The organism is Trichococcus palustris, from assembly GCF_900114465.1.
In the GTDB taxonomy this organism is placed as follows: domain Bacteria; phylum Bacillota; class Bacilli; order Lactobacillales; family Aerococcaceae; genus Trichococcus; species Trichococcus palustris.
The window spans coordinates 1-44609 of record NZ_FOTD01000020.1 but is presented as its reverse complement, the minus strand read 5'-3'; the positions used below and the strand labels follow the sequence as shown (position 1 = coordinate 44609).

The window sequence follows — 44609 nt, the reverse complement described above, 5'->3', positions numbered from 1 at the left end:
TATCAAGAATGAAGCCTTAAGGCTTCTAACCGCAGGAATCTGTGGGGATAGCCTACTCAATTAACCGGGGGATACTTCGGTGTTCGTAGGAATCCCCCACCTCTAAGCGAATGCGTAGGTGGGGGTAGTTCAACTACCGACTAGAATTATAACGCCTACTATATTGCGACGGAGAAATGGAAGTAGTTTTTTTAAATACCCTACTAAAATAATTTAAATCATTGAATCCTACCATAAGAGAAACCTCTGTAATCGATACATTCCCCCTTTGTAAGTAGAGTTTCGCCTCTTCTACTCTCTTTTTATTAATATAATCAATGATGCTCATGTTAGTTTCTGCTTTGAATTTACGTGAAAGATGTGAGGCATTCACGTAAATCTCGTCAGCAATTATAGATAATGATAAATCCTCTTCTAGATGCATATGGATGTAATACACGGCCTTTTTAACAAGAAGACTATAATGACGGGTAGAAAAGTCTCTTACAGCTGTACAGTATTCATAAACCATCGTTTCCCCCAACTGTTTTAAGACGGAAAGACTGGAGGCTCTTTCAATCAAAATAGCAAATTTTTCGGAAATATTATGAATGTAAAGGGGATGAACACCGCCTCTTTCAGCTGCGGTTCTGGAAATCGTGTTCATAACCAATGCGATATTCTTTGCAGATCTAATGGTGCTTTCAGGTATTCGATTAAAAAAGCTTAATAAAATATCTTTGTTGTAGTCGTGTAAAATACGTCCAATTTCATCTGTATTTCCTTTGGCGATGGCGTCCACAATCTCTTTTTCTAATCGGAACCGCTCCTCTATCTGTTCTTTACTCTCGGACATTTCTAGCTTTAATTCTTCTCTATTGAGAGGGGAGGCAACCCGTTCTGTCGCTAGCGATTGCGTTTCAATATAAGTATGTGCAAATAAATTTACTAACAATCCGCCTATGCTTTGGGAGTTTTTTCTGCTAACGACGGATAAAGATTGATAAAATTCTTCGAGTAATTTTCGTTCGCTTATGGGTGCTTTGTTTTTCGTAACAATATCGCTGATAAATCGAATGCCAGGTATACTCGAAATAAAAGGACCCATTAAAACAGCCCCGCAACATTCGCCTTTTATCCAAATTCCCGTTGCAATGTATTCAAGGTTAAAAGAATTGACATGATAGTAATAACGATTTGTTTCACCCTTTCTAAGTTGCTTGATTATGGTAGGGTACTCTTTGTCTAAACTTTGAAGTGTGACAGGGATAAGGTAATCCAGGAGATGGAAAAGAACATTGCCATCTTGATCCATTAACCGAACGTCAATTTTAGTCACGTCATGTAAGATGCGGCATTTCTTCTTAAAGTCGTCTATATTATTTTCCCAATTTTCAATCATATCTTTTCCTCCATGCTTCCTTATACTTTTAATTATACAGATAAAGTATAAAAAAAGCGGATATGTGCTAATTTAGGCAAGAAAATGCGAGTGCATTTCGTGATGGCTTGCTAAGATAGAGGGGTAAAGCTAGGATGTACGATAGGAATTCAGAATGCGTAGCAGTCAGTTTGCTTAGCTAATTTAGGAGGAAAATAAATGAGAAAAATCATTCATTTCAATCAAGACTGGAAGTTTATCAAACAAGATGAAGATCAAGCAATGGGTATCGACTTTGATGATAGAAACTGGAAAGTTGTTCAAGTCCCCCATACATGGAACGCTATTGATGGAGCAAACGGATTTGCTTACCATAAAGGCGCATGTTGGTATAGAAAAGAGTTTACGATAGATGATTCGGTGCAGGGGAACAAAGTGTATATTGAGTTCGAGGGGGCGAATAGTATAACTGATGTCTACCTGAATGGTCAACATTTGGGTCAGCATAGAGGTGGCTATTCTACTTTTAGATTCGATCTTACGGAAGCGATTGATTTTGATGCAAAGAACACGTTGGCTGTGAAGGTAGATAATACGGATGTGGATGATGTCTATCCGCAAATGGCCGACTTCACCTTTTACGGTGGCATTTATCGTGATGTGAACTTAGTCATTGCCAATCCTGTTCATTTTGACTTAATGGATCATGGTTCAAAAGGTGTTTACGTTATTCAAGAGGAAGTAAACGAAGAGAATGCTGCCTTAACGATCAAATCACTGCTTGTGAACGATAGTGAGGAAGATAAAAAAGTGCGGCTTTGGGTTGATTTGCTAGATGCAGAAGGAGAAAATATCGCCTATGCTGCCAAAGAAGTGACATTAGTGGCGGGAGAACGGAAAGAAATAGAAGTTCCGCTTGTCATAGAAAATCCCACATTATGGAATGGCAGAAAAAATGCCTATATGTATGAAGCAAGGGTGTCTATGGAGAGTTTTAACGACGTGATTGATGAACTCACGATTCCGTTCGGTGTCAGATACTTTGAAGTAGATGCTGAAAAAGGTTTCTTCTTGAATGGGGAACACCTTGCTTTGCATGGTGTGGCAAGACACCAGGATCGAAAGGATATGGGCTGGGCAATCACAGAAAAAGAGCAAGCTGAGGATATGGCCTTGATAAAAGAAATCGGGGCAACTTCTATCAGATTAGCTCACTATCAACACAATCAATATTTCTATGATTTATGTGATCAAGAAGGCATGGTTATTTGGGCTGAAATACCCTTTATCTCTCTAATGTCAAAAACAGAGTTAGAAGGAATTAATGCCAAACAACAGATGGTTGAACTGATTAGACAAAACTTTAATCATCCGTCTATCATGTTCTGGGGAATCCAGAATGAAATTCAAATTAGTGGGGAAAGACCCGAGCTAAGAAAACTCGTGAATGAATTAAATGAGTTAACGAAAAAGGAAGACCCTACCCGATTGTCTACAATGGCAAACGTCATGTTCGTTGAAGATGAAGATGACTATAATTATGTGACAGATACGATTGGATACAATAAATATTTTGGCTGGTATAACGGTGAAGCAGGAGAATTTGCAGGCTGGTTAGATGGCTTTCATAAGAAAAATCCGACTGTAAAACTGGCGATTTCAGAATATGGTGCAGAAGGAATTTTACAATACCACAGCAGTGATCCAAAAATAAAAGACTATTCTGAAGAATACCATGCGCTTTATCATGAAACCGTTTGGAAGATTTTTGAAAAACGCCCCTTCCTTTGGGCAACGTATGCATGGAACATGTTTGACTTCGGTGCGAACATCAGAGATGAGGGCGGTGTAAGAGGAAGAAATAACAAAGGGCTCATCACCTATGATAGAAAGATTAAGAAGGATGCTTTTTATCTGTATAAGGCACATTGGAATGATGAAAAATTTGTGCATATTACAGGAAAACGCTTTGTAGATCGAACAGATGATAATATCAATATCAAGGTCTATTCTAACTGTAATGAAGTGAACCTGTCTGTAAACGGAGGGGAAACGACTACCCTTACAAGTGAGGATAAAGTCTTTGTCTTTGAAAACATTTCCCTGAAAGAGGGAATAAATAAAATCAAGATACTCGCCAATGATGGTAACAATAGCCTACAAGATGTAGCCCTGTTCAATAAAGTGGCTAACCCAAACGAAAGCTATTTTGCCCCTGAAGAAGAGGGGGGAATCGTCGCCAACTGGTTCGATATGCCAGAATTAGGCGATGTGGAAATTGAAGAACTTGTAATAACGGATGATGTCTACTCTACCCGTTGCACAGTGGGAGAACTTTTTAAAAACGAAGAAACAAAAGCAATAGTAACGACATACTTAGGTGACGTGGAAGAACATCCGATGTTCGATATGATGCAAGGTTTTACAATCGATACCCTGTCTCAAATTGCGTCAGATCAATTTAGTGAAAAAATGCTGTATACCCTCAACAAGGAATTATCCCAAATTAGAAAAAATGAACAGTAAGGATGTAATTCTAACTGACCCACTTTCTATCAAATGTAATCACGACCATAATAAAAAAGCTAGTTGCTTACATTTTTGAAAAAGCTGTGGAACTTGGTAATAAAATAGAAGATATGCTTTATGACTATATTCATTATTGGGATAACGACAAATAGTCATGGGAAAAAATTTAAAGTTTGTGGATTAAAGATTTAGATGGAAAACTGATAATTCTGACTCCTAAACAAATAGTTTCGGATAAATATGGTTTTTCCGTCGACAATTATATCCGAAGTTCAATATTTGTTTGGAGAAAATCTTATCATGTATCCTGGATTCCCGCCAACACGTAACTAGGAACAAGTGAAAAACCCGTCAAATCAACGTTTGGATAGTATTTCAAGGCTTAATCCGCCTAGTTATGTATTTTACACATAACTAGGCGAAAACACAGTGATATCAAGGGTTTACCCGACCTAGTTACAACTTTTCCGGGAATGCAGGATGGAAGAAGGATACGAATCCGTACGGTTTGCGCCAGAGAAAACAACTAATTATAAGTAGGTGGAGAAATGATAGTAATCAATGCAGAATTTTATATTATACCCGAGCAAAAACAACAATTTTTAAATGACATTTCAGAACTAATTCAATCATCCAGAAAAGAAGAAGGCTGCGTATCTTATCAACTTTACCAAGCAGTTACAGATGAAAATAATTTTGTAATGGTTGAAAAATGGGAAAACCCACAAGCGTTTGAGTTGCATAATAAAATGTCTTATTTACAAAACTTCGTTAAGAAAATTCCTAATTATAGTCGCAATGCGCCTCAAATTACGGTTAGTCTTGTAAAAGAGTAATTAAAATCTGTTATGACCCCCGTAACTCAAATGATGCGATAAAAAAACTCAGTTGAATATGATACTCACATGCATATCATAAATGAGGTCATTTTTTTGAGGAGAATGGCGGTTTGACGGCATTCCTGAGCTGACTGCAGAAATGGCTCGAAAAAGCGAATAAAATCGAAAAAGCGGAAAGCCCATAGCGACGGGCTTTCCGCTTTGTTTTTAGTCAATAGTGATTCTTCCGCCGCCCACTGAACGTTTTAGGAAGAATGACAGGAGTAAAGCAACGATTGAAATGCCGGTTGCCACGCGGAAAGCATCGTTGATCCCTGAAATTGTTGCTTGCATTGCTACTTGTTGCTGCAAGTGTGCTAAAGCATCGCCAACGGGGACAGTATCCAATTTGCTCATTGCTTCTTTTGCTATTCCTTCAGCGTGTGTAGCGGTACGGGTTGACATGATGGATACAAGTAAGCTTGCACCAATCGCACCCGAAACTTGCGTCATGGTGCTGTTCATAGCGGTTCCGTGTGGTGTCAGACGAGCGGATAACGAATTCAACCCATTTGTCATGATAGGCATCATAACCATTGAGATACCAAACATACGTCCAGCATACAGCATCAGCAAGTGTGTTTTTGTAGTGGTATCTGTTAAATTACTGAATTGGAATGTTGTAAAAACAAGAATGGCTAGTCCTACAAAAGCCAATATTTTTGGCCCAATAGCATCGAAAAGTCTACCTGTAATTGGGCTCATGATTCCCATAAGCATAGCGCCTGGAAGCATCAATAGACCTGAATCAAATGCTGAGATGCCACGAATATTTTGCAGGTAAATCGGTAACAAGATCATAGCTGAATACATCGCCATGTTCAAGGTAATGGAAATAGCTGATGATAAGGCAAACATTGGTGACTGATATACTCTGAAGTCAAGCATGGGTTCATCCATTTTTAATTGACGGGTGATGAATAAAATCAATCCAATGATGCCGACGGTAATCGCACCATATACATTTGGTGAAGCCCAGCCATCATTTCCGGCAGAACTGAAACCATACAAGATGCCCCCGAAGCCGATAGCTGCTAAAATTACAGAAAGGACGTCAATTTTATCTGCTGTTTTTTCTTTTTTATCATGTAATTTGAAGAAACCTAAGGCCCAAACAAGAACCAAAAATGGGACCATCATAAAGAACAACGTCGGCCATGCATAGTTTTGGATGATCCAACCTGATAAAGTTGGCCCAATTGCAGGTGCGAAAATCAAAACCAAGCCCAACAGTCCCATTGCAGAACCTCGTTTTTCAGGTGGGAACATGGTATAAAGCACATTCATTAAAAGGGGCATCATAATAGCGGCACCAGCTGCTTGTACCATACGTGCAATAAGCAGCGCAGGGAAAATGTGCGCAAGGCCACCTAATAGTGTGCCGATTGTAAATAAACTGATGGCAGTTAAAAATAGGTTTCTTACCGAAAATTTCTTAATTAAAAAAGCCGAGGTCGGAATTAAAATCCCGTTCATGAGCATATAGCCAGTTGATAACCACTGGACTGTAGCGGCACTGACGGCAAAATCCTTCATAATTGAAGGGAGCGCTACATTTAATAGCGTATTACTCAGCAAAGTAAAAAAAGCTCCAACCATCAAGATAACTAATATACCATAGGCTGGTTTTTCTTGTGTTTTTTCCATTTTCAAAACTCCTTTTGAACCATGTGTATATTTTTGTACGTAAAGTAACTATGCTAGTATATTCTAGGGTAAACGAAAAGTCAATGCGGATTCACCTTAAAGTATAAAAGTGTACTCAAGGTATATAAATGGTATAATAGAGTATGATAACAGCTATCATTTTAAGAAAGTGAGTTTATTATGAATAAAAAGAAAAAAAATGTGATTGAACAGGCTCAGAAACTCTTTATAGAGCAAGGGTACCATGCAACATCCATACAAGATATTTTGAAACGAAGCGGCGTATCAAAAGGAACCTTTTATAATTATTTTTCCGCCAAAGTGGAGTTGTTTAAAGAATCTTTCATCATGTTGCAAGATGAGATGCGCATTGAGAGAGACAAAGTTTTGATTGATAAAAATATAGCTGTGATGGATGTATTTGCGGAACAAATGTACGTGATAATGTCTTTTAATGAGGAAAAAAAGATAAATGAGTTGATTGAAGATGGACTCGCATCCGACGATCCAGACTTGATTTGTTTTATCAAAGAGCTGAAAAAAGATTTTAATAAGTGGGTATATCATCGATTTCAACAGATTTTTTCAGCGGATAAGCAACCCTACTTGGTGGATGCAACGATTGTCTATTTAGGGGTAATGCAAAGTATGTTATCTATGCGAAAGATTATTGATAATTCTGTTTCCATTAAAGAGATATTGCGTTATTCTCTGTCTTTGGTGGAAGAAATGGTGGAAAAGAGTAGCTCTGAAAAAATTTGTATATTTACTTCTGAAGAATTTGAGAAGATATTTCCGGAAGGGAGGGGAATCAAAAGTGATTTCTCCTTCAATGAGTTGACCTTGGCGACAGGACATTTAAAAAAAATGAGTGAACAGAACTTGCAGACAGACCGCGATAAGCACGAACTGGTACTGGAGTTGATCACCTTTGTACAAGAGGAACTTATGCATGAAGAACCACGCAAATTTTTAGTGAACAGTGCACTCACAACATTGAACAGCATAGTTCAATTAAATCAAACGAATGAATATAAGCGATACACTCAAATTTTGAATGACCTTGGCTATTCGGCAATTTGATTGATATCCGACAGGCGAAATTATCAGCAGTGACAGACAACTGTCCTAGGCGGCGGTACGCTTAGAGGTGGAATACTTCTTTCGAAAATATGTTAAAGAAATGCTTGGAAAACAAAAAAGCTCCTCAACGCTGAGGAGTTTTTGTATCGAAATCTTAAAAAGATAGCTTAAAAGATATCGAATATTATTTTTTGTCTCTATTGATACGGAGCCTTTTGCGGTAGGAATGACTTAAAAAAGAGAATAGAATCAATAAAACGGAAAGCCTCTAACGACGGGCTTTCCGCTATTTTTTTGCCTTCCGGATCATCTACGGTTGTAACAATTGAATGCCTTGATAACATTGAGATGCTTAGAGCAAATCAAGATGAGGCGGTGGAAGCCTTGATATTACGAACCATCCTATACCCTAAACTGTTGCCACGTTGGAAGCTTGAATAGTTACTTTATCCGCGCGAAATTTTCAAGACTGCCATCCTAAGTAATCCGGCTAGTATTTTATTCGGCCTTATACTCCATCCGGAAATCCTGAACCTTCGGACGCGGATCTTGTCACGACAGCGAGATTGACTGAAGCAGGTGAACTCTTGGGCATCAACGTGCTGAACCACATCATATTGAGCGGTGATGGTTTTGTATCGCTTAAAACGGGCGGATACTTGTAAAAAAGGTAGTTGTAGCTAGAAACTTCACAATGAAATAATCATATACCAAAATAGATTAATATTTTAATGCTTTTAATTCTTCTATAGTAACCTCTTGCTCAACATAGCCATCAACCATGAAGCCACTTAAAATTGAGAACTCTTTATAAAGGATGTCATAAGCTGCTATTTCGGAATTAAAATTTTCTTCATTTAATTTTTGGATCAGTGCCTTCGTTTTGGCTTGAGTGTCGCTGTCAAGTTCCCAACTATCAGGTCTAAGTCGGCCAACTTCATCATACTCGGCCTTGTCACCATAAATCATTTCCCGATAAATGCGGTCTATATGCATAATTGGTGTTTCGTGGGTGCCTTTTTCAGCCATTACTTTGTAAAGACCGATACAATAAACAGGGAAAAAAGGGATAACCGAACTTGCTTTAGTGGTAACTGCAGTTGCCACCACAATCTGCGCTTTGCCGTTAATGTCAGCCAGCAACGCATTGATATTATTCGCCTTTTCATCACAATCCGCTTTAGCACGGCCAAGGGTACCACCACCATAATAAGCATGATTAAGCTCTGTTCCTAAATAAGAATAATTAGTCGTTAGAACGCCGTCAGCCAACACATCGGCTTCTTTTAGTGCTTCCATCCATAGTTGCCAGTCTTCTCCACCCATCACTTTGACTGTATCAGCGATTTCTTGTTCAGTTGCGGGTTCCAGCGTTTCCGTATAGAAATCCTGATTTTGCATATTAATATTAGGACCAACAACGGGCTCTCCAAGGGCTTTGATTGAGGAAATGTATGTCTCCCCAGTATCAGGGTCTGTCCTTCTGCCGCTTGCCAGACTATAAACGACTAGATCTATTTTACCCCCAAACTCGCTCTTGATATAGTCGATGACCTCTTGCTTGCTTTCGTGGCTAAAGGCATCTTGCACAAAATTTTTGGCAACCAGACCTTCTTTTTCAGCTGCTTCCCGAAAAGCGATATTATTGTACCAGCCAGCTGTGCCGAGATTTCTTTCGTTCTTCGGACCCTTTTCAAAAGAAACGCCAATTGTATCTGCTCCCGCACCGAAAGCCAGGCTAATCCGGGTGGCTAAGCCGTAGCTTGAAGACGCACCAATGATTAATACCTTTTTCGGGCCTGGATAAGTCCCTTTTTTTTTCACATATTCGATTTGATTCAATACTTCCTGCTTGCATCCAAGCGGGTTTACACCTAGGGCTACATTTCCCCGTATATTTTGTTTAAATTGCAACATGATTGATTTTCCTCCATTGAAATGTCATAAGAATATAATACCAGAAAATGCTTCTCAAGAATAATTATCTGCAAAAATTTCAAGTCTAATTTAACCATAAGCGTTTACCAGTTGATAGACTGAACTGTATGACTGGTGAACGAAACCGAGTGAGCCTTTGACAATGAGCTGAGTCAGAGCATTGGGATGGTTTCGGAAATAAACTAAAAAAGAGAATAGAATCGATAAAGTGGAGAGCTTATAACTACGGGCTTTCAGCTTTGTTGTTGCGTTCCGGATCATCCAAGGCTGTAACACATATATAATGTTTGCTGTTGAGGCATTATATATATGTTACAGCCGCCAAAACTTGCGGGGTTGCGGGAATATTTCAATGTGTGCGAATTTTGGAGCGTACAGAGCAGATAAAATGTATTTTGAATTTTCTGGGATTGAGTGAGCAGTTTGGATATCGGAATTTACTTTATTAAACTATTTGGAAGTTTTCTTTAACAAGTTGTAAATTTAACATTTTATAGCAAGAGCATTTCTATGTAATGAGAAATGCTGTTTGTTTTTGTCAAAATTAAAAGGATATAATAAGAAAAACAATAATATGATTACTAACGATATTAATTTGTTTTAAAATGATAAATTACGTGTTAGGGTCATTTTATCTAAATTAGTGAGGTGCTTTAAATGAAGGTTAAACAAGGTTCAACAAGGTTCAACCACTTTCTTAAAGGTAATCATTTTTCTGATTGGAATTGCGATGCTTGCTTTGTGTTTCTTTTGGTTACCTGTGATAGCCATTAGAGAACCAAAAGCACATCCAGGGGTATACTCGCTTTATCCCCTATTGGTATATGCATATGGATGCTGTATTGCGTTTTCTGTTGCATTGTATCAAGCATTTAAACTATTAACCTATATTGAAAAGAACGATGCTTTCTCCGAGTTCTCACTTAAATCTTTGAAGGTCATAAAGAAATGTGGCTTTACAACCATCTTCTTCATCATATTAGGGATAGTAACCTTAATGGTAATTGCTAAAGTATCAGGAGATGATCCGGCAGGCCCGATATCATTAAGTCTAATGGGTATTTTAGCAACAAGTATCATAACCGCTATTGTGGACGTGCTTCAAAAACTATTAAAAAATCTTCTAGATACACAACCGAAATGATTAACGTTTTGATAAAATTCAATTAGTGAGGTTATTCTGAAACAAGTTACGACACACTTTTTAAAGCTAGCTGTTATTTTTATAGGAATCCTGGTTCTTGCATTGTGCATATTTCTGGTGACTGAACTGGCTGTTGCGGAATTGGAAAACGGTGCCGTTATCAAATAGACAAACACAACCTGACAAAGAGCACCTAACCATTTCGATTAGGTGCTCTTTGTCTATCGATAATAGTAGTGATGCGATTAGCATTACCTCCCCAACCCTCTGGACGCCTGACAGGTTTTTTCGTAAAGCCCTCTGAAAATGTTGTCAGGATCGGTCCTGTACTTGACTGTATCATAGTTCTTCTTGTTCCATGTCCTCCAGAATTCCTCTTCAGAGTACAGATTGGTCGAAATGAGCGTCTTGATGGCACCAATCTCCATCAGTTTTTGTTCTATGATTCTGTAGTAATGTTCCGCGTCTTTTTTACGCATGCCGTATAATGCGATATCAAGGAACAGTTCATCCCTGATTTCGCTGAGGAATTCGTCGGACAGCCATTCATATTTATGTACGACCTTGTAAGGGACGCACCACAACGGGAAATGATTGACTTCTTTTTTATACCATTCCATGAATTCCTCCATCTTTGAGAACGGTATGAACGTATCGACTGTTATAGGGATCATGCGCGAGGGTATGATCTTTCTGAAAGTTTTGGCAAGCTTCAATGAATTGTTGGCATTGGTGAACCTTCCGAATAATAGCCTTCCCATGAATGATTTCGGATGTACGTTTGTTACGCCCTTGTTGTACCGGAAAAAATAATCTGGTGTCTTCAGGTAATCCTCTTTCCGCTTTGCCGTGCTGAGAAAATAGATTCTCGTCCAGTCATAGTTATGGGTATAAGGAGCGGTGTCGACAAAATCTCCTGTACTAAGGACATACTCTTCAGGGGAGTGGATAATGCCGTCCATAAAGTCGCTGTCTTTTTTCGTGTAATGCTCCCATATCGCATTCTTGTATGCTTCAAGGCTTCTATATTTCTCATAAGTCACCTTCACGTAAGGTTTTGCTGGAATGAGCCGGAACGTAAGCTGTGTGATGATTCCCAATGTGCCGAAAGTCCCATGCACCATCTGGAACAATAGTTTGTTCTCATTATTGGGAGTGCAGATCAGTATATCGCCTTTTGCTGTTACGATTTCATATTCGAGGCAGTTGTCATGGAACCCGCCAAATTTGTACGACATGGATTCAATGGAACACCCAGCCACTGCACCGCCGATGGTGATGGTCTTGAGCTCCGGCACTACAACAGGGGCCAGCCCGTGTTTCATTGTTGTAGCCACAAGTTTTTCGAATGTGACGCCGGGTTCTGCGATGCAGATGCGTCTTTCTGTATCAATATGGATTATCTCATCCAAATCACTGATATCAAGCTTCTCATCCGAATGCTTCTTGTCCTTCGGCTTCGGTACTTCATGAGAAACGGCCTTCTTCTTCAAACTTAGGGGCGCCGTGCTTTTGCGCTCCTTCAATTGTTTTGTGATTCTGCTGATTTTTTCTGCATGGGATGCCATCTCATGCCCCTCCTTTCATGATTTTTTAGTTTTCGGAAACCCGCGACTTCAGTCGTGGGAGGAGAAACCGATTGGCCCAGCGAGCCAACAACCCTCCTTGATTTCCGAAATCATTCCTCTTGTATTTTTAGCGAACTTACGTTCGTTTTTCAATATGCTTTCAATGGCGATTGTAGTATAATAGGTTTATTAAAAGGTGGTGAATGCCTTGGAATTAAGTCTGACGATCAAAGTAAAGTTGAAGCTCTCGAACCCCAAAGACGCATTGGCGTTTCAAGAAGTCTGCGAACAGTATAGACAGGCATGCAATTATGTATCTGATTATGTTTTTAACCACGATTTCGAGTTGAATTCCGTTAAATTAAACGAAGTTTTGTATCATGATGTTCGCCAACGATTCCATTTGAAATCCCAATTGACCCAATCAACCTTTCGGACAGTTACGGCCCGATACAAAACCGTCCAAACGCAACTCCGTAGCAGTCCCAACAAGTATGACAGCGGCAAAAAGGATGGGAACGGAAAGCCAGTTTACATGCAAGTTCAAAAGGACCTGAATTGGCTATGGCACCCTATCAAGTTTTCTCAACCACAAGCGGATTTGGTGCGCAATCGTGATTGGAGCATTGTCGATAACGGCAAAACGTTCTCAATCAATACGCTAAAGGGGCGCGTGAAGTGCGGATTTTTCCTAAAGGGGTTTGAAGAGTATCTTGACGGTACATGGGCGTTTGGTTTGGCTAAATTGGTCAAGTCAGGCAAGAATTGGTTCTTGCATATTTCGGTAAAAAAAGAAATTGCCGAAATGGAATTGACAGACGTCAACCACGTTGTTGGAGTCGACAGAGGGTTGCGCCAATTAGTGACAACCTATGACGAAAAAGACAAGACCATTTTCTTCAACGGAAGTGCAGTCGTGAAAAAGCGCAGGCGCTACAAGGAACTGCGCCGTAGCTTGCAGACACGCAACACCAGGAATTCCAAACGCCGTATCCGGAAAATGGAAAGACGAGAGAACCGCTGGATGGCAGATGTGAACCACTGCCTATCTAAGACACTCGTCTCCCTATATGGTTCCGATACGGTATTTGTATTGGAAGATTTGACTGGTGTGCGTTTCGCCACGGAACAAGTTGCGAAATCACAACGCTATGAGCAAGTGTCGTGGGCGTTCTTTCAATTCGAACAAATGCTCACCTACAAAGCCAACAAAGTTGGCTCTATGGTGGTTGAAGTAGGTGCCGCGTATACAAGTCAGCGTTGTCCTAAGTGTGGCACAATCAAAAAATCTAATCGGGATCACCACAATCACGAATATCACTGTCAATGTGGTTATCGCTCAAACGATGACCGTGTTGGAGCAATGAATATTCAACAGCTTGGAACGCAATATGCAAGCGGTGTAAAGAATCCCAAATTTGAGAAACAAAAAGCAAATTCCTAGTGCATAAATGTGCTGGATTGCCGGCAAAGTCAACTGTCGGGCTGCCTAATTCCGGTTGAATATGAATTTTTCAGTGAGTAACGCCAACATTTTGAGTGACCAACCTATCTCAAACTACTCAGGAGTCCGTAGGACGTTTGAACTGCGTAGCGTTAGGCGTAAACCTAAAAGTATTAGCGAAGCTAGTGCATTCGTCACGAAGTGACGAGAGGCAAGCCCGTGACTTCAGTCATGGGTAGTTGACTCTATCCGTTATCTAAAGTATTTCATTATTATGGACTGCATCCACCTGCCCCAAAATTTGAAATCCACAAAAACCATCCATTGCGCGAATAGATGGTTTTTTTTGTTCTATGAATATATCTTTGTTTTCAGCTGTTCGTTATTCATACAAATGAATTAAATTAACAAATGCATCAACGACAGATTGGAAGAACACCATTGTATGGCCATCTTCTACTTCGCCATCCTTCAGTATATTACGCACGTTGCCGATGTAGGCTTCTGGTTGTTGCAAAGTTGGCATGTTCATGAAGACCAATGCTTGGCGTAAATGATGGTTTGCACCAAAGGCGCCCATGCTACCGGGCGACACGCTTACGACAGCAGCAGGTTTAGTGTTCCAGATGCTTTTGCCGTAAGGCCGTGAACCTACATCCAGTGCATTCTTCAGAACGGATGGGACAGAACGGTTATACTCCGGTGTGACAAAGAGCACAGCATCCATTGCTCTCATTGTGTCACGGAAGGCTTTGTAGGATTCGGGGGCATTGTTTTCATCATCATAATCTTGATTGTATAATTCAAGATTGCCAATTTCAACAAATGAAACGGCACAATCTTCCGGGAATAAACTGGCGAATATGTTCGCTATTTTTCTGCTATAAGATTCCTTTCGCAAACTGCCGACTAAGATAGCTACGTTTTTCGTTTCCATAATAAAACCCCTCTCATAATATAAGGCCACCCTTGCTGAAACTGTTCACCAGTAAATTCAGGCAATAGCGTATGAACCAAAGAAGACAACGCTTCCTTGTTTATGATATGAATATATCATACTATATTGAAATTAAACAAATATAACGACCGTCAGGGAGCTGAGAGTGGAATGTCACACTTTTTTTTACCTCTGCTGAACCGAAATTCATCTCACCGCCTTCGCTACGTTTAGAGATGGGAGACTTCTTTCGCAAAAGGTTAAATCAAATATCATGCAGCACATTGGCTCTGGGTTGAATCAGAAAATTTTGTTCGTTTGAAATATCCAAAGAACCATTGTCAATTTGTGCAATTCAGCTAAATTCATCCAGAATTTATTATGATAACGTTAACATATAAGGAGATGATGGGGTATCCCTAAACAAAATCAGTTCATCTGATGGTTACCATCACGCATTCAGTTTAGTCATCACTTTGAAAAAATGAAGGAGAGATGTTATGTCTGAAGAAAAATTAATCAAAGTGACTCCCGATGAGTTGCACGAATTGATAAATAACAAGCTTCAAGCAGCAGGTTTGCCGGAAATTCAAGCAGCCGAAACGGCGAATCACCTGGTTTATGCGGATTTATGCGGGGTGCATTCACATGGTGCGGTTCGGGTAGAATACTATTCAGAACGCATCAATAAAGGTGGAATCACTTTAGAGCCAGCAGTTAAATTTGAAAAAACCGGTGAAAGTTCTGGTGTTTTCCATGGAGACAATGCCCAAGGACAGTATATAGCGAATTTGGCATTAGAACCAGCGATCAAAATGGCGAAAGAATCCGGCGTAGCGGTTGTTGGCGTGTCCAAATGCGGGCATACGGGAACACTATCCTACTATTTACGTAAAATTGCCGAAGCAGGTTTAGTTGGTATGGCAATGACTCAGTCTGATCCAATGGCTGTTCCTTTTGGAGGTGCAGAGGTGTATTACGGTACCAACCCAATTGGATTCGGTGCGCCAAGTGCGACGGAGACGCCATTAATATTTGATATGGCAACCACTGTTCAAGCATGGGGCAAAATCCTGGATGCACGCTCTAAAGGGCGTGAAATACCGGCAGCCTGGGCTGTAGATGAAAATGGGCAACCAACAACCGATCCGCATGCGGTGAGAGGGTTAGTACCTATCGCCGGCCCTAAAGGTTATGGATTAATGATGATGGTCGACATCCTTTCCGGTGTCCTATTGAACCTGCCGTTTGGTAAACACGTCAGCTCAATGTACCATGACTTACATGCTGGTCGTAACTTAGGTCAACTCTATATTATCTTAGACCCAGCTCGCTTTGGCGATGCCGATACCTTTAAGGAGCATATCACCCAAACGATGGATGAATTAAACGCCATCGAACCAGCGGCAGGCTTTACAAGTGTCCGTTATCCAGGCCAAGGGTCAAACGAGCGCTACGAGAGAAATAAATCTGAAGGTGTGGAAATTCCAGAATCGATCATCAACTACTTAAAATCGGATGTAATCCACAACGACAGCTATGAAGGTTTAAGCCCATTCGCTAACTGATTTGTTGCTTGGGAGGGAAAAAAGGGTTCATCATGAAGTCAGGTTGGGGCATAAATGACATTTTGGCGCAAACGATCCAAATGAAACTATCAGAAACCGTATGAAATCAACGTTTACCCGTTTGATTTCATGCGGTTTTTTCATGTTGGTCACATATGTTCTCTTGAATCGGATAGTGAAATGATCATTCTTTGGGATGAACATGATCCCGAAAAAGTGGCATCAGCCGTGCTCATTTCGTACGTATAGGAGCAGCCACATTCGCCTTGCAATCAGTGTAACGAAAATTACGGTAATGCTTGATAAAAATGGATTCTTACCTTGTTATAAAAAGGTACTATAAAGAGGTGGATGAACAATAAAGATCTCTTAAAGCATTGATGCTACTGACTTGTTCGAAATCCTCATTATAATTGAAGCGTGGATTTAGGTTGTCTGAAGTTTTCGAGAAAAATGACAGCAAGATAGGGTATGATAGAATAAGAAACTGACAATATATTGTCAGTTCAAAGAGATTATCCAATTAAGCGAGGGATTTTACCAATCAACTGTGGGGTGATTATCACTATGAAAAAGGACATCCGATCTTTAGGCAAGAAGAAGGTATCATTAACCGAAATAGAAAAATTTTACGGCATGGAAGATTACAAAATATTATACGATAAAATTATCGAACTTCTTGATGTAGGCATAATTGAAGTCGTGAAGAGCAGCAAGCCGAATGGGAAAAGCCCTGCATTGCGGACGGCCTATCGGGTCATGCCGATTGGGGAAGACAATACCGAATTGACGAACGAATTAAGGTATGCAATGGATATGAAATTGGATACAAGCTACTATTTAAGGAACATCGCAGCATACAAGGGTGATCGAGCTGAGGTGCTGAAACTGAATACCTATCTTTTGCACCATGGCGACAAATTGAAGAATAGGATATCCATCAACGAGCGCAGTTTTGAAATATGGGGAAGGGAAAAATTTCTCAGCATAGAAGGCGGCGTCAGGATTTTGAGGAATCTCGGGCTAGCGGAGGGACACCTGAACTATTATGCCACTGCAATTCCCCTTGCGTACTACTCCCACAGCAAGCAGATACCGCAAAATGTCCTGATACTGGAGAATAAGGATACCTTTTACAGTATGCGGAAACATCTTTTGGAGGGGAGTCACGACATATTCAAAACGGAAATCTCAACATTGGTGTATGGAGGCGGCAAAAACATAAACAAGAGCTTCGGTGACTTCAACATTTGCGTTGAACCGTATATAGCGAATGCCGACAATACCATCCTGTACTTCGGGGACCTGGATTATGAAGGCATCATCATTTATGAATCGCTGAAGAGGGAAATCGCTGGCGAACACACCCTCCAGCCGTTTATTGAGGGCTATACTGCGATGATCGATAAATATTTGAGGATGGACATGTCTTTGCCCAAAACAAAAGCTGGGCAGAACCGAAATATTTCGGAACTGTTTTTACGGGAATTCAATGATGAATACCGGGAAGCGATTGTAAGCATCCTGGAGAGGGACGAATATATCCCGCAGGAAATATTGAATATAGGAGACTTCTGAGCCGATGGAGTATGAATTTTTGAATAATTTTGACGAAAGAATGAAACGGGTGGGGGCCTATGCCCTACTGTACAAAAACAGCATGCAGAAGACCACCTGGAAAAAGTTTGGGTTCGAGAACTTCGATGAGCAGACGAACATCATCTTTGCGGTCCTCCTTTACGTCATGGAACAGTCCCTGAAGGATGAGCCCTGCACATTGGACGATATAGGCAGCTTTGTGGATGACCTTAATATGAGTTATCTGAAAAAAATGCTGACCTATGAGGAATGCAAGGAATTGGCTGACTTCATCATCAACACCGTTCTCTGCGATGATGGGAAAGCCATGTATTTCAATGGGTATGATTTTTCCGAAAAGGAGTATCAGGCAATCAATATCAGCTTTCTGAACAACGAAATCATTTATCTTGAAGATACCGTGCGACGGACAAGCTTCAAGCTTTCCAATGACGGCTACTCACTGTTGCTTTCCACTTTGGAGATGGAGGCGAACATGAGGCTGACCATCCATGAATTCATCTTCAAGATGCATATGGAGAAGCAGAGCTATGACAAAGCGGTCGAAGATGTAAAGAATATCTTCAATTTACTCAGAATCCAACTTCAGAAAATGCAGGAGGCTGTCCTGCGGATCAAACAAAATGCCCTCTCTTATTCGGTGCAGGAATACAAGACGCTGATGGATGAAAACCTGCGTTCATTGGAGACGACCAAAAACAAGTTCGACAGCTATAAAAATCACGTCCGCGAGCGAATCGCCGAATTCGAGGAACAGGACATCAACATCAAAAAGCTGGATAAAGAAGAACATGACAATCTGAGCTATCTGAAGACCATTGAACTGTATCTGTCGCGCGCCATCGAAGAGCAGCAGAAACTGCTGATTGCCCACTTCGATCTGAAAGACGTTTACGCGAAGGAATTGGAAGATCTTTCGCAGATGTCTTTGATAAAAAGGTTCAATATCCGTAAAGACATGTATGATTTGGTATTCGAAGACGCCGGGAAACTGAAGAACATCCACTATTTTTTGGCGCCTCTTTTCAAAAAGAAAGTCAAAAAAACCTACAATATCAACAAATCGCTCCAGTATCAAAAGACAATCCGAAAAAAAGATTTGGAGGATGATGAAGAGATGCTTTCCTTTGATGAAGAGGAATGGGAAGCGGAGCAACTGCGCATACGGAAAGAAAAACTGGACAAATACAAGCATTCCTTGCAGGTCATGTTGCGTTTGGCGAACGAAAGAGGGGGAATCACCTTGCATGAAATCAGCGCCGTCGTGTCGAAGGAAAGGGATCTCCTGGAAAAGCTGATTCCGACAGTCGAAATATTCCGGGAAATCGTCATCGAATTGCTTAAGAACAAGTCGGTGGATGTGCAGGAGCTCCAGAAGGAAAAGGCGCAATATACGGATGATTTTGCGCCGCAATTCCAATTGAACGAAACCATCTTGAGCATTGTGGAGGAGTCGCCGGAACTACGGGACATCACCTACGTAACGGCAAGCAAGCTATCCGGTAAGGAAAAGGTAAAGTTCCGCGAACTTGCCAGCAAGGATGGCATGGTCAAGGTCGTGACCTGCTCGGATATTTTATTTGAGGTGAAGAGGGGGAAGCAACATGGCCTATGAGGCGGAAGACATCAAATACAGCCAAACCATTTTTTATCATCTTCTGAAAAATGGGGAATTGAACGAAAAAGACGATAAGGAGCTGTACAGGGCCTATTCGGAGAACGAACGCGTGATGAATCTGGTGAAGCAGCAAGGGGAAACCAGCGACTGCGTTGTCGAAAAATACGGCGGAACGATTTACCTCATTCCGAAAGAAGACAACGATTTTCTAGGGTATTCGAAGGGGGAGCTGAAATCCGAGCTTTGCAGGAGCAATGCGAACGACAAAGACTACTACCTGTCCCAATTCGTGATAGTGACGCTTTTGGTCGAAATGTACGGCTCGCAGGGGAGCTCGGCCAAATCACGGAATTATCTGAGGGGAGGAGACTTGCTGAACATCCTATCCAATAGGCTGCAGGAAGGCGCCGAGAAGGATGAGAGCGAACAGGACAATGAGGGAATTGCCTTCTCGAATATGCAGGAACGCTTCGAAGCGCTGAAGAGCGGTGACAGGACAAGCCGTTCGAAAACCACCAAGGAGGGATTTTTGTACACGATCCTGAAATTCCTGGAGGGTCAGGGGCTGATTGTTTATGTTGAGGTCGATGACATGATTACGACCTCGAAGAAACTGGATCATTTCATGGACTGGAACATACTGAACAAAAACAACTACAACAGAGTCCTGATCGCTTTAGGGGAGGAAGAACATGAGTAGAATCAATGCTGTCAGAATCATCAACCTGAACTACAACAATAACACGATGAGAATCGATGATGAGCTTTTCCAATTGAATGGGGATAGCACGCTTCTTTCGTTAAGGAACGGGGGAGGCAAGACGGTCCTTGTGCAAATGATGTTGGCCCCTTTCGTGACCAAAAGATACCGGAACCTGAAGGACCGTTCTTTTTCGAGTTACTTCACGTCCACTATCCCTACCTACATTTTGGTGGAGTGGGAGCTGGACGGCGCAGCAAACAAGGTCCTTACCGGGATGATGGTCCGAAAAAGAAGTTACGCATCCGATGAAGATTCCAAAGATGATCTGGAGATCGTCAATTTCATCCACGAATACAGAGGGCAAAATCCGAATGATATCCACAATATATCACTTGTTGAAACGGATGAAGGGAGAAAAAAGGTCAAGAGCTTCGGAAATGCGAAGTCCTTGTTCGAGTCCCTGAAGAAAAACCAGGAATGCAACTTCAATTACTATGATATGACGCACTATCAGCAGTCAAAAAGCTATTTTGAAAAACTGAAGGAATACCAGATCAACCACAAGGAATGGGAGTCCATCATACACAAAATCAACCTCAAGGAATCGGGTCTATCAGAACTTTTCGTTGAATCAAAAAGTGCGGAAGGGCTGATCGAAAAATGGTTCCTGAAAACGGTGGAGGACAAGCTCAATATTGACGAGGACAAAATCGAGAACTTCCGGAAAATCGTCTTCCGTTATGCCAAACAATACAGGGAAAATAAGTCGAAAATAGATAAAAAGGCCTCCATCGAAGAAATTTTTGTGGACGGGGAAAGCATCCGGAGTCACGCTGACGCGCTTCAAACGTGCAAAAATGAACGTTCGGCATTCGAAAATAGGATCGCCAACCTGGTGATGACGATTGACAGGAAAAAGGCCGAACTGGACTCGCTGAAGGAAAATTTGCGTGAACAGACCGCGCGTATCGCAGAAGAGATGGAGGACATCCGGTATGAGAAACTTTCCCTGGAAATATATCGATGCCAAGAAGAAAAGGAAAGGGTCGAAGGGACGATAGCCAGGGCACAGAATGACCTCGATGCAAATGGGTTGCTCCTTCAGGAACAGGAGCAGCTGCGCAATATTTTGGAGTGTGCCAAGTTATTCGAGGAGTATCGAAACTTCTCCAAGGAAGTTCAATCACTGGAAAATGAACTGGAAATACTGAAAAGCGACACGAAAGACATGAGTTCCGAAAGGGACAATTTAGGTTATACCCTCGGCGTGCACTACGGCAAGGAGCAAGAGGCAGCCCGGAAAAATTCGGCTGAAATTGCGCTGGCCGTAGAGAAGCTGGAAGATGGAATCGAAAAGGCCGAAACGGAAGTCAATTCGCTGAATACCGATTGGAATCAAGCCGCATCGGCATTAGGTAGGGTCGATGAACGCATCAAAGGGTTTGAGGAATCCGAAGGCCGGTTCAACAAAAGATATGACGTACGGTTTATGAGAAATCTCACCGGATATTACGATGAGGGGATGCTGAGCGGGGCGGAGCTGGATTACCGCAAACAATGGGATGCCGTTTCAAAGAGAATCGCCGCATTAAACGACCTTCTGCACAACAAGTCCGAAGAAAAGAGGTCCCAGGAACGGGACGAAATGGATGCAAGAACGAAGCAAGCCACCGATAACGAAAAATTGAAAAACACTATCCATATGTTTCAACAGTTTGAGCAGGAGCTATCCGAAAGGAAAGATACCCTTAAATACATCGGTTTCAGTGAAGAGCAGCTATTCGAAAAAGACAGCATAGTCGACGCATTCGACAAACGGATTACTGCAACAAGAAAAGAGCAGACCAAGTTGCATTCGCAACTGGAGAAGGAAAAAGCGGAACGGAACAAACTGCAGACCGGCAAAATAGCGGAACTGCCGGGCGACATTGCAGCGGAATTCAGGAAACGCGACATACTGGTGACCTACGGGATGGAATGGCTGCGGAATTCCGAAAATGCGAAGGCGGCAGGGGAAAAGTTAGTCCGCGACAACCCGTTCATTCCCTATTCTTTGATCATGAACAGACGGGATATCGAAAATCTGGAGAAGGAACCGATAGAAAGCTTCACCTCGTATCCGATCGTGATCTTGTGCCGGGAGGAATTGGACCATGCCTTCGCATCCGGCGAAAAGAAATTGTTGGCATTGGGCAAAGTCAATTTCCTGATTTCCTTCAACAATAAGCTGATCGACAAAGAAGAACTGGAAATCATCGTCCGGAAAAAGAAAGAGGATATTCTTGGCCTGGAGGACAGAATCCAAGAGAAGCAGAACGAAATCGATTTTCTCGAAGGCAAGAAAAACCAAGTGTTTTCCACCAGAGTCGACAAGGAAAGCTATTCCAGTGCAGAAGCGGACAAAAAAGCATTGGAAGGCGAGATTTCCTATACAGATCAAAAACTTTCCGATTTGAGGACTTCCATCTCCGCTATCACGAAAGAATGCGATTCGGCGGCTGCTGAATTGAAGTTGAAGAGGGATGAAGATGGCGCTTTGCGGAGACGGATGGACGATTTGGAGGAATTCAGAGGGGAATACGCCAAATACTGCGGCCACCTGGAAAGGCAAAAACAGCTGAAAGATGAAGAGGCTGCCATTCTTTCCCAACTTGATGAGCAAAAAAATCTGAAGAAAGCCCTTGAAGCTGATAAAGGCAAACAAGAGGAAAGGTTGAGGTATCTTCAGAATAATGAATTGCGAATAGGAGAAAAATTGGAGAGCTATCGTGCTTTCAAAGAAGGCACTTTGGTCGAGAAGGACATCGAAGACATCGAATCCCGCTTCGAGAGCCTCTCGAAGAAAATCACAGATGACGTGAAGAACCTTGAGGACAGATTGGAAAGGGAGCAGAAAAGGTTCGAGTCAAAAGAGAATGAACTCACGGCGAAAATGAAGGAATACGCCCTGGAGGAAAGCCAATTCAAGGAAGTGTGGCACGACCTGTATAAAGAGCAGCAGACGCGGCGGGAAATCGTAAGGCTGCGGAAGAAGACGGAAGAAATAAACGCTGAAATCACCGGTTACAGTAAAGAAATCGCCGTGATTGAAACCACAATCAAAGGGCACTTCGCCGACCTGAAGAAGAATCACGGCAAGGAAGATCCAAAAACGCGCAACGAAATCAAGGACTATGATTTTGCCGAAACAATCTCTGTCCTGGAAGACCGGAAAAAAGGAATCGAACAGGCGGCGAGTAAACTTGAGTCACAGATGAAACGGATAAGCGAAAACCGTAGTGCGTTGGTGGAGTACGACTACTTCCCGGTCGTCTCGGAAGTCGAAATCGAAGTGGATTATGAGGAACTGGATCGATTCAGGGGGGAAATGTTGCGCGATTACAAGCGATCCCAGTCCGATGAAAACGAAAAGAGCATACAATTGGGTAGGGAAATCGAGAGGGTTCTCCGCAAAAAAGTATTCAACAGCGATGACTTCTTCAGGATACCTCTGGAGACGCTGAATGATCTTTCAAACGATCCAAATGCTCTTTTGGGGAATTTGGATATCATCTTTGATTCTTACCGCACGCTGATGGAAAAATTGGCAGCGGATATTGAGTTGATCCAGAAAGAGAAGGAAAACGTCCTTCAAAGTATTTTTGATTACATACGTGAGGTCCACGAAAACCTCGGCAAGATAGACAAAAATTCTTCCATCAACATCAGGGGACGCTCCATCAAAATGCTTAGAATCATCTTGCCCGATTGGGAAGAAAATCAGGCATTGTACAAGCAGCGGCTCAACGATTTGCTGGACACGGTGACGGCAAGAACCTTGGACAGATTAGATCAGAACGAGAACGCCGAAGAGACGATCTCCGCGGCGATCACAACGAAAAATCTGTACAACGAAGTCGTGACAATCAGCAGCATTGAAATCAAACTGTTCAAAATTGAAGAGGAGAGGGAGCGCCAAATCACCTGGAATGACGTGGCGAAGAATTCCGGAGGGGAAGGTTTCCTTTCCGCCTTCGTCATCCTGTCCAGTCTGTTGTCCTATATGGGAAGGGATGAAACGGACATCTTCGCAGAAAAAGAGAACAGCAAGGTCCTGGTGATGGACAATCCGTTTGCGCAGACGAATGCCGATCATTTACTGAAGCCGCTGATGGAAATCGCCAAGAAGAGCAACACGCAACTGGTTTGCCTTTCCGGCTTAGGCGGGGACAGCATCTATAATCGCTTTGACAACATCTATGTGCTGAATCTGATTTCTTCAAAACTGAAGGGCAGCGTGCAGTTCTTGCGGGGAGAACATCTGAAAGGGGAAGAGACGGAGGAAGTAATGGAGTCCTCCAACTTCAAAATAACCGAAGAAATCGACCAGATGGATTTGTTCTGACAATGAGGACCCTGGCTTTGTGAAAGCATTCCTGAGCTCGCTGCAGAAAAGATTTAAAATAGAGGATAGAATCGATAAAGCGGCAAGTCCACAACGACGGGCTTGCCGTTTTTTCCTTTCCGCTTTATCTGTGACTTGAAATGGAGGAAGATATTGGCTCTAATCTGAAGGAAGTCGGGCGCAAACACTCACTCTTGACGAACAGAAATCCCATACAAGGCTGAGTGGAGGCCGACGAGCCCTCCACACAGGAATAGTCAACTACATGCCAAGGCAATCCCATCATCCAAAAAATACGTAATTTTTGTATTATTATATTTTTCTGGGATAATAAGGATAGAAGGATTCTGTTTTGTGAAGAACGGGAGGAAGTCATCTGATGGAACCTCAAACACCCCCGAAGGCCAATAAACAATGGATTTATGTCGCTATGACAATTACAATTTTACTGATTGTGCTGAATCTTTTCATGGTTTCCGGTCTGGAGAAAAATCAGGTAACGGAAGTGGACTATAAGACGTTCATTACAATGCTTGAAAAAGGCAGTGTAGAGTCCGTTCTGGTTGAGGAAAACCGGATACAATTCACAGCGCTGGACAATGAAGGGAAAGAGAGCCCCTTCGTTACTGGCAGAATGGAGGATCCACAGCTTACTGACCGGCTGCTGCTGACTGATGTAAAGTTTGAGAAAGAGATTGTCGAAGAAAGTTCTCCTCTTTTTGATTTTATTCTGACCTGGATTCTGCCTTTGGCGTTATTATATACGTTCTGGGGTTTTTTGATGCGCAGGGCTCAGGGCAGAGTCGGGGGAATTGGCAGTGGTAGTGAAATGAAATTTGGCAAAAGCAATGTCAGGATTTATGCTGAATCTGAAACAGGAAAAACATTTAAGGACGTAGCGGGTCAGGATGAAGCCAAGGAAGCCCTTTGGGAGGTGATCGATTTTCTCCATAATCCTGAAAAATACAGGAAAATTGGTGCTAAGATGCCAAAAGGGATTCTGCTTGTTGGACCTCCTGGGACCGGGAAAACACTCCTTGCAAAGGCGGTTGCGGGAGAAGCGAAAGTGCCGTTTTTCTCGATATCGGGATCTGAATTTATGGAGATGTTCGTCGGCGTGGGAGCTGCCAGGGTCAGGGATCTGTTCGATCAAGCCCAGGCAAAAGCCCCCTGTATCGTATTTATTGATGAAATCGATACGATCGGCAAGAGCCGTAACGTGGGGGGATTTTCCGGAAATGACGAACGTGATCAGACACTCAATCAGTTATTGAATGAAATGGATGGCTTTTCCTCAGAAAAAGGCGTGGTGATCCTGGCAGCAACGAACAAACCTGAAGTTCTGGACAAAGCGCTGTTGAGGCCAGGACGTTTTGACCGGCGCATTCCTCTTGAATTGCCCGACATTACCGGTAGGGAAGCGGTTCTGGATGTCCATGCAAAATCCGTCAAAATGGATGAAGATATCAACCTTAAGCAGATTGCCAGAGATACATCCGGAAGCTCCGGAGCCGACCTGGCCAATCTGATCAATGAAGGCGCTCTCCATGCCATAAAAGAAGGACGCAGCAAGATAAAGCAATCCGATCTGGAATATGCGCTGGAAATCGTACTGGCCGGATACCAGAGGAAAAATGCGATCCTCTCGAAAGACGATAAAAAGGCGATAGCCTACCACGAAATAGGGCATGCGATTGTTGCCGCAAAACAAACAGATTCCGCACCAGTCAATAAAATAAGCATCATACCAAGGACATCCGGAGTCCTCGGCTATACCATGCAGACGGAAGAGACAGACCAGCTGCTCATGAGCCGGGAAAAATTCATGAATAAGATCATAACCTACATGGGCGGTCGCTCTGCGGAGGAAGTTATTTTAAACACGGTCACATCTGGGGCGGAAAATGACATAGAGGCTGCAACAAAGATTGCGAGAGCGATGGTCACTAGATACGGCATGAGTGAAAAATTCGACATGATGGCCTTGGAGACGGTCATTAACCCCTATCTGGGCACAGAGACGACACCGATTGTGTCCAATGAAACATCCGCAAAAATAGATGATGAGGTTTTGCGCATCATTAAATTCGCTCACGAAAGAGCCAAGGAAATCATCAGGGCAAACGAACCGAAACTGCATGAACTTGCAAAATATCTTCTCGAAAAAGAAACCATTTCCGGAGAGGAATTCATGGAAATTCTGATGCAAAAAGAATAAGAAATTATGAGGAATCTAGGATTTAGTATCAACCGTCGTGTGGCTATTTCAATTTTGAGGAACTGAAGTGCACCCCGAAAGTTAGATTTTTTACTCTAACTTTCGGGGTGCACTTCCTTAAACAATAGCAGTTTGAAATATACATCATATCCATGAACCATCATACAAATAAGAAAGGCCAAGTTTCCATTGTGGACCTTGGTCTTTCTTTTTGCCGAAAAATAAGGAATGGCAGAAGGAAGAAATATGTTTTAATCGAAAAAAATCGCTGCGAATCCAGTCCAATAAATAATTATTTACCACCTGGATTCCCGCCAACACATAACTAGATACAAATGAAAAGCCCTTCAAATCAACGTTTGGATAGTATTTCGAGGTTCAATCCGCCTAGTTATGCATAACACGCATCACTAGGCGGAAACACATTTATATCAAGGTTTTACCCGACCTAGTTACAACTTTTGGAAATGTAGGTTACCAAACTGCGGGGACATGTAGATATTCCTTCTTTGTGGTTTCGACGCGTTTAAGTATATTGTATCTACGTGATTTATTTGTTATTTCCTTATGCATTTCATTTTACAACTTAGAAGATTAAAAAAAAATTAAAAAGAGATTGACAAGGAATGGATAATAAAATATACTTCATTTTATGAAACGGAAAACGATTTCACGATATGCTTTTGCGTTTCACATAGTGGAATTACCACGTTGGGTTATTCCAATGCTACAATCACTATAAGTAAGGGTTAGGGAGGAATGAAGCTAAGTCAGTTTTCACGCAAGGAAGATCCATTCCTGAAAAGTAACATCAGCTATTATTTTTCATGGCAATAATGCAAGCGCTTTTAGTAAACGGATTCACAGAAAATATTTAGGAGGAAATGTGTATGGATATGGCTAAAGAAATGAATGTAGCAGCTCCACTGGTAGAAAAGCAAGTTAAGAAATTCGGAATTATGGATAAACTTGGGTATATGTTTGGAGATTTGGGTAACGATTTCTTCTTCGGGTTCATTAGCTCTTATTTGATGGTTTTTTATACTGACGCATTAGGAATCAGCGCTGGGTTTGTGGGACTCATCTTCGTCATTGCTCGGGTTTGGGATGCTTTTGCGGATGTCATGGTTGGCCGGTTCGTTGACTCTCGCCCAGCCACTAAGAACGGTAAATTTAAACCGTGGATTCTTCGTTTTGCGCCGATGTTGGTTATCGCGGGCGCTTTAGTCTTCACAAAAATCCCAGGAATGTCCAATCAATTCTACTTGATTTATGGTACCGCTACATATATCATTTGGGGAACATTGTACAGCACGGTAAACATCCCTTACGGATCGATGGCATCTGTCATCTCCGGAAATTCCGTTGATCGGGCTTCACTTTCCACTTTCAGAACAATCGGCGCAACCATTTCAGGTGTTTTCACCGGGATTCTCGCTCCAATGCTTATTTTCGTGAATAATAAAGTCGACTCCGGCCGTTTCTTTATCGTCGCTGTTGGATTTGCTATCTTGGCAATGGCTTGTTATGTTCTATGCTACAAAATGACAACTGAACGAATCATTGTGAAAGAGACTGTTGCTGGGCAAAAAGGCGATTTCGCTAAAACATTGAAGGCAGTAGCAAAAAACCGACCTTTAATTGCAAACCTTGTTAACTCATTGGTCACTATCTTCGCTATGATTATTGGCGGAACATTAAATGTATACCTTTTCAAAGATTACTTCCATAGTGCCAGTTCGTTAAGTATCATTGGTTTCATGGGTATGTTGAATATCGTGTTGGTTGCGCCATTCATGGCTCCGCTAATCAGAAAATTCGGCAAGAAAGAAGTTGCCGCAGCCGGCGTTTTAGTGTCTGCCATCATTTACTTCATTCTGTTCTTATTGCCGATAACAAATGTTTACATCTACCTTGGGTTCGTATTGATAGCTACTATCGCATCTGGATTCGCATCATTCACTGCTTGGGCAATCATCACAGATACCATCGATTACCATGAATATCTAACAGGTAAAAGAGAAGATGGTACGTTGTATTCCATCACTTCTTTCACAAGAAAAATCGGTCAAGCTGTAGCAGGCGGAGCCGGCGGGATGGCTCTTGTATGGGTTGGCTATGTTGCGGGTGCACCACAACAAACGGCTGAAGTGGCTCAAAACATCAAAAATATGGCGACATTGACTCCAGCTATTGCCAACTTGCTTGCTTTCTTGATTATCGGGTTCTGGTATCCTCTATCTAAGAAAAAAGTTGATCAACTGGCTATTGAATTAGCAACAAAACGTGAAGAAAAAGCAAAAGCAGAATAACATGAAAGCGGGACTTGTGGCTTGCCATAGGACGGACCGCTTATCCAAAAACAGAAACCCCGCTGTTCCTTTCGATTGCTCGAAAGGAACGGCGGGGTTTCTTTGTCGTATCATTAAGACTTTTCAAACCGATACGCACATGCTTATCATAAGTAAATGAGGTTTTCTGCAATTCATGATTTTTAGTTTTCGGAGACCCGTGACTTCAGTCGTGGGAGTAGAAAACGCTCGGCCCACCGGGCCGAAAATCCTCTTTGTTCTCCGAACTCTTTTTTTTTTTGTTGTATCTCATTTGGGTGTTTCACTTGAAAAACAGTATAATGGTTCTAATAAAAAGAGGTGAAATAAAATGGCAACTGTCACTGCCAAAATTCAAATCTATGCGTCCCATTCAGACGTAGAAAGTCTCACCATGACCTTCAACGCTTACCGAAAAGCATGCCAATTGGTTGAGCGAGAAAGTCTTTGAAACCAAAGAACTCAATCAGCGTAATTTGAACGCCTTGTATTACAAAGAGCTGCGCAATACCTTCGGTCTGAAAAGCCAAATGGCGCAATCCGTGATGAAAACGGTCCTTGTGCGGTACAAGTCTGCCAAATCTAGCGGACACGTCGAAAAGGAAAACCGGAACAAACGCACGCACACATTCTGTTGCAAAAATTGCCAGTACACATCAAACGATGAACGTATTGGCGCGATGAACCTGCACCGAAAAGGCGTCGAAGCCATCAGTGCCGGTGCCGCTCCGGCAAGGGTAAAGTCAACCATCCTGCGGGGGCAACCCCGAATATTCCGTCACACCAAGGCAGGAGCGTCTCCGGATGCGTCCGCACTGCCGGACAGGAATAAGCCTAAAAGGCGCTTGTGCAACAAGCGCACTCGTCGTGTAACGACGGGAGGCAAGCCCGTGACTTTAGACATGGCTAGTTGACGCTATCATATTAAACAAGCGCCATTATGAATGGACAAAATGAACGGAGAGAACAGGATATGAAAAATACAAAAATATTTGCTATGCCCTTTGCGAGTGTCTATCCGCTGTATGTACAAAAGGTCGAGAAGAAAGGCCGTACCAAGGAAGAAGTCGATGAAATAATCTATTGGCTGACGGGTTATGATGAGGCAACGCTGCAACGGCAACTCGAAAATAATGTCGATTTTGAAACCTTCTTTGAGCAGGCGCCGCAGATGAACAGCAATGCTCGCCTCATCAAAGGGGTCATTTGCGGGTATAGGGTAGAAGAGATAGAAGACAAGCTGATGCAACAGATTCGTTGGTTGGACAAGTTGGCCGATGAGTTGGCAAAAGGGAAGAAGATGGAGAAGATATTGCGGAAATAAGAAGTTTATCGGCCTAGCCGCGAATCATGTATAATATAGGAAACAACGAGAGATTCGCTAATCAAGAGAGCGGAACGGAACTAGGGGGAAATAGTATGAAAGATGCGATGAGAAGATTGATCAAGGCAGCCCAGCAGCCGGAGGAAGCGGATCTCATCATCCAAAATGGAACAGTAGTGGATGTTTTTTCACTTGAAACGTTCAAGGCAGATGTCGCTGTCAAGGATGGCACGGTCGTCGGCATCGGCACGTATCCAAAAGGGAAGCAGATTGTGGATGCGTCAGGCAAGTACGTACTGCCGGGCTTTATCGACGGGCATATCCATATCGAATCGACGATGGTCACGCCCTCGGAATTTTCACGCGCCCTCATCAAACACGGGGTGACGACCGTCGTGACCGATCCGCATGAAATTGCGAACGTCGCAGGTAGGATCGGGATAGATTTTATGCTGGAGGACGCCGCCAACGCCGACATGGATATTTTGATGAAGCTGCCTTCGTGCGTGCCTGCGACGCCCTTCGAGCAAAACGGAGCGACACTGACAGCGGATGATCTTCGTCCGTATCTGTCCCAGCCGTCCGTCATCGGCTTGGCAGAAGTGATGGATTATCCATCCGTTTTGCATGCAGAACCGGATATGCTTGAGAAAATAAACATGACGACAGAAGCCGGTCTGAGGATCGATGGGCACGCGGCCGGTTTGCCGGATGCTGCGCTGAATGTGTACAGTACAGCCGGCATCCGAAACGATCATGAGGCGGTGACGGCAGAAGAAGCCATCGCGCGGGTACGGCGGGGCATCCATGTGCTGGTGCGAGAAGGATCGGCTGCCAAAGATCTACTGGCCCTGTTGCCGGCGATCAACGAACGGAACAGCACCCGCTTTTCATTCTGCACCGACGATAAGCATCTGGATGAACTGGCCGAAGAGGGGACGGTCAATTATGCCGCACAGCTGGCCATCCAAAATGGGTTGGATCCGCTGATTGCCATTCAAATGGCGACCATCAACAATGCGGTGTGCCACGGAATCAAAGATAAAGGCGCAATCGCACCCGGCTACCTGGCGGATATCCTCATCACGGACAGTCTCGAAACCCTTCAGCCGGATACAATCATCAAAGATGGCCGTGTGCTGGATCTGGCCGCTTTGAACACCGTCCGGGCTGTTGTGCCCCAGTCCGTCAAGTCATCCATCAACTTAAAGAAAGTGACAAAAGACTCCTTGCAGATACCGCTTCAGAAGGGCCAGAAAGCCTGGGTCATCGGGGTGGTGCCGGGCCGGATCATTACGGATAAAATTACGGCAGATGTAAAGATAGAAGATGGTTTTTTTGTTCCGGATCCGGAACGCGATCAATTGAAGATGGTGGTTTGCGAGCGGCATCATGCGACCGGAAACATCGGCGTCGGCATCGTCAGCGGTCTCGGATTGAAGAGAGGGGCTATCGCATCGACCGTCGCACATGACTCGCATAATCTCGTCGTAGCCGGCACGAACGATGGCGACATGCTGTTGGCGATCGCAGAAGCCCAAAGGATACAAGGCGGACTCGTCATCGTGGACAATGGCAAAGTGTTAGCGTCAGTCCCGCTGCGGGTCGGCGGCATCATGTCGGAAAAACCGTACGAAGAAGTTATTGCGGAGCTGCATCAGCTGCACGAACAACTGGCTACGATCACAGAAACAGCGCAAAATGTCTTCATGATCCTGTCATTTCTGTGCCTGCCTGTCATCCCGCGCCTGAAATTGACGGACAAAGGCTTGTTCGACGTCGATTCCTTCCGGCATGTCGCAGTCGGCTTGCCGATCTGAGGGGCGCTGCGCATAGATGCGAATTGATTCTAATTGTTTTTTTCAGGTTGTTTATGCTATCCTACGTATAACAGGGGAGCTTGTAGACAGGCTGAGAAAAAAATGTGACTTTTGACCCTGAAATAGTGAGAGCTATTTCATACTTGATCCAGGTAATTCTGGCGCAGGGAGACATATGACATTTGATAGATTTTCTGAAATTTTATCAATATTCTGAAACCTCTGTGGACTTCCATGGAGGTTTCATTTTTGATTAAGCTCTTTCATTTCAATATGTATGAGAGGAGGATAAGTAAATGAATGCAAATGTTTCCATTCAAGTTTTGCCGCAAGGATTAAACAGCGATGCAGAAGTTGTAGCCATTGTTGATAAGGTGATTGCGTATATTGCCAGCACCGGGTTAACATACTTCGTTGGTCCAACAGAAACAGCGATTGAAGGCGATTATGACCAGCTGATGGAGGTTGTAAAAAATTGCCAACTGATCGCTACTGAGAATGGCTGTGACAAAGTGTTATCTTTTGTCAAAATCACGTATGCGAGAGAAAGGGATATACTGACAATTGATGAAAAAACCAAAAAATATCACGAATAGGCTTGCACCATGGATTACAATAGCTTTGATTCTGGGTATCTGGGAATTTTTATCGTTCTCAGAAGTTGTTCCCCGTTATATGTTGCCTTCTCCTGTGGACGTCGTGCGAGCGTTTATAGGCGACTTTACTCTATTGATGCAAAACATGGTTTATACAGTAAATGAAGCATTTGTTGGTTTGGGGGCGGGGATTGCCATCGGGTTTTTGGTTGCGATAGCGATGGATCAAATCCCATTTTTAAATAAAGCACTTTATCCCATCTTGGTTGTATCTCAAACCATTCCAACGGTAGCAATAGCGCCATTATTGGTTTTGTGGATGGGGTATGAGATGCTGCCGAAAGTGGTGTTGATCATCCTCACCACTTTTTTTCCGATTGCAATAGGGGTGTTGGAAGGATTTCGAAGTGTCGATCGCGATGCAATGAATTTGATTCGTGCGATGGGCGGAAATCGGTGGCAACAATTTGTGCACATCAAATTTCCATCGGCACTGCCCGCATTTTTTTCTGGCTTAAAAATATCGGTTACCTACTCAGTTGTAGGTGCCGTCGTTGCGGAATGGCTAGGTGGATTTATGGGACTTGGAGTCTATATGACGAGAGTCCGCAAGGCTTATGCATATGATAAAATGTTTGCGGTAATCTTCTTCATTTCCTTCATTAGCTTGTTGCTGATGGCGCTGGTCTCCTTTTTGCAGAAGAGGGCGTTGCCGTGGAAATACAGAAATACCGCTGACCATCTCAAGGAGGAGTAGAAGTTGAAAAGATTACTTTTGTTATCGGTTTTATTGGGCTTAGTATTAGTGGGCTGTGGAAATTCACAAACAGCTGATTCATCATCGACTGCATCAGGCAGCAAAGAACTTACAAAAGTTAGGGTAGTGCTGGATTGGACGCCGAATACCAATCACACAGGCTTGTATGTAGCAAAAGCAAAAGGATATTATGAAAAAGCTGGTTTGGATGTCGAAATTGTGCAACCGCCGGAAGATGGGGCAACGCCTTTAGTTGCAGGCGGTGGCGCTGAATTTGGGATCGATTTTCAAGATTCTTTAGCGGCCAATTTTTCTAGTGACAATCCATTGCCGGTTACAGCCGTTGCCGCGGTTATTCAACACAATACATCCGGTTTGATTTCGCTGAAAGAAGATGGCATCGATTCACCGGCTAAATTGGCGGGACAGTCTTATGCGACGTGGAACTTGCCGATCGAACTGGCTATTGTCAAAAAAGTTGTTGAGGATGATGGTGGTGATTTCAGCAAGGTGAAGTTAATTCCATCCACGGTTACTGATGTGGTATCAGCACTGCAAACAAAGAGTGTGAATGCGATTTGGGTGTATTATGGCTGGGACGGTATTGCAACAGAAAAAGCTGGTTTGGAAACAAACTATTTGAATTTTGCTGATTATGCTAAAGAATTAGATTACTATAGCCCGGTCATTGTTGGTAATAATAAATATATGAAAAACAATCCGGAAATCACCAAGGCGTTTTTAGACGCTACACGTCAAGGTTATGAAGCTGCAATAGCGGATCCGGATGCTGCGGCACAAATATTGGTGGATGCCGTTCCTGAATTGGACATTGAGATGGTAAAAGCCAGCCAACAATGGTTAGCAAACCAATACAAAGCCGAGGTTACGCAATGGGGATATATCAATCCAGAACGCTGGAATACGTTCTATCAATGGCTGAACGAAAATGACTTGGTAGAGAAACCGATCGCTGAAAACGTCGGTTTTACAAATGAATATCTACCAAAATAACGGAAAGAATCGGGGCGATGGGATGGATAAGTTAGTAGCAAATCACATCAGCGTCCAGTTTGGGCAAAAAGCAGTTTTGAAGGATGTAACGGTTACCTTGAATGAAGGGGAAATCATCAGTGTTTTGGGTGTCAGTGGTTCGGGTAAATCAACACTTTTTAATGTGATTGCCGGTTTAATTGAACCGACAGAAGGAAAGGTTTATTTAAACGGACAGGATATCACCTATCAAACTGGCCATGTCAGCTATATGCTGCAAAAAGATATGCTCTTGCCGTATAAAACCATTTTGCAGAATGTCGCTTTGCCGCTAATCATCAGAGGCAACGGAAGAAAGCAGGCGTACGAGACAGCGCGGAACTATTTTGGGATTTTTGGTTTGACCGGAACGGAAAATGTTTATCCGAATGAGTTGTCCGGGGGGATGCGGCAACGGGCGGCTTTTCTAAGGACCTATTTATTTTCCGACGAGGTCGCTTTATTGGACGAGCCCTTCAGTGCGTTGGATGCCATTACTAAAAACCGCCTGCATGAATGGTATTTAGATATTATGCAGCAAATCAAATTATCAACTTTTTTTATCACACATGACATCGACGAGGCAATCAAATTGTCGAACCGCATCTATATTTTGGGAGGGCAGCCGGCGACAATTGTGAAGGAACTGGTCATAAGCGAACCGCATCCTAGATCCAGAGAGTTTTTATTGAGCATGGAATTTTTGAATTACAAAAAAGAAATTTTAAGTTATTTGGACAAGTGAATATTTTAGCGAGAATGGTGTGAAATCAATATTCTCGGGGGAACTACCAAAATTACCGAAAAAAGAGAACAGAACCAAACAAAGAAGTGCAGGCTGCTGGTATAAGTGGCTTGCACTTCTTTGTCCGTTGATTGGCTATAGGCAGTGCACTTCTCCCATTTTAGTACAAAATACTATGCCATCTAGCTCATTGCTGGAGTCTTCTGAAAGACAAATCCTACCCAAAAACGAAAACTCGCAGCTTGTTTTTTTGAATTTATAAATTGTTTAGAATTTTCGCATGAGATATTTAGAACTAAAACGTATACTCATAGATAGCTAAGAAGGAGCACGGCTATTATGATGGTGGTTTTCCAAGGTGAAGGGCATGATATTCCTTGGCCAATTCTTCCTAAATCATCGGCAAAAACACTCATTCGGATTATTGTCAGTGCAAACGTAAATTGTCTATCTACAAAGCTTTTGGAGGTATAGATGTGATTAAAGAAAAGGAAAAAAATGCCATCCCTTATTTTACCGTAGGAGGACTCTTTGCCATCCTGTTCACTTTTCTGTTAGTGAATGTTGTAGGTGAAACCACATGGTTGGCCGGTTTTGATTCGTATTGGAACCTCATCTTGCGGTCTTCATTGACTGCTGGGAAAACCAGTTTATTTATTGCTATCACCAATGTAGGCGGGGTTCCCACAGTGGGATTCTTGACCTTTGTTATGGTGTGTGTCCTTTGGTTTAAGAAACTTAAATCCGCAGCCATCTGGTTCGGATCGACTATGCTGATCGGTGGAGCTGCCATTCCGCTTCTGTTCAAATTTATTGTCGGACGGGAACGTCCGCTTCAACAATTGATTGCCGAAACAGGATTCAGCTTTCCTAGCGGACATTCATCTGGCACGACTGTATTCTTCGGACTATTGATAATGATGGGCATGTTGTATTTGAAAAAGTCCTTTCAAAAAGCGGTCTTATTTATCGCTTGCTTGGCATGGATTTGGCTAATTATGTATTCCCGCGTATATCTTGGCGTCCACTATCCTAGTGATGTGGTGGGTGGCTTTTGTTTAGGCATGGCGTTGGTTAATGTATCAACCGGAAGCTACCTGTATTACTTGAATCGCAAAAGTGCTCTTCCAGCCCTTTCGGTTCCGCAATAGAAGCAGGGAAGCACGTCATGCGCCAGGATGCAGGGTGCTGATAAACTGCATTACCCAAAACATTGATCTGAAATTTTATTTAAACAGACATAAGAAGCATTGGTTATTCCTAACTGGGGTAATCGATGCTTTTTTGGTAACGAATAATTGTTGCCATGATGATGAAAACGGATTTTTTGGGAAGAAGCAACCGAAGAAAAAATGCTGATCAATGAGGGATTTGTCGTAATGGTTCAAAGAAAATCGAATAAGTAGCTACCCCCTCATTCAAGTGGTAAAATTAATCCGAAAAGTAGATATGGAGCAGTAGGCAGTCACCTTACTGCCTATTGGAAAGGACTGATGGCTAGTAATAGGGCAGCGATATTTCAACATGTGGGACTATCAGTGTTTTTGGATCATCGACAGGATGTTGTGAATCGAAAAGGATGCGAGTTTATGGAAAAACAGGTTGTAGTCATTCAAGATTTGAAAAAATATTTCCCTTCCAAGCAAGGGCCAGTAAAGGCTGTTGATGGCGTTGATTTAAGGGTTGAGTCAGGTGAAATATTTGGCTTTTTAGGCCCGAACGGCGCAGGGAAAACCACTGTGTTGCGTATATTGACCACGCTTTTAGTGCAGGATTCCGGTGATGCTTTCGTTGCTGGCCTAGACGTGAAGAAGGAGCCGAATAAAGTGCGCAGCCATATTGGCTATGTCAGCCAAAGTGGTGGAGTGGATCGCCCGGCTACTGGTAAGGAAAACCTTATCTTGCAAGGGCAACTTTACGGCATGAATACTGCAGCAGCAACTGCCCGCGCAGAGGAATTAATCAGACTTTTGGACTTGTCGGAATTCGCTGATCGCATTGTCAACACCTATTCCGGTGGCCAACGCCGCCGCCTTGACGTAGCGCTGGGGCTCATGAATCGTCCGACCGTACTATTTCTGGATGAACCCACGATCGGATTAGACCCACAAAATCGGGCTAATCTATGGGAGCAGATTAAAAAATTGCAGCAGGAGGGTACGACTATTTTCTTGACTACCCATTATCTGGATGAAGCTGACGCGCTTTGTGATCACATAGCCATCATAGATAACGGGCGCATTGTTGCCGAAGGCACACCTGAAGAACTCAAAAAACAAATTGCAGGGGAGTGCATCACGATAGGCATTGACAATTTTGAAGAAAAGGCCCCTGAAATCATTCCGCTTTTGAAAAAATTCGCATTTATGCGCGAAGTAAACCAAGACGGTGATCATCTGCGCCTGTATGTTGATGATGGAGCGAAAGCCATTTCCGAAGTGTTGGAACTGCTTGGAAAACAGGAAATCACTTTAAAGAACATTACGCTGTCTGCACCGTCGCTTGACGATGTTTTTTTACGCAAAACGGGGCGTTCCTTGCGTGACCTCAATGCGAAAGAAGGGAAAGAAAAATGAAAATCATACGCGATACCGGCTTGATGTTTCGGCGCAAGATGATGGAAACTTTTCGGAATCCCATTTATATTATCATGAGATTGTTGACTCCGGTCCTTTATTTGACCCTGTTTTCGCCGCTCCTCAGTAAATTAACGAACATACCTAGTTTCTCTTCCGGTAATGTCATGAATAACTTTGTACCTGGACTTCTGGTGATTGAGTCATTTATGAGCGGACTTTTTGTCGGATACGACATTATTGATGAGGTTCGCAATGGGGTCATTGAACGTTTCAGGGTGACGCCAACGAGTCGTTTTGCGCTTCTGGCAGGCCGTGTCTTGCATGATTTGGTCAATATGCTGGTGATCGTCATTATCTTTGTGTTACTGGCAATTCCATTTGGCTTTAAACTCCATATAGGGGGGGATTTGTTGCTCTTGGTCATACTTAGCCTAGTCCTCATAACTACTTCGGCATTTGGCAATGCTCTTGGCATGATTTTAAAAAGTGAAGATCGTCTTTCACCTATCGTGCAAGGTATCAATTTACCAATTCTATTATTGTCAGGGATGCTGTTGCCGATGGAACTGGCACCGAAATGGCTGCAAAATATTGCCCATATCAATCCGGCCTATTATGCGGTTGAGGCCAGCCGCCTGCTTGCTTCCGGTCATATTTTTGAAGCCAAAGTTGGGGAAGCATTCTTATTCCTGATCCCATTAACCATTTTGACTTTTTCCTGGGCTACCCGTGTCTTCAATAAAGCGATCGCCTAAAATAAAGAAGAATTGCCGAAAGCTGGAATGAAACATTCGAATTTGCTTTCATGCTAATGCTAAAATTGGTTTAATCATCAATGAAAAGATTGACAGGAAAGCATAATAGAAGTATCTTTAGATGAACTTAATATTTCCGGTAGGTAAGGCTACTACAGGGATACGGATTGCTGCCGCGAAATGGTGGAGACACCATGAGAAGGTTTGAACAGGCGATATCGAAACCAAGGTATCATCTAATGCAATTTCATCGCCCTGCAGAGCTAAAGCTCAAACGGTGGCATCAGTGCAACTAAAAAAATTGTGCTGTGTATTTTTATGGATATAATCATCCCATACCATTGTTTGCGCTTTGGTATGGGATTTTTTTTGTTGCCGGAAACAATGAGTATGAACGGAAAAAGTGAGGTGAGAAGGATGGATGAGGGAAGTAGTACGGGCATAGGGCCGACAGGGCGATGTAGAAACAGAAGACAGGCGCAAACTACTTGCATCTGTTCTTCGGACCAATACTGAATATAAAATGAATTTACTCTGTCCCCTATGTCTTAATCATCCCTAAGTGTCTCTAAAAGGCAAGTAAATACAGGAGGTATAGACAAATGGTAAAAATGAGAGAACGCGTCTCAAAAAAAATAGCTGCCAACAAAGCGGCAGAACAAAACGAACGCAAAATGCAAAGAAATGAAAAATTGCGCTTCGCAGCAACTAACGCAGTAGATGCGGTGTTGAATAAACTGGATACTACGCCAAACGGGCTTTCCGAAGAAGCTGTTGAAGAGAACAGAACGACTTATGGCGAAAATGTCGTTACAAAAGAAGAAAAGAAAGGCCTTCTCAAAAGAATTACAGAAGCATTTATTAATCCCTTTACGGTTATTTTAATCTTTTTAGCTGCTGTATCAGCCTTTACGGATATATACTTACCATTGCATGCAGGAACCCCTGAAGAAGTGAAAGCTGTGACTGTTGTCATTATTTTAACGATGGTAATCATATCGGGAGTACTTCGCTTCGTCCAAGAAGCCAGAAGTGGAGATGCTGCCGAAAAATTGTTGGCAATGATTACAACGACCACTTGTGTTGAACGACAAGAAATCGGGAAACAAGAAATCCCTTTAGAAGAAGTAGTGGTTGGGGATATTATCTATTTAGCTGCAGGGGACATGGTTCCAGCTGACATCCGTATTATGGAAGCAAAAGATTTGTTCATTAGCCAAGCTTCATTGACGGGCGAAAGTGAATCACTTGAGAAAACCCCTGCCCTATTGGAACAGGACGTTGACTCAGTAACTGAATCTCCTAACCTTGCCTTCATGGGAACCACTGTAATCAGTGGTTCGGCGAGAGCGATTGTCATTGCGACGGGGGACAATACGATATTTGGCTCAATGGCGCAGTCCATTGCAGTAGAACCTGTTGAAACCAGCTTTGAGAAGGGCGTGAATGAAGTATCGTGGATATTGATCCGCTTTATGCTTATCATGGTCCCAATCGTATTTTTCGTCAATGGGGTTACGAAACAGGATTGGACGCATGCTTTTTTGTTTGCTATTTCTATTGCGGTCGGTTTGACGCCAGAAATGCTCCCGATGATTGTGACCACTTCTTTGGCAAAAGGCGCAGTCTCTATGTCCAAGAAAAAAACAATTATAAAAAACCTTAATTCCATGCAAAATTTTGGAGCCATTGATGTTCTTTGTACAGATAAAACGGGTACTTTGACAATGGATAAAGTTGTTTTGGAACAACATATGGATGTCCATGGCAATAAAAATGTTCGTGTTCTTCGCCATGCTTTTCTGAACAGTTATTTTCAAACCGGCTTGAAAAATTTAATGGACATCTCCATTATTGAGCACACCAAAAAAGATAGCAAACACCACGAAGAGTTGAAGGCATTGATGGATGCTTTTAAGAAAGTGGATGAAATTCCTTTCGACTTCAGCCGCCGTCGCATGAGTGTGGTGGTTGCCGATAAAAATGGCAAGACGCAAATGATTACAAAAGGTGCCGTAGAAGAAATATTATCCATCTGTACCTATGTCGAATACAAAGGCAAAGTAGAACGGTTAACGGAAGAAGTCAAGGAAGATATTATCCGTACTGTGGATGACCTTAACGATGACGGCATGCGTGTAATCGCAGTCGCTCAAAAAAACAATCCATCTCCTGTAGGTGCATTTGGAGTGAAAGATGAATGCGAAATGGTATTAATTGGCTACCTTGCTTTCCTTGATCCACCAAAAGAAACAACTAAAAAGGCTATCCAAGCACTGCTGGAATACGGGGTAACCACTAAAATACTGACTGGCGACAATGATAAAGTAACGCGCAGTATTTGCAGGCAAGTAGGGTTAGAAGCCCAAAATATTTTATTGGGCTCCGATTTAGAAAAAATGGATGATAGTGTGTTACGAGAAAAAGTGGAGATAACCACCGTCTTCGCAAAGCTTTCCCCAGATCAAAAAGTGCGTGTTGTGGAAATGCTTAGAGAAAACGGACATACGGTTGGCTTCATGGGGGATGGCATTAATGACGCGGCCGCAATGAAAGCTGCAGATATCGGCATTTCGGTTGATACAGCGGTAGATATTGCAAAAGAATCTGCGGATGTCATTTTGTTGGAAAAAGATTTGATGGTTTTGGAAGAAGGAATTATTGAAGGACGCAAAACCTACGCAAACATGATCAAATACATCAAGATGACTGCATCTTCTAACTTTGGGAATATGTTTTCTGTGTTAGTAGCCAGTGCTTTCATTCCATTTTTGCCGATGATGAGTGTACAGCTGATTCTTCTTAATCTTATCTACGACATCTCCTGTACTACAATTCCTTGGGATAACGTTGATACAGAATTTCTGAAAAAACCACGTACATGGAATGCAGCTTCAGTGAGCAAATTTATGGTACGCATTGGTCCCATCAGTTCCATTTTCGATATCAGCACTTACTTGCTTATGTATTTTGTGATTTGTCCGATGTTTACTTCCAACGGGGTATTATTCACGCAAATCCCCACTTCGGATGTAACAACGCGTGCGCTTTATATCGCAATGTTCCAAGCAGGTTGGTTTATTGAATCCATGTGGAGTCAGACACTGGTCATCCACATGATTCGGACACCAAAAATTCCTTTCATTCAAAGTCGAGCCTCTTTCCCTGTGATAACGTTAACGACAATCGGGATTGCCTTGGTATCCATTATTCCATTTACACCATTGGGAAGCACGATTGGGCTTACTGTATTACCGGGGTATTATTGGCCTTTCCTTGCCATAACGGTCATACTTTACATGCTTTTGGTCACAGGAATGAAAAAAATCTACATCAAACGCTTTGGCGAATGGCTATGAAAATGGAATGCCGCGAAAGGATTGGAGTCGATATCGGCACATGCATTCCCGCAGTAGTAAGGCATCCTGCTAAAACATAGAATAGAGAAAAGGTTGCTATCCGATAAGATTTTATCTTAAGGGATGGCAACCTTTTTTTCGTCTAGGAAGTGTTGACATTTCTAGTTCTTCTTGCAACAATAAAGAACTTCCGATATCATTATGTAATTATGCGGCACACGAATGCCAGCACTATAAATAATGATATATACAAGCTGAATTAATCGGCTCTGCTTGACACCTGATGCCAAGTTCATTTTAAGGAAAGCGGGGTACGGAATTATTTTTGATTATGTTGAAGATGTTATCACGTTTGTGTGGAGGTTTCTTTGTGAAATTAAAGTTAGAAAAAATACAGTTAAATCATAAATGGCTTTATTTTTTGGCAACGCTGGTCCTAATTGTAATGATTGTATGCATCTATCACGATTATGATTTGTACACGCAGCCAATAGTTAAGGTAAAAACAACCGAATTCATCAACAAAACGGAGACCATTGGTGGAAATCAAAATAAAGAGATTATATATAATCAAAATTTGACCGCTGAACGGATGAATGGTTCTCAAAAAGGCCAACTGATTACTTTGGAGAATAGCTACACCTCTTTCAAGGTATACGGTCAGAAATATAATGTGGGGGATGAATTGTTCGTTTCAATTGATTCAGATGCCGGCCTAACGGGGAAAATAACGGGAGTGAAGCGCGACAAATATATAGCTGTGATGGTAGGGTTGTTCGTCCTCTCTTTACTCATCGTCGGGAGAAGACAGGGGTTATTCTCGATTTTAAGTATCGTTATGAACATCGTTGTTTTTCATTTTGCGTTGGATATATATGAATATAACGAAAATAACCATCTGTTGCTAGTTTGCAGTGGCGCAGTTATCCTATGCACATTATTTTCGCTTCTTTTAGTAAGCGGGAGAAATGAGAAGACTTACGCCGCAATTATTGCAACTTTGATCAGCACGTTTCTTACATTACTGATAGCTTATGCAGTCATTCAAGCGACATCCGGAAACGGTCTACATTATGAAGGAATGGAATTTGCGACGCAATCACCGCCCAAAGTATTCATTGCTAGCGTTTTAGTGGGATCATTAGGTGCTGTAATGGATGTGGCCATTATGATATCTTCATCTATCTACGAATTACATGAAAAGAATAACGCGATAAGCAACAAAGAGCTGATTGCATCGGGGCGTGAAATTGGAAAGGATATTATGGGCACCATGGCAAATGTCCTGTTGTTTGCTTATGTCAGTGGCACTATTCCGATGATGATCCTTTACTTGGAAAATGGTTCCACCATTGGGTTCACTTTTTCGATGAATCTTCCATTGGAGCTGGCGCGTGCACTTGCTGGGGGGATTGGGATTGTCTTGACTGTTCCGATAGGGTTATATACTTGCGTTGGATTGATACGTAAAAAGGAGGCCACTAAATAATGAGTGTATTGTTAGTCTTAGCCCTTATTTTATTTGTTCTCATGAGGATTATTGGCGGTGAACGGGGAACCACCTCTTTCCTTTCGCTATTTTTGAATCTTGGGGTGCTTTTCCTAGCAATTATGCTGATGGTTAATAACGCCAATGCCATTTTGGTCACTTTGATTACCTGCGCCGTAGTCAGCTACATTAATTTATTTTTTGTAAATGGAATAAACATTAAAACGAAAATGGCTTTATGTTCTACTGGAATCACAATCGCAATTTTGTTTTTGTTAATTGTTTTGTTCCATCAAAAAGCGATGATTCAAGGCTTTGGTGTAGAAGAGATTGAGGAGTTCAACACGTTTTCTTTCTATGTTGATGTGGATTACAGGGTTATAGGCATCTGTACAATGGTAATGGGGACAATTGCTGCGCTTACTGATACGGCTATCTCCATTTCATCCGCTATGAATGAAGTTTATGTTAACAATCCGTTGATGAAGCGATCTGAACTTTCTCGCTCAGGGATAACAATAGGCAAAGATATTTTGGGAACAACGGCAAATACTTTATTATTTTCGTTTATTGGGGGTTACTTATCTTTGCTGCTATATTTTAGAGATTTAAACTATTCTTTTGGCGAAGCTGTAAATTCCAAAGTTTTCAGTTCAGAAATACTGGCTACCCTCATTATCGGATTTGGTTCTACCTTAATCATACCTATTACAGTATGGCTGACAACCCGGTTATTAACTAAAAAGTACGAATCTGCAAAAGAATTGGTTGTAGAGGAAGAAAAAACGATCACTAGTATCGCTTGAACTACCCCCACCTACGCATTTGCTTAGAGGTGGGGGATTCCTACGAACACCGAAGTATCCCCCGGTTAAGTGAGTAGGCTATCCCCGCAGATTCCTGCGGTTAGAAGCCTTAAGGCTTCATTCTTGATATTGATGCTTGCGTTCAGATCCCGGTCATGGTGGGTGTGGCATTCCGGGCAATCCCATTCACGGACGGCAAGATTCTTCACGTCTTTATTTTGGTATCCGCAGCCGGAACACAGTTGGCTGGACGGAAAATTTCTAGCGATCACAACAATCTGTTTGCCGTACCAAATCGCCTTGTATTCCAGCATGGACCGGAATTGGGACCAACTGGAGTCGCTGATGGCTTTTGCAAGCTTGTGGTTTTTGACCAGGTTGGAAACCTGTAGATCCTCG

The 44609-nt window shown here is 42.5% G+C and carries 32 protein-coding genes and 1 riboswitch; of the genes, 26 read left to right on the top strand and 6 right to left on the bottom strand.

The genetic code is table 11. The annotated features are described in order from the left end of the window. Nucleotides 1–133: 133 nt before the first annotated feature. Entirely contained in the window at nt 134–1381 is a 1248-nt protein-coding gene (locus tag BM101_RS11655) for a helix-turn-helix domain-containing protein (protein ID WP_218149931.1), read from the bottom strand. A 198-nt stretch (nt 1382–1579) separates the two neighbouring features. On the opposite strand from BM101_RS11655, the gene BM101_RS11650 reads away from it, so the two are divergent. Both BM101_RS11650 and BM101_RS11645 read left to right on the top strand, forming a co-directional pair. Beyond that, nucleotides 1580–3886: a glycoside hydrolase family 2 protein gene (locus BM101_RS11650; protein WP_087032349.1), complete on the top strand. Its 2307-nt coding sequence runs from the start codon at nt 1580–1582 to the stop codon at nt 3884–3886. Nucleotides 3887–4437: 551 nt separating this feature from the next. Beyond that, a complete protein-coding gene (locus BM101_RS11645) occupies nt 4438–4725 on the top strand; it encodes a putative quinol monooxygenase (RefSeq protein ID WP_087032351.1) in 288 nt (95 codons plus the stop codon). Nucleotides 4726–4935: 210 nt separating this feature from the next. Here the strand turns inward: BM101_RS11645 and BM101_RS11640 are convergent, their stop codons facing one another. After that, nucleotides 4936–6414 (bottom strand): DHA2 family efflux MFS transporter permease subunit, encoded by a 1479-nt coding sequence (locus BM101_RS11640; protein ID WP_087032353.1) that lies wholly within the window; start codon nt 6412–6414, stop codon nt 4936–4938. A gap of 180 nt (nt 6415–6594) precedes the next feature. Between BM101_RS11640 and BM101_RS11635 the strand changes: the two genes are divergently transcribed. Together BM101_RS11635 and BM101_RS14585 are read left to right on the top strand one after the other, a co-directional pair. After that, nucleotides 6595–7497: a TetR/AcrR family transcriptional regulator gene (locus BM101_RS11635; RefSeq protein WP_087032354.1), complete on the top strand. Its 903-nt coding sequence runs from the start codon at nt 6595–6597 to the stop codon at nt 7495–7497. A gap of 500 nt (nt 7498–7997) precedes the next feature. Then, a complete protein-coding gene (locus BM101_RS14585; protein WP_087032356.1) occupies nt 7998–8162 on the top strand; it encodes a JAB domain-containing protein in 165 nt (54 codons plus the stop codon). Nucleotides 8163–8217: 55 nt separating this feature from the next. On the opposite strand, the gene fabV is transcribed toward BM101_RS14585, so the two are convergent. After that, a complete protein-coding gene (gene fabV, locus BM101_RS11625) occupies nt 8218–9414 on the bottom strand; it encodes an enoyl-ACP reductase FabV (protein ID WP_177194498.1) in 1197 nt (398 codons plus the stop codon). A gap of 751 nt (nt 9415–10165) precedes the next feature. Between fabV and BM101_RS14580 the strand changes: the two genes are divergently transcribed. Next, complete coding sequence (locus tag BM101_RS14580; RefSeq protein ID WP_087032358.1) at nt 10166–10579, top strand: DUF2975 domain-containing protein; 414 nt, start codon at nt 10166–10168, stop codon at nt 10577–10579. A 251-nt stretch (nt 10580–10830) separates the two neighbouring features. Here BM101_RS14580 and BM101_RS11615 read toward each other — a convergent pair whose 3' ends face one another. Next, nucleotides 10831–12147 carry an FAD-binding oxidoreductase gene (locus BM101_RS11615; RefSeq protein ID WP_087032359.1) on the bottom strand — a complete coding sequence of 439 codons (1317 nt, stop codon included), beginning with the start codon at nt 12145–12147 and terminating at the stop codon, nt 10831–10833. A gap of 208 nt (nt 12148–12355) precedes the next feature. On the opposite strand from BM101_RS11615, the gene BM101_RS11610 reads away from it, so the two are divergent. After that, nucleotides 12356–13591: an RNA-guided endonuclease InsQ/TnpB family protein gene (locus BM101_RS11610; protein WP_087032361.1), complete on the top strand. Its 1236-nt coding sequence runs from the start codon at nt 12356–12358 to the stop codon at nt 13589–13591. A gap of 382 nt (nt 13592–13973) precedes the next feature. Here the strand turns inward: BM101_RS11610 and BM101_RS11605 are convergent, their stop codons facing one another. Beyond that, a complete protein-coding gene (locus BM101_RS11605) occupies nt 13974–14528 on the bottom strand; it encodes an NADPH-dependent FMN reductase (protein WP_087032363.1) in 555 nt (184 codons plus the stop codon). Between the two features lie 500 nt (nt 14529–15028). On the opposite strand from BM101_RS11605, the gene allD reads away from it, so the two are divergent. The 20 genes from allD to BM101_RS11505 all read left to right on the top strand — a co-directional run bounded on the left by allD (nt 15029) and on the right by BM101_RS11505 (nt 44210). Then, nucleotides 15029–16096, top strand: coding sequence for an ureidoglycolate dehydrogenase (gene allD / locus BM101_RS11600; RefSeq protein WP_087032366.1), 1068 nt, complete (start codon nt 15029–15031; stop codon nt 16094–16096). A gap of 567 nt (nt 16097–16663) precedes the next feature. After that, nucleotides 16664–17674: a Wadjet anti-phage system protein JetD domain-containing protein gene (locus tag BM101_RS11595; protein ID WP_087032367.1), complete on the top strand. Its 1011-nt coding sequence runs from the start codon at nt 16664–16666 to the stop codon at nt 17672–17674. A gap of 4 nt (nt 17675–17678) precedes the next feature. Then, nucleotides 17679–19310, top strand: a complete 1632-nt coding sequence (locus BM101_RS11590) for a hypothetical protein (RefSeq protein WP_087032368.1) — start codon at nt 17679–17681, stop codon at nt 19308–19310. Further along, nucleotides 19300–20013, top strand: coding sequence for a DUF6063 family protein (locus tag BM101_RS11585; protein ID WP_087032370.1), 714 nt, complete (start codon nt 19300–19302; stop codon nt 20011–20013). Before BM101_RS11590 ends, BM101_RS11585 begins: the two co-directional genes overlap by 11 nt. Further along, nucleotides 20006–24400, top strand: a complete 4395-nt coding sequence (locus BM101_RS11580; RefSeq protein ID WP_087032371.1) for a coiled-coil domain-containing protein — start codon at nt 20006–20008, stop codon at nt 24398–24400. Before BM101_RS11585 ends, BM101_RS11580 begins: the two co-directional genes overlap by 8 nt. A 379-nt stretch (nt 24401–24779) precedes the next feature. Then, a complete protein-coding gene (gene ftsH, locus BM101_RS11575) occupies nt 24780–26618 on the top strand; it encodes an ATP-dependent zinc metalloprotease FtsH (RefSeq protein WP_087032373.1) in 1839 nt (612 codons plus the stop codon). Between the two features lie 890 nt (nt 26619–27508). After that, entirely contained in the window at nt 27509–28930 is a 1422-nt protein-coding gene (locus tag BM101_RS11570; protein WP_218149929.1) for an MFS transporter, read from the top strand. A 449-nt stretch (nt 28931–29379) separates the two neighbouring features. After that, nucleotides 29380–29862: a hypothetical protein gene (locus tag BM101_RS14270; RefSeq protein WP_218149928.1), complete on the top strand. Its 483-nt coding sequence runs from the start codon at nt 29380–29382 to the stop codon at nt 29860–29862. Between the two features lie 59 nt (nt 29863–29921). Continuing rightward, nucleotides 29922–30272, top strand: a complete 351-nt coding sequence (locus tag BM101_RS11560) for a DUF2200 domain-containing protein (protein ID WP_087032375.1) — start codon at nt 29922–29924, stop codon at nt 30270–30272. Between the two features lie 95 nt (nt 30273–30367). Then, nucleotides 30368–32092, top strand: coding sequence for an adenine deaminase (ade, locus tag BM101_RS11555; protein WP_087032377.1), 1725 nt, complete (start codon nt 30368–30370; stop codon nt 32090–32092). Between the two features lie 296 nt (nt 32093–32388). Further along, nucleotides 32389–32688, top strand: coding sequence for a thiamine-binding protein (locus BM101_RS11550; protein ID WP_087032379.1), 300 nt, complete (start codon nt 32389–32391; stop codon nt 32686–32688). Continuing rightward, nucleotides 32660–33445: an ABC transporter permease gene (locus tag BM101_RS11545; protein WP_087032381.1), complete on the top strand. Its 786-nt coding sequence runs from the start codon at nt 32660–32662 to the stop codon at nt 33443–33445. Before BM101_RS11550 ends, BM101_RS11545 begins: the two co-directional genes overlap by 29 nt. 3 nt (nt 33446–33448) lie before the next feature. After that, a complete protein-coding gene (locus tag BM101_RS11540; protein ID WP_087032383.1) occupies nt 33449–34459 on the top strand; it encodes an ABC transporter substrate-binding protein in 1011 nt (336 codons plus the stop codon). Between the two features lie 22 nt (nt 34460–34481). Then, nucleotides 34482–35222: an ABC transporter ATP-binding protein gene (locus tag BM101_RS11535; protein WP_087033011.1), complete on the top strand. Its 741-nt coding sequence runs from the start codon at nt 34482–34484 to the stop codon at nt 35220–35222. Nucleotides 35223–35698: 476 nt separating this feature from the next. Then, entirely contained in the window at nt 35699–36373 is a 675-nt protein-coding gene (locus tag BM101_RS11530; RefSeq protein WP_087032385.1) for a phosphatase PAP2 family protein, read from the top strand. A gap of 438 nt (nt 36374–36811) precedes the next feature. Next, the gene (locus BM101_RS11525) at nt 36812–37798 is read left to right on the top strand and encodes an ATP-binding cassette domain-containing protein (RefSeq protein WP_087032387.1); all 987 of its coding nucleotides are present in this window, start codon (nt 36812–36814) and stop codon (nt 37796–37798) included. Further along, nucleotides 37795–38556 carry an ABC transporter permease gene (locus tag BM101_RS11520; RefSeq protein WP_087032389.1) on the top strand — a complete coding sequence of 254 codons (762 nt, stop codon included), beginning with the start codon at nt 37795–37797 and terminating at the stop codon, nt 38554–38556. Before BM101_RS11525 ends, BM101_RS11520 begins: the two co-directional genes overlap by 4 nt. Nucleotides 38557–38684: 128 nt before the next feature. Then, nucleotides 38685–38845: riboswitch (M-box (ykoK) riboswitch) on the top strand. Between the two features lie 322 nt (nt 38846–39167). Continuing rightward, nucleotides 39168–41915 carry a magnesium-translocating P-type ATPase gene (mgtA, locus tag BM101_RS11515; RefSeq protein ID WP_087033014.1) on the top strand — a complete coding sequence of 916 codons (2748 nt, stop codon included), beginning with the start codon at nt 39168–39170 and terminating at the stop codon, nt 41913–41915. Nucleotides 41916–42285: 370 nt separating this feature from the next. After that, nucleotides 42286–43404, top strand: coding sequence for a YibE/F family protein (locus tag BM101_RS11510; protein WP_245825685.1), 1119 nt, complete (start codon nt 42286–42288; stop codon nt 43402–43404). Next, nucleotides 43404–44210 (top strand): YibE/F family protein, encoded by an 807-nt coding sequence (locus BM101_RS11505; protein WP_087032391.1) that lies wholly within the window; start codon nt 43404–43406, stop codon nt 44208–44210. Before BM101_RS11510 ends, BM101_RS11505 begins: the two co-directional genes overlap by 1 nt. Before the next feature lie 65 nt (nt 44211–44275). Here the strand turns inward: BM101_RS11505 and BM101_RS11500 are convergent. Beyond that, nucleotides 44276–44609: RNA-guided endonuclease TnpB family protein (locus BM101_RS11500; RefSeq protein ID WP_143084466.1), on the bottom strand; the 334-nt coding region annotated here is incomplete at its 5' end.

What these genes read in the sequence shown, in the direction of transcription:
- BM101_RS11655 (WP_218149931.1), bottom strand. Translation starts at nt 1,381, where the DNA reads ATGATTGAAAATTGGGAAAATAATATAGACGACTTTAAGAAGAAATGC.
- BM101_RS11650 (WP_087032349.1), top strand. Translation starts at nt 1,580, where the DNA reads ATGAGAAAAATCATTCATTTCAATCAAGACTGGAAGTTTATCAAACAA.
- BM101_RS11645 (WP_087032351.1), top strand. Translation starts at nt 4,438, where the DNA reads ATGATAGTAATCAATGCAGAATTTTATATTATACCCGAGCAAAAACAA.
- BM101_RS11640 (WP_087032353.1), bottom strand. Translation starts at nt 6,414, where the DNA reads ATGGAAAAAACACAAGAAAAACCAGCCTATGGTATATTAGTTATCTTG.
- BM101_RS11635 (WP_087032354.1), top strand. Translation starts at nt 6,595, where the DNA reads ATGAATAAAAAGAAAAAAAATGTGATTGAACAGGCTCAGAAACTCTTT.
- fabV (WP_177194498.1), bottom strand. Translation starts at nt 9,414, where the DNA reads ATGTTGCAATTTAAACAAAATATACGGGGAAATGTAGCCCTAGGTGTA.
- BM101_RS14580 (WP_087032358.1), top strand. Translation starts at nt 10,166, where the DNA reads ATGCTTGCTTTGTGTTTCTTTTGGTTACCTGTGATAGCCATTAGAGAA.
- BM101_RS11615 (WP_087032359.1), bottom strand. Translation starts at nt 12,147, where the DNA reads ATGGCATCCCATGCAGAAAAAATCAGCAGAATCACAAAACAATTGAAG.
- BM101_RS11605 (WP_087032363.1), bottom strand. Translation starts at nt 14,528, where the DNA reads ATGGAAACGAAAAACGTAGCTATCTTAGTCGGCAGTTTGCGAAAGGAA.
- allD (WP_087032366.1), top strand. Translation starts at nt 15,029, where the DNA reads ATGTCTGAAGAAAAATTAATCAAAGTGACTCCCGATGAGTTGCACGAA.
- BM101_RS11595 (WP_087032367.1), top strand. Translation starts at nt 16,664, where the DNA reads ATGAAAAAGGACATCCGATCTTTAGGCAAGAAGAAGGTATCATTAACC.
- BM101_RS11590 (WP_087032368.1), top strand. Translation starts at nt 17,679, where the DNA reads ATGGAGTATGAATTTTTGAATAATTTTGACGAAAGAATGAAACGGGTG.
- BM101_RS11585 (WP_087032370.1), top strand. Translation starts at nt 19,300, where the DNA reads ATGGCCTATGAGGCGGAAGACATCAAATACAGCCAAACCATTTTTTAT.
- BM101_RS11580 (WP_087032371.1), top strand. Translation starts at nt 20,006, where the DNA reads ATGAGTAGAATCAATGCTGTCAGAATCATCAACCTGAACTACAACAAT.
- ftsH (WP_087032373.1), top strand. Translation starts at nt 24,780, where the DNA reads ATGGAACCTCAAACACCCCCGAAGGCCAATAAACAATGGATTTATGTC.
- BM101_RS11570 (WP_218149929.1), top strand. Translation starts at nt 27,509, where the DNA reads ATGGATATGGCTAAAGAAATGAATGTAGCAGCTCCACTGGTAGAAAAG.
- BM101_RS11560 (WP_087032375.1), top strand. Translation starts at nt 29,922, where the DNA reads ATGAAAAATACAAAAATATTTGCTATGCCCTTTGCGAGTGTCTATCCG.
- ade (WP_087032377.1), top strand. Translation starts at nt 30,368, where the DNA reads ATGAAAGATGCGATGAGAAGATTGATCAAGGCAGCCCAGCAGCCGGAG.
- BM101_RS11550 (WP_087032379.1), top strand. Translation starts at nt 32,389, where the DNA reads ATGAATGCAAATGTTTCCATTCAAGTTTTGCCGCAAGGATTAAACAGC.
- BM101_RS11545 (WP_087032381.1), top strand. Translation starts at nt 32,660, where the DNA reads ATGAAAAAACCAAAAAATATCACGAATAGGCTTGCACCATGGATTACA.
- BM101_RS11535 (WP_087033011.1), top strand. Translation starts at nt 34,482, where the DNA reads ATGGATAAGTTAGTAGCAAATCACATCAGCGTCCAGTTTGGGCAAAAA.
- BM101_RS11525 (WP_087032387.1), top strand. Translation starts at nt 36,812, where the DNA reads ATGGAAAAACAGGTTGTAGTCATTCAAGATTTGAAAAAATATTTCCCT.
- BM101_RS11520 (WP_087032389.1), top strand. Translation starts at nt 37,795, where the DNA reads ATGAAAATCATACGCGATACCGGCTTGATGTTTCGGCGCAAGATGATG.
- mgtA (WP_087033014.1), top strand. Translation starts at nt 39,168, where the DNA reads ATGAGAGAACGCGTCTCAAAAAAAATAGCTGCCAACAAAGCGGCAGAA.
- BM101_RS11505 (WP_087032391.1), top strand. Translation starts at nt 43,404, where the DNA reads ATGAGTGTATTGTTAGTCTTAGCCCTTATTTTATTTGTTCTCATGAGG.